Origin of the sequence: Enterobacter ludwigii (assembly GCA_023023105.1) — a bacterium.
In the GTDB taxonomy this organism is placed as follows: domain Bacteria; phylum Pseudomonadota; class Gammaproteobacteria; order Enterobacterales; family Enterobacteriaceae; genus Enterobacter; species Enterobacter adelaidei.
This window is the reverse complement of record CP083824.1, coordinates 3,281,429-3,337,986: the sequence shown is the minus strand read 5'-3', so window position 1 is coordinate 3,337,986 and position 56,558 is coordinate 3,281,429. Positions and strand designations below refer to the sequence as shown.

Genomic DNA, 56,558 nt, shown 5'->3' with positions numbered 1-56,558 from the left:
TTAAAACAGAGTGCCCTCGATTTTCACGAGTTCCCTGTCCCGGGTAAAATCCAGGTTTCCCCCACGAAGCCACTGGCAACGCAGCGCGATCTGGCGCTGGCCTATTCGCCGGGCGTTGCTGCACCGTGTCTGGAAATCGAAAAAGATCCGCTGGCGGCCTACAAATATACCGCGCGTGGCAACCTTGTTGCCGTGATCTCTAACGGCACGGCGGTATTAGGTCTTGGCAACATTGGTGCGCTGGCGGGTAAACCCGTGATGGAAGGGAAGGGTGTTCTGTTCAAGAAATTCGCCGGTATCGACGTGTTTGATATCGAGGTGGATGAACTCGATCCCGATAAATTCATCAACGTGGTGGCTGCGCTGGAGCCGACCTTCGGCGGTATCAACCTGGAAGACATCAAAGCGCCGGAATGTTTCTATATCGAGCAGAAGCTGCGCGAGCGTATGAACATTCCCGTGTTCCATGATGACCAGCACGGTACTGCGATTATCAGTACCGCTGCGATTCTGAACGGTTTGCGCGTGGTGGAGAAAAATCTCTCTGACGTGCGCATGGTAGTTTCCGGTGCGGGAGCTGCGGCCATCGCCTGTATGAACCTGCTGGTGGCGCTGGGTATGCAGAAGCACAACATTGTGGTCTGTGATTCCAAAGGCGTTATCTATAAAGGCCGCGAGCCAAACATGGCGGAAACCAAAGCGGCATATGCGGTTGAAGACGACGGTAAACGCACGCTTGAGGACGTCATTGATGGCGCGGATATCTTCCTCGGCTGTTCAGGCCCGAAAGTGCTGACCCAGGAGATGGTGAAGAAGATGGCGCGCGCGCCAATGATTCTCGCGCTGGCTAACCCGGAGCCGGAAATTCTGCCGCCGCTGGCGAAAGCGGTGCGTGAAGATGCCATCATCTGTACTGGTCGTTCCGACTACCCTAATCAGGTGAACAACGTGCTCTGCTTCCCGTTCATTTTCCGTGGCGCGCTGGACGTTGGCGCGACGGCAATCAACGAAGAGATGAAGCTTGCCGCGGTTCACGCTATCGCGGAGCTGGCGCACGCCGAGCAAAGTGAAGTGGTTGCCTCCGCCTATGGCGACCAGGATCTGAGCTTTGGCCCGGATTACATCATTCCAAAACCATTTGACCCGCGTCTGATTGTTAAGATTGCCCCAGCGGTAGCTAAAGCGGCGATGGACTCCGGCGTGGCGACGCGCCCGATTCAGGACTTCGACGCCTACGTCGATAAGCTCACCGAGTTTGTCTATAAAACCAACCTGTTCATGAAGCCGATCTTCTCTCAGGCGCGCGCCGACGCGAAGCGCGTGGTGCTGGCGGAAGGGGAAGAGGCTCGCGTGCTGCACGCCACCCAGGAGCTGATCACCTTAGGTCTGGCGAAGCCGATCCTGATTGGTCGTCCGAGCGTTATCGAGATGCGCATCCAGAAGCTGGGTCTGCAGATTAAGCCGGGCGTCGACTTCGAGATCGTTAACAACGAATCCGATCCGCGCTTCAAAGAGTACTGGAGCGAATACTACGCGATCATGAAACGTCGCGGGATCACCCAGGAACAGGCGCAGAAAGCGGTGATCAGCAACACGACGGTGATCGGCGCGATCATGGTCCATCGTGGTGAAGCCGATGCGTTGATCTGCGGTACCGTTGGTGACTACCACGAACACTTCAGCGTGGTGCAGGAGATCTTCGGCTATCGCGATGGCGTTCATACCGCCGGGGCGATGAACGCGCTGCTGCTGCCAAGCGGCAACACCTTTATTGCCGATACTTACGTTAACGATGACCCAACCCCGGACGAACTGGCGGAAATCACCGTGATGGCGGCGGAAACCGTGCGTCGCTTTGGTATTGAGCCGAAGGTGGCACTGCTGTCGCACTCTAACTTTGGTTCGTCCAAATCTGCGGCGGCCTGCAAAATGCGTCAGACGCTGGAGCTGGTGCGCGAGCGTGCACCGGAGCTGATGATTGACGGGGAAATGCACGGCGATGCCGCGCTGGTGGAGAGCATCCGTAACGAACGTATGCCGGACAGTCCGCTGAAAGGATCGGCGAACATATTGATTATGCCGAACGTGGAAGCGGCGCGTATCAGCTATAACCTGCTGCGCGTCTCCAGTTCTGAAGGTGTGACCGTAGGGCCAGTACTGATGGGGGTGGCGAAACCGGTGCATGTGTTAACACCGATTGCCTCCGTGCGTCGTATCGTGAATATGGTGGCGCTGGCGGTGGTTGAGGCGCAGACGCAGCCTCTTTAATCGCAGCGCCATCCGGCAGTTACACCCAGTCCCGAACCTGAATAAACTCACGCAAGGCAGCCTCCGGGCTGCCTTCTTTTGGTTCGTAGCAGTACTCCCAGCGCACCAGCGGCGGCATCGACATCAGAATCGACTCCGTGCGCCCGCCGGTCTGCAGGCCGAACAGCGTCCCGCGATCCCACACCAGGTTGAATTCCACGTAGCGCCCGCGACGATAGAGCTGGAACTCGCGTTCGCGCACGCCATAGTCGGTATTTTTACGGCGCTCGACAATCGGCAGATAGGCGTCGGTATAGCCTTCGCCCACGGCGCGCATAAAGCTGAACGCGGTATCAAAATCAGGGGTGTTGAGATCGTCAAAGAACAGCCCGCCGATGCCGCGCTGCTCGTCGCGGTGCTTCAGATAAAAGTAGTCATCGCACCACTTTTTAAATTTCGGGTAGACGTCTTCGCCAAACGGCAGACAAAGGTCTCGCGCGGTGGTGTGCCAGTGCACGGCGTCCTCTTCGAAGCCGTAGTAGGGCGTGAGGTCGAAACCGCCGCCAAACCACCAGACCGGATCGGCCCCTGGTTTTTCCGCAATGAAAAAGCGCACGTTGGCGTGGCTGGTGGGCACAAACGGGTTGTGTGGATGCACCACCAGCGAGACGCCCATCGCTTCAAAACTGCGGCCTGCCAGTTCAGGACGGTGCGCGGTCGCAGATGCGGGCATCGCGTCGCCGTGAACGTGGGAGAAATTGACGCCCGCCTGTTCAAAGATGCCGCCGTTACGCAGCACCCGACTGCGCCCACCGCCACCGGCCTCGCGCTGCCAGTTATCTTCCTGAAATTCACCGCCGTCTGCGGCGGCCAGTTTCTGGCAAATCTCATCCTGCAGCTGTAGCAGGAAGGTTTTGACCAGTTGAGCATCGGGTTTCATCAACGTTTCCTGGAGTGCGCTTTTTGGTTATCAAACCAGTTGAAGTAGCTAATAATGCCGGAGGCGATGGCGTTGGCGATCTTCTGACGAAACGCCGTGGTACCGAGGAGTCGCTCTTCTTCCGGGTTGGTAATGAAGGAGGTCTCCACCAGCACGGACGGGATGGACGGTGATTTCAGCACCACGAACGCCGCCTGCTCGGTGCCTTTACTGTGCAGACGATGCACCGGCTTAATCTTCTTCAGAATATGTGAGCCGAGCGTCAGGCTGTTTTTGATCGTATCCGTCTGCACGAGGTCGAACAGCACCTGCTGTAGCAGGTGGTCTTTATCGGTGGCTTTCTTTCCGGCGACTTCATCTGCCCGGTTTTCGCGATCGGAGAGATATTTCGCCATGGCGCTACTGGCACCACGGTTGGAAAGCGCAAACACCGAGGCACCTGCCGCAGAAGGGTTGGTAAAGCCGTCGGCGTGAATCGACATAAACAGATCCGCACCGTGCTGATGGGCGATCTCCACGCGGTCATACAGAGGAATGAAGGTGTCACCGGAACGCGTCAGGCGTGCGTCAATGCCGTTACTGCGTAAAATCGCGCGCACATTTTTTGCAATCGCGAGCACGACGTGTTTTTCTTTCGAACCGTTTTTGCCGATGGCGCCGGTATCAATCCCGCCATGGCCCGGATCAAGCATCACCAGACGCTTCGCGCCCGGCTTTTTGGTTTTCGGTTTACTGTGTCCGTTACTGGTTTTGAGCGTGCTCTCGTCTTTTGCCTGAGCCTGCTTTGCGATGCCCGTTAACGTTAAGGCCGCCAGCCCCGCTTTGAGAACCTGACGACGCGATGTGAGTGCTTTTAATGGTTTGAATGTGCTCATGCGGCCTGAATTGTAAAAATTGGAGTCCTGGTGTTATATCGTATCGTGATTAGCGTTACGACAGTCCTTATTGGCAATTGTTTTACTTTTCATTTCAATACGTGACAAAGTGACATTATGCCAAATTTTGGTGAGATTTTCCCCGGTTATTGGCTAAACGAGAGGTTCACGCCATAATCACTGTTTTTAAACCCGAAAAGGCGGTTAATACCATGGAGATACGCGTTTTTCGCCAGGAAGATTTCGAAGAGGTGATCACCCTTTGGGAACGCTGCGATCTGCTGCGTCCGTGGAACGATCCGGAAATGGATATCGAGCGGAAGGTGAATCACGATGTCAGTCTGTTTCTGGTCGCGGAAGTGAACGGCGAGGTGGTGGGGACGGTAATGGGCGGTTACGACGGTCATCGCGGGTCGGCCTATTATCTGGGCGTGCACCCTGAGTACCGTGGTCGTGGCATCGCCAATGCATTGCTTAATCGTCTTGAGAAAAAGCTCATTGCCCGCGGTTGCCCGAAAATTCAGATCATGGTGCGGGAAGATAACGACGTCGTACTGGGCATGTATGAGCGTCTGGGCTATGAGCATTCTGACGTCTTGAGTTTAGGAAAACGTCTGATCGAAGATGAAGAGTACTGAGATCCATCCGGCAGATTATGACGCGCAGGGCCGCGTCAGGCTGCCCTTTTTATTCTGGTGCGTTCTGCTGCTCCAGGCCCGCACCTGGGTGCTGTTTGTGATGGCCGGCGCGTCGCGCGGGCAGGGCGACACGCTGCTAAACCTTTTTTACCCCGATCACGATGCGTTCTGGCTTGGCTTATTGCCGGGCGTACCAGCGGTAGTGGCTTTTTTGTGCAGCGGACGACGGCATACGCTCCCTCGTTTGTGGCGCGCGCTTCGCTGGCTATTGATCTTTGCCCAGATCGTGCTGCTCTGCTGGCAACCGGTACTCTGGTGGTACGGTGAACCGCTTACGGGTATCGGCGTTGCGCTGGTGGTTGCCGATATTGTGGCGCTGCTGTGGCTGCTGACCAACCCGCGTCTTCGCGCCTGTTTTACGCATCAGGATGATTAATACGGCACTTTTTGCCGATGTCGCACTCCAACAAGCGTTGATTTAACAAGTAAGGACGTTTCAATGAAATCGCTGCGTTTACTTTTATGCGCTCTCCCGCTGGCGTTAACCGGGTGTTCAACGCTCTCATCCATTAACTGGTCCGCTGCGTATCCGTGGAACTGGTTTGGCTCATCAACGGAAGTGACCGAGCAGGGCGTAGGAAAAATTACCGCCGCAACGGCGCTGGACCAAAATGCTATTCAGGATGCGCTCAGCAGCGATTACCGCCTGCGCAGCGGCATGAAAACGGAGAATGGCAATATTGTTCGCTATTACGAAGCGCTGAAGGGCGACAAGCTGGCGCTGGTGATTAACGGTGATAAAGGCACGGTGAACCGCATTGCGGTGCTGGATGACGCGATTCCCACGGCAAGTGGGGTGAAGGTCGGTACACCGTTTAGCGATCTCTATAAACAGGCCTTCGGCAACTGTGCAAACGCCTCTTCTGACGATGGCGTGGCTGTGGAATGTAAAGCTGAGGGTAGCCAGCACATCAGTTACGTCTTCACTGGAACCTGGAGCGGTCCGGAAGGATTGATGCCGTCTGACGACACGCTGAAGAACTGGAAAGTGAGCAAAATTATCTGGAAGCAGTAATTTGCGCCGGAACAAACCGCCTCGCTGAATTCAGGGTATAATAGCCGCCATCAATGCCACGCTGACGTGGCATCTTTATTTCAGGAGGAGCGATGTCTCAGGTTCAGAGTGGCATTTTGCCAGAACACTGCCGCGCGGCGATTTGGATTGAAGCCAATGTTAAAGGGGACGTGGATGCCCTGCGTGCGGCCAGTAAAGTATTCGTCGATAAACTGACTACCTTCCAGGCCAAATTCCCGGATGCTCACCTCGGTGCCGTTGTCGCCTTTGGCAACAACGTCTGGCGTCAGTTGAGCGGTGGCGAAGGGGCTGAGGAGCTGAAGGACTTTATCCCTTACGGCAAAGGTCTTGCGCCAGCGACACAATACGACGTGCTGATCCACATTCTCTCTTTACGTCATGATGTGAATTTCTCGGTTGCCCAGGCGGCGGTCGCGGCGTTTGGCGACAGCATTGAGGTACAGGAAGAAGTTCATGGCTTCCGTTGGGTGGAAGAGCGCGATCTGAGCGGTTTTGTCGACGGTACTGAAAACCCGGCAGGTGAAGAGACGCGTCGTGACGTCGCGGTGATCAAAGACGGTGTGGACGCGGGCGGCAGCTATGTGTTCGTCCAGCGCTGGGAGCACAACCTCAAGCAGCTTAACCGCATGAGCGTGCACGACCAGGAGATGATGATCGGCCGTACCAAAGAAGCCAACGAAGAGATTGACGGCGACGAGCGTCCTGCTACCTCTCATCTGACCCGCGTTGACCTCAAAGAAGATGGCAAAGGCCTGAAGATTGTTCGCCAGAGCCTGCCGTATGGCACGGCAAGCGGCACACACGGCCTTTATTTCTGCGCGTACTGCGCGCGCCTGCATAATATTGAGCAGCAGCTGCTGAGCATGTTTGGTGATACCGACGGCAAGCGTGACGCCATGCTGCGTTTCACCAAACCGGTGACCGGCGGCTACTACTTCGCGCCGTCCGTTGAGCGTCTGCTGGCGCTGTAAAACCGCTCTCCACGCGTAGGCCGGGTAAGCGTTAGCGCCACCCGGCAATTTCTCCCGCACCCTTATTCCCTTTTCTGCTTCTAAATCACCAAACGGTATATAAAACCGTTACTCCTTTCGTCCTCGTTATAAATATTATGACTATAAGATAGTCATCACATTTATAAGGGTGCGCAATGGCCGTTACTGTACTGAAAAAAGGAACTCTGGCGCTGGCAGGTTTACTGCTGGTGGCACAGGCGCAGGCGACTGAACTGTTAAACAGTTCGTATGACGTCTCACGCGAGCTGTTTGCCGCCCTTAATCCACCGTTTGAACAGCAGTGGGCGAAAGAAAACAATGGCGATAAGCTGACCATCAAGCAGTCTCACGCCGGTTCGTCCAAGCAGGCGCTGGCGATCCTCCAGGGGCTGAAAGCGGATGTGGTGACCTACAACCAGGTGACTGACGTGCAGATCCTGCACGACAAGGGCAAGCTGATCCCGGCGGACTGGCAGAGCCGTTTGCCGAACAACAGCTCGCCGTTCTACTCCACCATGGGCTTCCTGGTGCGCAAGGGCAACCCGAAAAATATTCACGACTGGAGCGACCTGGTGCGTTCTGACGTGAAGCTGATTTTCCCAAACCCGAAAACCTCCGGCAATGCGCGTTACACCTATCTGGCGGCGTGGGGTGCAGCGGACAAGGCTGACGGTAACGATAAAGCGAAAACCGAGCAGTTCATGACCCAGTTCCTGAAAAACGTCGAAGTGTTTGATACCGGCGGTCGCGGAGCGACCACGACCTTCGCAGAACGTGGTCTCGGCGATGTGCTGATCAGCTTTGAATCGGAAGTGAATAACATCCGTAAACAGTATGAAGCGCAGGGCTTCGAGGTCGTTATCCCGAAAACCAACATCCTGGCCGAGTTCCCGGTCGCATGGGTGGATAAAAACGTGCAGGCGAACGGTACCGAGAAAGCGGCAAAAGCCTATCTCAACTATCTGTACAGCCCTCAGGCGCAGACCGTCATTACCGATTATTACTACCGCGTGAATAACCCGGATGTGATGAACAAACTGAAAGATAAATTCCCGCAGACCGAACTGTTCCGCGTGGAAGACCATTTCGGCTCCTGGCCTGATGTGATGAAAACGCATTTTGCCAGCGGCGGTGAGTTAGATAAATTGCTGGCGGCGGGGCGTAAGTAATGTTTGCAGTTTCCTCCAGACGTGTGCTGCCTGGCTTTACCTTAAGCCTCGGGACCAGCCTGCTGTTCGTCTGTCTGATTTTGCTGTTACCGCTCAGCGCGCTGGTAATGCAGCTTGCTCAGATGAGCTGGGCGCAGTACTGGGACGTGGTCACCAACCCGCAAGTGGTAGCGGCCTATAAAGTGACGTTGCTGTCGGCATTTGTCGCCTCCATTTTTAACGGCGTGTTTGGCCTGCTGATGGCGTGGATCTTAACCCGCTACCGTTTTCCGGGCCGTACGTTGCTCGACGCGTTAATGGATTTACCGTTTGCGCTGCCGACGGCGGTGGCGGGCTTAACCCTCGCGTCGCTCTTCTCCGTGAACGGGCTGTACGGCGAGTGGCTGGCGAAATTTGACATCAAAGTGACCTACACCTGGCTCGGTATCGCAGTGGCGATGGCCTTTACCAGCATCCCGTTTGTGGTGCGTACCGTGCAGCCGGTGCTGGAAGAGTTAGGTCCGGAATACGAAGAAGCGGCGGAAACGCTGGGCGCCACGCGCTGGCAGAGCTTCCGCAAGGTGGTTCTGCCGGAGCTGTCTCCGGCGCTGATGGCGGGTGTCGCGCTGTCGTTTACCCGCAGCCTCGGTGAGTTCGGCGCGGTGATTTTTATCGCCGGGAACATTGCCTGGAAAACAGAAGTCACCTCGCTGATGATTTTCATCCGTTTGCAGGAGTTTGATTATCCGGCGGCGAGCGCTATTGCCTCGGTGATCCTGGCGGCCTCGCTGCTGCTGCTGTACTCGATTAACACTCTGCAAAGTCGCTTTGGTCGACGTGTGGTAGGTCACTGATGGCGGAAGTTACGCAATTGAAGCGATACGATGCACCCCGCATCAACTGGGGTAAATGGTTTCTGATTGGGGCGGGGGTGCTGGTTTCCGCCCTCATTCTCGTCGTGCCGACGATTTATATTTTCGTTCAGGCGTTCAGTAAGGGCCTGATGCCCGCACTGGAAAACCTGGCGAACCCGGATATGCTGCACGCCATCTGGCTGACCGTGCTGATTGCCCTGATCACCGTGCCGGTGAACCTCGTGTTCGGTACCCTGCTGGCGTGGCTGGTGACGCGCTTTAACTTCCCGGGACGTCAGCTGCTGCTGACCCTGCTGGATATTCCTTTCGCTGTGTCGCCGGTGGTGGCGGGTCTGGTGTACCTGCTCTTTTACGGCTCCAACGGCCCGCTGGGCGGCTGGCTGGATGAGCATAACCTGCAGATCATGTTCGCCTGGCCGGGCATGGTGCTGGTCACCATCTTCGTGACCTGTCCGTTTGTGGTGCGTGAACTGGTGCCGGTGATGTTGAGTCAGGGGAGTAACGAAGACGAAGCGGCGGTGCTGCTGGGCGCGTCAGGCTGGCAGATGTTCCGTCGCGTGACGCTACCGAATATCCGCTGGGCGCTGCTTTACGGCGTGGTGCTGACCAACGCCCGTGCGATTGGTGAGTTCGGCGCCGTTTCCGTCGTCTCCGGTTCTATTCGCGGTGAAACGCTGTCGCTGCCGCTACAGATTGAGCTGCTGCAGCAGGATTACAACACCATCGGTTCGTTTACTGCCGCAGCGTTGCTGACGCTGATGGCTATTTTGACCCTGTTTTTGAAGAGTGTGGTGCAGTGGCGTTTAGAAAATCAGGAAAAACGTCAGCATCAGGAGGGAAATCATGAGCATTGAGATTGCCAATATTAAGAAGTCTTTTGGTCGCACCCAGGTGCTGAATGATATCTCGCTGGATATCCCTTCCGGACAAATGGTGGCGCTGCTGGGGCCGTCTGGCTCAGGTAAAACGACACTGCTGCGTATTATCGCCGGGCTTGAGCATCAGACCAGCGGGCATATCCGCTTCCACGGTACCGACGTGAGCCGCCTGCACGCCCGCGACCGTAAGGTGGGGTTTGTATTCCAGCACTACGCGTTGTTCCGCCACATGACCGTATTCGATAACATCGCATTTGGCCTGACCGTGCTGCCGCGTCGCGAGCGCCCGGATGCGGCAACCATTAAAGCGAAAGTGACCAAACTGCTGGAGATGGTGCAGTTGGCCCATCTTGCGGACCGTTTCCCGGCCCAGCTGTCCGGTGGTCAGAAGCAGCGCGTTGCACTGGCACGTGCGCTGGCCGTTGAGCCGCAAATTCTTCTGTTGGATGAGCCGTTCGGTGCGCTGGATGCGCAGGTGCGAAAAGAGCTGCGTCGCTGGCTGCGTCAGCTTCATGAAGAGCTTAAATTTACCAGCGTCTTCGTGACCCACGATCAGGAAGAGGCGATGGAAGTCGCGGACCGTGTGGTGGTCATGAGCCAGGGTAATATTGAGCAGGTTGACGAGCCGGAGCAGCTCTGGCGTGAACCGGCGACCCGCTTCGTGCTGGAGTTTATGGGCGAGGTAAACCGTCTTCAGGGTACCATTCGCGGCGGTCAGTTCCACGTGGGCGCGCACCGCTGGCCGCTGGGATATACCTCTGCGCATCAGGGGCCGGTCGACCTGTTCCTGCGTCCGTGGGAAGTGGATGTGAGCCGTCGCACCAGCCTTGACTCACCGCTGCCGGTGCAGGTGCTGGAAGCGAGCCCTAAAGGGCACTACACCCAACTGGTGGTACAACCGCTGGGCTGGTATACCGAGCCGCTGACCGTGGTCATGCGCGATGAGGAGCCACCGCACCGGGGAGAACGCCTGTTTGTCGGTCTGCAGCATGCGCGTATTTATCACGGGAAGGAACGTATTGAGACGCGCGAGGATATTGCTCTGGCGGAGTCAGCCTGATAGGTTAGTAGGATGTTTATCGCCCGGTGGCGCTGTGCTGACCGGGCCTACAGTTATCACTGTGTCTTGTAGGCCGGGATCGCTGCGCGCCCCCGGCTTTTTTATTGAGTAAAAATCGTGAATACACTCGAACACACCATCGGCAACACCCCTCTGGTCAAGCTTCAGCGTATGGGGTGTGCCAACGGCAGCGAAATCTGGGTCAAACTCGAAGGCAATAACCCGGCGGGATCGGTGAAAGACCGCGCGGCGCTGTCGATGATTGTCCAGGCCGAAAAACGCGGAGAAATTAAGCCCGGTGACGTGCTGATTGAGGCAACCAGCGGCAACACCGGTATCGCGCTGGCAATGATTGCGGCGCTGAAAGGCTACCGCATGAAGCTGCTGATGCCGGACAATATGAGTCAGGAGCGCCGCGCCGCCATGCGAGCTTACGGTGCGGAACTGATTCTGGTGACCAAAGAGCAGGGGATGGAAGGGGCGCGTGACTTAGCGCTGGAGATGGCTGAACGCGGTGAAGGCAAGTTGCTCGATCAGTTCAACAACCCGGATAACCCGTACGCGCACTACACCACCACCGGCCCGGAAATCTGGCAGCAAACTGAAGGACGGATCACCCATTTTGTCTCCAGCATGGGCACCACGGGCACCATTACCGGCGTATCGCGTTTTCTGCGCGAGCAGGAAAAAGCCGTCACTATCGTTGGTCTGCAGCCGGAAGAGGGGAGCAGCATTCCGGGCATTCGCCGCTGGCCTGCGGAATACATGCCCGGGATCTTTAATGCGCAGCTTGTGGACCAGGTGCTGGATATTCATCAGCGCGAGGCGGAAAATACCATGCGCGAGCTGGCCGTCCGTGAAGGTATCTTCTGTGGCGTCAGTTCGGGCGGCGCGGTAGCGGGTGCGATTCGGGTTGCAAAGGCAAACCCGGGTGCAGTGGTCGTGGCAATAATCTGCGATCGCGGCGATCGTTATCTGTCTACCGGCGTCTTTGGTGAAGAGAGTTATTCGCAGGGGGCAGGGATTTAAGCATCATGGAGATGATTCTTTTCCGGGATAACACCCGGGCGCAACAAACCGATATTGTCGCGGTGCAGTCGCAGGTGGTGTACGGCAGCGTGGGGAACAGTATTGCGGTGCCAAATATTCGTACCCACAGGCTGAACGTCACCGCCGTACCGACGGTGCTGTTTAGCAACACGCCACACTATGACACCTTCTACGGCGGCGTGATCCCGGATGAGTGGTTCAGCGGTTATCTGAAAGCGCTGGAAGAGCGTGAGATCCTGCGTGAGCTGAAGGCGGTGACTACCGGCTATATGGGTAGCGCCAGCCAGATTAAATTGCTCGGACAATGGCTCAGGGTCATCAAAGTACGGCACCCGGACCTGCTGGTGCTGGTCGACCCGGTCATCGGCGATATCGACAGCGGGATGTACGTGAAGCCCGAGATCCCGCAAGCGTATCGGGAACACCTGCTGCCGCTGGCGCAGGGGATTACACCAAACGTCTATGAGCTGGAAGTGTTAAGCGGCAAGCCGTGCCGTACGCCAGAAAGCGCCATCGCGGCGGCACAGGGGTTGCTCTCCGACAGCCTGAAATGGGTGGCGATTACCAGTGCGCCGGTCGCTGACGACCCGCAAAACATTCACGTGGTGCTGGTGACGAAGGAAGGCGTGACCGTCAGCGCACACCCGCGTGTTGAAACGGACCTGAAAGGGACGGGCGATCTGTTTTGTTCAGAGCTGGTAAGCGGAATTGTTGAGGGCAAAACCGTTGCCGATGCCATTCGCATGGCCGGCGATCGGGTGACGGATGTGATGATTTACACGCAGTCGAAAGGTTACGACGAGCTTATCCTGCCCGCATAAACAAAAATGGCGCCCGAAGGCGCCATTTTTCTGTGCGGCAAGAATTACTTCTTGATGCGGATAACCGGGGTTTCACCCACGGTGACGCTGCCAGACAGTTTGATCAGTTCTTTGATTTCGTCCATGTTGGAGATAACAACCGGAGTCAGGGTAGACTTGGCTTTTTCTTCCAGCAGTGGCAGATCGAATTCAATCACTGGGTCGCCAACTTTAACACGCTGGCCTTCTTCCGCGATACGTTTGAAGCCTTCGCCTTTCAGTTCAACGGTGTCGATACCGAAGTGAACGAACAGTTCGATACCGCTATCAGATTCGATAGAGAACGCATGGTTGGTTTCAAAAATTTTACCGATGGTGCCGTCAACTGGAGCAACCATTTTGTTGCCAGTTGGTTTGATAGCAATGCCATCACCAACGATTTTCTCAGCAAACACTACATCCGGCACGTCTTCGATGTTGACGATCTCGCCGGAGAGCGGAGCAACAATCTCAATAGTTCCGGAGTCTTTCTTATCATCAGAAACCAGAGATTTCAGTTTATCGAACAAACCCATGATCTTCTCCTAAGCAGTAAATTGGGCCGCATCTCGTGGATTAGCAGATTGTTTTTTCTTCAATGAACTTGTTAACCAGCGTCATTAACTCGTCCGTTGTCGGTTGAGCAAGAGCCTGCTCTGCTAACACCTTCGCATCTTCGAAGTTCGTGTTACGGATAATCTTCTTAATGCGCGGGATGGAAATGGCGCTCATAGAGAATTCGTCCAGACCCATACCCAGCAACAGAAGTGTAGCACGTTCGTCGCCTGCAAGCTCACCACACATGCCAGTCCATTTACCTTCTGCATGAGAAGCATCAATAACTTGCTTAATAAGCGTCAGTACGGACGGTGACATTGGCTGGTAGAGATGTGAAATCATATCATTACCACGGTCAACTGCCAGGGTGTACTGCGTTAAATCATTGGTACCGATACTAAAGAAATCAACTTCTTTGGCTAAATGACGCGCAATTGTCGCCGCAGCCGGTGTTTCCACCATCACGCCGATCTCGATTGACTCGTCAAATGCTTTACCTTCGTCACGCAATTCCTGTTTGTAGATTTCGATCTCTTTCTTCAGTGCACGCACTTCTTCAACAGAGATGATCATCGGGAACATGATGCGCAGTTTACCGAAAGCAGACGCACGCAGGATAGCACGTACCTGATCGCGCAGGATCTCTTTACGATCCATCGCGATACGTACTGCACGCCAGCCCAGGAACGGGTTCTCTTCTTTCGGGAAGTTCATGTACGGCAGCTCTTTGTCGCCACCGATGTCCATGGTACGGACGATAACCGCCTGAGAGCCACAGGCTTCAGCCACGGCTTTGTATGCAGCAAACTGCTCTTCTTCAGTAGGCAGCGCGTCACGGTCCATGAACAGGAATTCTGTACGATAGAGACCGACACCTTCCGCACCGTTGCGCTCAGCGCCATCCACGTCACGTACGGTACCGATGTTTGCGCACACTTCTACCTGATGACCGTCCAGGGTGATTGCTGGCAGGTCTTTCAGCTTAGCGAGTTCCGCTTTTTCAGTCGCAACTTGCTCCTGAACCGCGCGCAGTTTTTCGATCTCTTCATTCGTTGGGTTGACGTAAACCAGATTGTTTACGGCATCCAGAATCAGATAGTCGCCGTTATTCACCTGAGAGGTGACGCTACCGGTGCCCACGATGGCTGGCAGTTCCAGAGAACGCGCCATGATTGAGGTGTGGGAAGTACGGCCGCCTGCGTCGGTGATGAAACCGAGAACCTTTTTCAGGTTCAACTGAGCGGTTTCTGACGGGGTCAGGTCGGCAGCAACCAGAATAACTTCATCCTGAATTGCGCTCAGATCGATGATGGCCAGACCCAGGATGTTGCGCAGCAGGCGCTTACCGATGTCACGTACGTCAGCCGCACGCTCTTTCAGGTATTCGTCATCCAGTTCTTCCAGGGCAGTCGCCTGACCTTCGATAACTTCATGTGCAGCCGCATCGGCTGTCATGCCTTTATCTTTAATCAGGGCTATGATTTCCTGCTCCAGCTCCTCATCTTCGAGCAGCATGATGTGCCCTTCGAAGATGGCTTCTTTTTCTTCACCGAAAGTTTCGCCAGCTTTAGTTTTGATTGCTTCCAGTTGCGCAGATGCCTTGGCACGACCGCTCAGAAAACGTTCAACTTCCTGATCAACCTTGTCGGCAGAAATTTTTTTCCGGTCAATGACGATCTCGTCTTCTTTCAGCAGCAGTGCTTTGCCGAAAGCGATACCCGGGGATGCTAAAATGCCTGAAATCATAACCCTACCTTACTTGTGACTGATATTTAAAAGAACCCGGAAACTTACTCGAGCTCAGCCATCAGTTTTACCAGATGCTCAACTGCTTTCTGCTCGTCTTCACCTTCTGCAGAGATGGTGACAACAGTGCCCTGAGTCAGGCCCAGAGTCTGCAGTTTGAACAGGCTTTTTGCGCTAGCGCTTTTGCCGTTGGAAGTCACAGTGATTTCAGAAGTGAAGCCTTTCGCTTCTTTAACAAACTGAGCAGCAGGGCGGGTGTGCAGACCGTTCGGAGCGGTAATGGTAACTTCTTGCTGGAACATTGTATTTCCCCAACTTATAGGTTTAGTGTTGTGGAACTAAAGTCTAGCCTGGCGACTGAACTTTAGCCTGTATTGTTAGCGCTGACGTTTCGATCGTCATTAAACATTATGCAGCGAAAGCAAGACTTGAACCAAATCATAAAATCGATTCAGCAAGGCTATTTCATTCACTGATTAATTTCACGCATCAAAATAATTGCTGGTTTAAATACCAGACCCAACGGGGTGAATCAATGCCAGGAGGGGTAAAACTTTGAAGCAGGCCACAAAAAAGCACCCGAAAAGGTGCTTTTTTACGCGTTTTTAACATGCTGGCATCACTGTTGCAGTTCTTTCTCAGTGAAGAGATCGGCAAACAGTGCAGTGCTTAAGTAACGCTCACCCGAGGATGGAAGGATAACCACAATATTCTTATTGGTAAAGGCTTCGTCTTCCTGAAGTTTGAGCGCTGCCGCAACAGCCGCACCGGAAGAGATACCCGCCAGAATGCCTTCTTCATCCATCAAACGACGCGCGGTAGAGATGGCTTCTTCGTTAGTGATGGTGACCACTTTATCGATCAGCTTCAGGTCCAGGTTACCTGGAATGAAGCCGGCACCAATGCCCTGAATTTTATGTGGGCCTGGCTTGAGCTCTTCACCTGCCAGTGCCTGAGTGATAACCGGTGAGTCGGTCGGTTCAACGGCAACAGTAATCAGATCTTTTTTACCTTTCGTGCCTTTAATATAGCGTGACACACCAGTCAGCGTACCGCCGGTACCCACGCCGGAGATAAACACGTCAACCTGACCGTCGGTATCTTCCCAGATTTCCGGGCCGGTGGTTTTTTCATGAATTTCCGGGTTTGCCGGGTTGCTGAACTGCTGCAGCAGCAGATATTTCGCCGGATCGCTGGCAACAATCTCTTCGGCTTTCTGAATGGCACCTTTCATGCCTTTCGCGCCTTCGGTCAGTACCAGGTTTGCCCCCAGCGCTTTGAGCAGCTTGCGACGTTCGATACTCATGGTTTCTGGCATGGTCAGCGTCAGTTTGTAGCCACGCGCTGCAGCAACATAGGCCAGGGCAATACCGGTGTTGCCGCTGGTTGGTTCCACCAGCTCAACGCCTGGTTTCAGTACGCCACGTTTTTCAGCATCCCAAATCATGTTTGCACCAATACGGCATTTTACGCTGAAGCTCGGGTTACGTGATTCGACCTTCGCCAGAATGCGTCCATTACCGATACGGTTCAGTCGAACCAGGGGCGTATGACCGATAGTCAGCGAGTTGTCTTCATAAATCTTACTCATGGCCTGTCCTTAACTGTATGAAATTGGGATACCGTCCCAGCATACCTGTTGAGCAGGTAGGGGGAAGTAAGGAATTCGCATATCTATATACTGCAAGGAAATAATGGGGATCAGTATGGAATAAGGGGCGGCATAAGCCACCCCTTGTTTACACATTTTTGCATTACTTCCATAACGCGTGCTTAGCACGGTAGCAGTCAACCCACATTGCCGTCGCGCCACACACCGCAACGGGCATGATGAAAAGATTGAGGAACGGAATCATCGTGAACAGGCTGGTCAGTGCGCCAAATTGCATATTGGCAACCTTCTGGGTGCGCAGGGCCGTGCGCATCGCTTTAAACGGTACTTTGTGGTTATCGAACGGATAGTCGCAGTACTGGATCGCCAGCATCCATGCGCTAAACAGGAACCACAGCACCGGAGCCACCGTTTGACCGATACCGGGCACGAAATAGAGGATAAGCAGTACAACCGCACGGGGCAGGTACCAGGCAAATTTCTGCCACTCGCGCTTCATGATGCGTGGAATGTCTTTCATGATCCCCAGCACGCCTGTGTCCGGTGGCGTTGCGCCGGTAAGCCGTGCCTCCAGCTGTTCCGCCAGCAGGCCGTTAAAGGGCGCGGCTATCCAGTTCGCGATCGTTGAAAAGAAGTAACCGAATACCAGCAGTACCGAGATGACCACAACCGGCCAGAGCAGGTAGTTCAGCCACTGCAGCCACTCAGGAACATGGCTCATCAGCGAGGGGATCCAGCTTTCCAGCTTTGTGAACAGCCACCAGAACGCACCGCCCATCAGAATAATGTTGATCAACAGAGGCAGGATGACGAAGCGTCGAATACCCGGCAATGAGACCAGTTTCCAGCCCTGAGAAAAATACCAGACGCCGCTGCGAGGGGGGGAAGAAGATGTTGAAACCATAACCAGGCTGTACTCCTTTTTTCACAACCAGTGGAATTGCCCGCCTATATTATCCACTTACGGACCAATGACCAGTTAGGAAATGTTCGAAAAACCAGCAAAAAGCACGATTTCCTTCATCTTTATGCTGTGAATGCTCTGCACACACTTGCACTTGACGTAAACGGCAAATACTCTTAGTGAGTAAATGTTTGCCGTGGTGGCAAGGTGTTAGAACAACAGAGAATATAATGATGCAGGATTTGCGTCTGATATTAATCATTGTTGGCGCGATCGCCATAATCGCTTTACTGGTACATGGTTTCTGGACCAGCCGTAAAGAGCGTTCCTCGATGTTTCGCGATCGCCCACTGAAGCGCATGAAGTCCAGTCGTGACGACGATGACAGTGAAGATGACATCGATGGAAGCGACGACGACGGCGTGGGTGAAGTTCGTGTTCATCGGGTCAATACTGCCCCCGGCGCGGCTCATGGGGAGCATGAAGCGACCCGTACTGCGCAGCACCAGTATCAACCGCCGTATGCTTCCGCACAGCCGCGCCAGCCAGCGCCGCAGCCTGTGGAAGAGCCGGTGCGCCAGCCGCCGCAACAGCCTGTCCATCAGCAGCCTGCTGCACCTCAGCCGGTTCAACAGCAACCTGTGCAACAGCCAGTGCAACCGGTACAACAACCGCAGCAGCCTGTGCATGTGCAGCCTGCGCCGCAGCCCGCTCCGGCCCCGCATGTTGAGCCAGAGCCCGTCGTCGAGCCAGAACCGGTTGTTGAAAAACCGCAGCGCAAAGAAGCGGTGATCATCATGAACGTTGCCGCACATCACGGCAGCCATCTCAACGGTGACGTGCTGCTTAACAGTATTCAGCAGGCAGGCTTCAAGTTTGGCGACATGAATATTTTCCATCGCCACCTGAGCCCAGACGGTAGCGGCCCGGCGCTGTTCAGCCTGGCCAATATGGTCAATCCTGGCACCTTTGACCCGGAAATGACCGGTGATTTCGTGACGCCGGGTGTCACAATCTTTATGCAGGTGCCGTCCTATGGTGACGAACTGCAGAACTTTAAGCTGATGCTGCAATCCGCTCAGCACATCGCTGATGAAGTGGGTGGTGTGGTGCTCGACGATCAGCGTCGAATGATGACCCCGCAGAAGCTGCGCGAGTATCAGGACCGCATCCGCGAAGTTAAGGAAGCCAACGCGTAATCGTCGCGTTTACTTCGACTCCTCCTCAACCCCCGCATGTCGGGGGTTTTTTCTCATTGATGGTGCGATATGGACTCAATCGAACAACAACTCACTGAACTGCGAACCACGCTTCGCCATCATGAATATCTCTATCATGTTATGGACGCGCCGGAATTACCGGATGCGGAGTATGACCGTCTGATGCGCGAGCTCCGCGAATTAGAGGCGCAGCATCCGGAACTCATCACACCCGATTCACCCACCCAACGCGTCGGCGCTGAGCCGCTGGGGGCTTTCAGCCAGGTGCGTCATGAAGTGCCGATGCTGTCGCTGGACAACGTCTTCGATGAAGAGAGTTTTCTCGCGTTTAATAAGCGTGTGCAGGATCGCCTTAAAAGTAGCGATAACCTTACCTGGTGCTGTGAGCTGAAGCTGGACGGCCTTGCGGTAAGTCTTCTCTACGAAAACGGCGTGCTGGTGCGTGCGGCAACTCGTGGTGATGGTACCACCGGGGAAGACATCACCACCAACGTGCGCACTATCCGCGCGATCCCGCTGAAACTGCAGGGTGAGAACATTCCTGCGCGACTGGAAGTGCGCGGTGAAGTGTTCCTGCCCCAGGCGGGCTTCGAGAAAATCAACGACGAAGCGCGCCGCACTGGTGGGAAAGTGTTTGCTAACCCGCGTAATGCGGCGGCAGGCTCTCTGCGCCAGCTTGATCCACGCATCACCGCGAAGCGACCGCTTACTTTCTTCTGCTACGGCGTAGGGATTCTGGAGGGGGGCGAACTGCCGGATACGCACCTCGGACGTCTGCTGCAGTTTAAAGCGTGGGGCCTGCCGGTGAGCAACCGTGTTCAGCTTTGCGACTCCCCGGAAGCAGTACTGGCCTTCTACCACAAGGTGGAAGAGGACCGTCCAACGCTCGGCTTTGATATTGATGGCGTCGTTATTAAGGTTAACTCATTAGCGCTTCAGGAGCAGTTGGGCTTTGTCGCGCGCGCACCACGCTGGGCGGTGGCGTTTAAGTTTCCTGCTCAGGAGCAGATGACCTTTGTCCGCGACGTGGAGTTCCAGGTTGGTCGCACCGGTGCCATTACCCCGGTCGCCCGTCTGGAGCCGGTGCAGGTGGCGGGCGTGCTGGTGAGTAACGCCACGCTGCATAACGCCGATGAAATTGAGCGTCTGGGTCTGCGTATTGGCGACAAAGTGGTCATTCGCCGCGCGGGCGATGTTATTCCACAGGTGGTTAACGTTGTTGAGTCAGAACGTCCTGATGATACGCGCGAGATTATTTTCCCGACCCATTGCCCGGTATGCGGCTCGGACGTTGAACGTGTTGAAGGTGAAGCGGTGGCGCGCTGTACGGGTGGTTTAATCTGTGGTGCGCAGCGTAAAGAATCTCTGAAACACTTTGTGTCCCGTAGGGCGATGGACGTTGACGGCATGGGCGACAAGATTATCGATCAGCTGGTTGAGAAAGAGTACGTCCATACGCCAGCAGATCTTTTCAAACTGACTGCGGGTAAACTGACGGGGCTTGATCGCATGGGGCCTAAGTCAGCTCAGAATGTTGTCAATGCTCTGGAAGCCGCTAAAGAGACGACCTTCGCACGCTTCCTTTACGCGCTGGGTATTCGTGAAGTCGGCGAAGCGACTGCAGCGGGGCTAGCGGCGTACTTTGGTACGCTGGATGCGCTGGAAAAAGCGAGCATCGACGAGTTGCAAAAAGTCCCGGATGTCGGGATTGTTGTCGCCACTCACGTCTTTAACTTCTTTGCTGAAGAGAGCAACCGTGAAGTTATCGGCAAGCTGCTGGAAGAGGGTATCAAATGGCCCGCACCGGTGGTGGTTAATGCCGAAGAGATCGACAGTCCGTTCGCCGGTAAAACGGTGGTGCTGACCGGCAGCCTGAGCCAGCTTTCACGTGACGATGCGAAAGCGCGTCTGGTGGCGCTGGGGGCCAAAGTGGCGGGCAGCGTGTCGAAGAAAACCGATTTGGTGATTGCCGGAGAGGCGGCGGGTTCGAAGCTGGCGAAAGCTCAGGAGCTCGGCATTGCGGTGATCGACGAAGCGGAAATGATGCGTCTGTTAGGAGAATAACGTGGAGAAAGAGCAACTCGTTGAGATCGCCAACACCGAGATGCCGTTCGGTAAATATAAAGGCCGCAGGCTGATCGATTTGCCGGAAGAGTATCTGCTGTGGTTTGCCCGTAAGGATGAATTCCCGGCAGGGCGGCTGGGTGAGTTGATGGCTATCACGTTACTGATCAAAACTGAGGGGCTGACCCAGCTGGTTCAGCCCCTGAAACGCCCTTAAGCTTTTGCGGCGCGGGTCTCTTCCTGCGCCAGTTTTTCAGTCTGGCGCTTGTAACGACGCGCCAGCACCGCGCAGACCATAAGCTGGATCTGATGGAAAATCATCAGCGGCAGCACCATCATCCCAATCACCGAGGTCGGGAACAGAATGTTGGCCATCGGGATACCGTTCGCCAGGCTCTTTTTCGAACCGCAGAACACAATCGTAATTTCATCCGCTTTATTGAAGCCGCACTTGCGTGCCACAAAGACGTTAACCGCAATTACAATCGCCAGCAGGACGAGGCTGACCACCACGATAAACAGCAGCGAGCCTGCGCCCACTTTATGCCAGATCCCATTTACCACCGCTTCACTGAAAGCGGAATAGACCACCAGCAGAATTGACGACTGATCGGTTTTTGAGATCCATTTTTTGTGCTTTGCCACAAACGCGCCCGTCCACGGACGCGAGAGATGCCCCAGGACAAACGGCAGCAGCAGCTGCAGACAGATTTTACCCACCTGCTCAAGGTTACCTTCCGCGCCGTGCATGTTCATCAGCAAACCCACCAGCAATGGGGAGACGAAAATCCCTAACAGGCTGGATGCCGACGCCGAACAGACTGCGGCCGCGACGTTACCGCCTGCCAGCGAGGTGAAGGCAATGGCGGACTGCACGGTGGCTGGCAGAATGCACAGATACAGGAAACCGGTGTAAAGCGCCGGGTCGACGTTAACCGGAGCCCACCACGCAAACAGCACGCCGAGTATTGGGAACAGAATGAACGTGCTGCACATCACCCAGAGGTGTAGTCGCCAGTGGCTACCACCAGCGATAATGGCCTCGCGGGAGAGTTTTGCGCCGTGCATAAAGAACAGCAGTGCGATGGCGGCCGTCGTTAGCCCCTCAAAAAACGGAACAAATCCCCCGCGAGCGGGGAAGAAAGAGGCCAGTAAAACGGTAGCAACCAGGGTAAGCGTAAACGGATCAACAATACGAAATAGTTTCATAATGACTCCTGAAAACAGATGTCGCTATTGTGCTTTTTTCCATTTGAGAAATAAAATTGATTTATTGCATCCATTTATGAATTAAACAGATGAATTATTCCTTACGTCAGCTTCGTATTTTCGTCACCGTGGCAAACGCCCGCAGCTTCAGCCGGGCAGGGGAGATGATTGGCCTGAGCCAGTCGGCGGTGAGTCACAGTGTGAAAGAGCTGGAGAGTCAAACGGGCGTGCGGTTACTTGACCGCACCACGCGCGAAGTTGTACTGACTGAAGCCGGGCAGCAACTGGCCTTACGCCTCGAGCGGTTACTTGATGAATTGAACAGTACGCTCAGGGATGTAGGGCGGTTGGGACAGCAACTTTCGGGTACGGTGCGGGTCGCTGCCAGCCAGACGATCTCTGCCCACCTTATTCCGCAGTGTATTGCCGAGGGGAGCCACCGCTACCCGGATATTGATTTTGTTTTACATGACAGGCCGCAACAGTGGGTGCTGGAAAGCATCCGACAGGGGGATGTGGATTTTGGGATTGTAATCGATCCCGGTCAGGTGAGCGATCTGGCGTGTGAAAGCGTACTTTCAGAACCCTTTTTGCTGCTCTGCCGGGACGACGATCCGTTGGCAACATTACCGGTAGTCAGCTGGCAGTCCCTTCAGGGGGCGAACCTGGTATTGCAGGATTATGCCTCGGGTAGCCGTCCGCTGATTGATTCTGCGCTGGCGACTCAGGGAGTAAAGGCAACGATCGTGCAGGAGATTGGTCACCCGGCGACGCTTTTTCCTATGGTGGAAGCTGGCATTGGTATCAGCGTGTTGCCCGCCCTGGCGCTTCCCCTGCCACAGGGAAGTCTGCTGTCCGTGAAGCGATTGGTGCCTGTTGTCGAGCGAAAGCTGATGCTGGTGCGGCGAAAAAATCGTTCACTTTCGGGGGCGGCACAGGCCATCTGGGAAGTGGTGCGTATCCAGGCGCAACGATTAACCGAGGCCCGCATACGCGACCCACTGTTTAACGCATCAGAAGATTAGATGTAGATATCAATCTGATGATTATCTGACGGGCTATTCACACCTTCCACTTTGCCCAGCTTTTGATCCTGTTTCTTCTGAGCCTCTTCGGCCTGCTGGCGCTGCAGCGCGGCAAGCTGGGCCTGCAGCACTTTGATCTGGGTCTGAATTAGTTCCTGCTGCTTCTTCTTCTCATCTGCGCTGCCAGTGCTGTTCGCCAGCTCTTTTAACTGCTGAGTCAGCTTTTTGATCTTGTCAATAATACTGCTGATCTGGGAAGAGATGTCGCTACCGCCAGAAGCACCTTTCCCACCGCTGCTGGTTTGAATCATTTGGGTTGAAGCCTGAATGGTCGTCATCGTATTTCCTCGCGTTATAAAACAGAGGTATCGGCACCGACGGGATTAGCTTGAGCAAAACTGCCATATCTGGCAGGGAGTTGCATTGATACACAATCAGTATTGATGGTGCTGAAAAAGTGTATTGGAGGTAAGCCGCAGGCTCCAGATATAAGACTAAGGTCATGCGATCCGTGATATCGCGATCTTAATTCTCAAGGAGCCTCTATGACCCTCTCAAATAACCCATGGTACTGTGCTGACATCATCCGCACCGCTAAACCAAATTTCACGCCGCGCGTTGCGTTCATTCTCGGTTCTGGCCTTGGCGCACTAGCCGACCAGATTGAAGACGCCGTTTCTCTGAGCTACGAAAAGCTGCCGGGTTTCCCTGTGAGTACGGTTCACGGTCATGCTGGTGAGCTGGTCCTGGGACATCTTGCCGGTGTACCTGTTGCCTGTATGAAAGGGCGGGGTCACTTCTATGAAGGCCGCGGGATGACCGTCATGACTGATGCGATCCGCACGTTCAAACTGCTGGGGTGTGAGCTGCTGTTTAGCACAAATGCTGCGGGTTCATTGCGTAAAGACGTTGAGCCAGGAAGCCTGGTTGCGTTGAGTGACCATATCAACACCATGCCGGGAACGCCGATGGTGGGACTAAACGATGAACGTTTTGGTGATCGTTTCTTCTCGCTGGCTAATGCTTACGACGCAGACTACCGTGCCGTTTTGCAAACCGTGGCCGCGAAAGAGGGCTTCCCTCTGCATGAAGGCGTGTTTGTCTCTTATCCTGGCCCCAACTTCGAGACTGCGGCGGAGATCCGCATGATGCAAATTATCGGTGGCGACGTGGTGGGCATGTCTGTAGTGCCGGAAGTGATCTCAGCGCGTCACTGCAACCTGAAAGTAGTGGCCGTTTCTGCAATTACGAATCTTGCTGAAGGTCTGGGCGAGGTAAAACTCTCACACGAACAAACACTGGCTGCTGCTGAGCTTTCCCGCCAGAATTTCATCAACCTTATCTGCGGTTTTCTTCGCCATATTGCCTGATTAAAACAATAAAGTGGCCCGTGAGGGCCACACTGCTATAAGGAATGGAATATGAACATCACGACTCGCTTAAAGATGATGTCCTTTATGCAATATTTTATCTGGGGGAGTTGGCTGGTTACCCTCGGCGCTTACATGATTAACACTCTACATTTTACCGGCTCCGACGTGGGGATGGTTTACAGCTCCAAGGGGCTGGCCGCAATTGTTATGCCATCGCTGGTGGGGATTATTGCCGACAAATGGCTGCGAGCAGACCGTGCATACGTGATTTGCCACCTCGTCTGTGCCGTTGCCCTCTGTTATGCCGCGCAGGTCAATGAACCCGGGCTGATGTTCTGGGTCATGCTGGTGAATGCGATGGCCTTTATGCCCACGATTGCGTTGTCGAACACGATTTCTTACTCCTGCCTTGAACAGTCAGGGCTGGATACGGTAAGCCATTTTCCGCAAGTGCGGGTGTATGGCACCGTGGGATTTATTGCCGCAATGTGGGCCATCAGCCTGATGAGGGCGGAGCTGAGCAACGTGCAGCTCTATATAGCGGCAGCTGCGTCCCTGCTACTGGCGCTCTACTCTCTGACGCTACCGGCCATTCCGGTTGCGACGACAAAAACGTCTCCGTCTCTGGCAAGTAAACTGGGCCTCAATGCATTTATCCTGTTTAAACAACCCCGCATGGCGGTGTTCTTTTTATTCGCAATGCTGCTGGGCGCCGTGCTGCAGATAACCAATACGTTTGGCAGCCCTTTTCTGCATGATTTTGCACGTAATCCGGCGTATGCGGAGAGCTTTATCGTCAAATACCCGTCCATTTTGCTCTCCGTCTCGCAGATGTCAGAAGTATTCTTCATTCTGACGATTCCTTACTTCCTCAGACGATTTGGTATTAAAACCGTCATGCTGATGAGCATGGTGGCCTGGATGTTGCGGTTTGGGCTGTTTGCCTTTGGCGATCCGTCCGCAACAGGCTTTGCGTTGCTCATGCTGTCAATGATTGTCTACGGCTGCGCGTTCGACTTCTTCAATATTTCCGGCTCGGTGTTTGTTGAGCAGGAGGTGAGCTCTGATATCCGTGCCAGCGCGCAAGGGCTGTTTATGACCACCGTTAACGGTATTGGTGCTTATTTCGGGTCCGTGTTAAGCGGTATGGCAGTCGATTACTTCTCGGTGGATGGGGTTAAGGACTGGCAGACCATCTGGCTGGTGTTTGCGGCCTATGCGCTGGTGCTTGCGGTGGTGTTTTATTTCAGCTTTCACTATCACCACATCAGTAAAAACAGCGAGATGCGCACAGTTGCGCACTAAATTTTTCCTGTGGACGATGAAAGGCTTTAAGGTAGACGCTTAAATGTTATCGCCAGGATATGTTTTGATGGAACGCGTCTATCGGACCGATCTCAAGCTGCTGCGTTATTTTCTTGCCGTGGCGGAAGAATTGCATTTTGGGCGGGCTGCGGCCCGTCTTAATATGTCCCAGCCGCCGTTAAGCCTGCATATTAAAGAGCTGGAAAGCCAACTGGGGACGTTACTGTTTATTCGCCACTCGCGGAGTGTCGCGTTGACGCATGCCGGTAAAGTGCTGATGGAAGAGTCCCGTCGGCTGCTCGCCAGTGCAAACCAGGCGCTGGCTCGCGTCGAGCAAATTGGCCGGGGTGAGGCGGGGCGCATTGAGCTGGGGATTGTCGGTACCGCCATGTGGAGCGAGGTGCGCACGGTCATGCGCGCTTTCCTGAAAGAGCATCCGAATGTTGATGTTGTTTTTCGCGAAAAATCGCCGGTCATGCAGATGGCTTTGCTTGAACGTCGTGAGCTGGATGTCGGGATCTGGCGAATGGCAACTGAACCCACCGCCGGGTTTACCAGCGTGCGATTGCGTGATGCCGCTTTTCTTGTTGCAATGCCGGAAGATCACCGACTGGTCAGCGAATCATCTATTACGCTCTCAGAGTTACAGGATGAGTATTTTGTCACCATGCCTTCAGCACATTCTGACTGGGCATTTTTACATCGCGTATGTCAGCAGGCCGGGTTCTCGCCGATGATTGTACGCGAAGCTGTTGAACCACAGACGGTACTGGCGATGATTAGTATGGGGATGGGGATTACGCTTGCCGCTGACAGTTACGCGCAAATGCAGTGGCCAGGCGTGGTCTTCCGCCCTTTGCGCGAGCGCATACCGGCTGATCTGTATGTGGTATATGACGCGAAGCAGGCAACACCCGCAGTAGAAAGGTTGATTGCAACTTTAACGATGATGTAAATTGCAGATAGCAAAAAAGCGCCTTTAGGGCGCTTTTTTACATTGGTGGGTCGTGCAGGATGACTCGCTTCGCTCGCCCTTCGGGCCGTCGCCGTAAACGGCTCCGGTGCCTCACTGCGTTCGGCTCGAACCTGCAGCAGGTTCGAATCATCCATATAGCAGATAGCAAAAAAGCGCCTTTAGGGCGCTTTTTTACATTGGTGGGTCGTGCAGGATTCGAACCTGCGACCAATTGATTAAAAGTCAACTGCTCTACCAACTGAGCTAACGACCCGAAATGGTGGGCGATGACGGGCTCGAACCGCCGACCCCCTCCGTGTAAAGGAGATGCTCTACCAACTGAGCTAATCGCCCATTTCGGAACTGCTGCGATAAGGTGAGAATGGTGGGCGATGACGGGCTCGAACCGCCGACCCCCTCCGTGTAAAGGAGATGCTCTACCAACTGAGCTAATCGCCCAATCTCAATTCTTATCTACACTGCGAGTCTACGTGAAGTAGATGGTGGGTGATGACGGGCTCGAACCGCCGACCCCCTCCGTGTAAAGGAGATGCTCTACCAACTGAGCTAATCACCCCCGCTGTGTGGAGTCGCATTATAGGGAGAGTTGAAAATGAGTCAACGCATTTTCTAAAGTTTTTACTCGTTCGTCGTAAAATTAAACAAAACGATCGCGAAATGGGCGGTGGAGCATGATTTCTAAACAAAAATAGCAAACTCGGTCACGATAAAGGGATCAACATTGAGGAATCCCCCCACAGTGATAGAATATTGCCCATCGTTTTTTCCCCAGGATTTGCCGAATACCGGCATCTTTATAACGTAAGGCCATTTCATGAAAATCAAAACTCGCTTCGCGCCGAGCCCGACAGGCTATCTGCACGTCGGTGGTGCTCGTACTGCTCTCTATTCCTGGCTTTTTGCTCGTCACAACAAAGGTGAGTTCGTCCTGCGTATTGAAGATACCGATCTTGAGCGCTCTACGCCGGAAGCAATTGAAGCCATCATGGATGGTATGAACTGGTTGAATCTGGAATGGGATGAAGGCCCGTATTTCCAGACCAAACGTTTCGACCGCTATAACGCTGTGATTGATGAGATGCTGGTCGCGGGCACGGCGTATAAGTGCTACTGCTCCAAAGAACGTCTGGACGCGCTGCGTGAAGAGCAGATGGCGAACGGTGAGAAGCCACGTTATGACGGTCGTTGCCGCCATGACCATAGCGAACATGCTACTGATGAGCCATGCGTGGTGCGTTTTGCTAACCCGCAAGAGGGTTCAGTGATCTTCGACGACCAGATCCGTGGCCCGATCGAATTCAGCAATCAGGAGCTGGATGACCTGATCATCCGCCGTACCGACGGTTCTCCAACCTATAACTTCTGCGTTGTGGTTGATGACTGGGATATGGAAATTACACACGTTGTTCGTGGTGAAGACCATATCAACAACACCCCGCGTCAGATCAACATTCTGAAGGCACTGAATGCACCAGTGCCTGTTTATGCGCACGTATCCATGATCAACGGTGACGACGGTAAAAAACTGTCTAAACGTCATGGCGCAGTAAGCGTTATGCAGTATCGCGACGACGGTTACCTGCCGGAAGCGCTGCTGAACTACCTGGTGCGTCTGGGCTGGGCTCACGGTGACCAGGAGATCTTCAGCCGCGAAGAGATGATCAATCTGTTCTCTCTGAGCTCTGTGAGCAAATCGGCGAGTGCATTTAATACCGACAAGCTGCTGTGGCTGAACCACCATTACATCAATACCATGCCGCCTGAATATGTCGCGACATATCTGCAGTGGCACATTGAGCAGGCAAATATTGATACCCGCACTGGCCCAGAGCTGGCGGATCTGGTGAAACTGCTCGGCGAGCGCTGCAAAACGCTGAAAGAGATCGCCGAAAGCTGCCGTTACTTCTATGAAGAGTTTGATGAGTTCGACGCGGACGCCGCGAAGAAACATCTGCGTCCGGTTGCGCGTCAGCCGCTGGAAGTGGTGCGTGACAAGCTGGCGGCTCTTACCGAATGGACTGCCGAGAATGTGCATCATGCCATTCAGGCAACTGCTGATGAGCTTGAAGTTGGCATGGGGAAAGTAGGCATGCCGCTGCGCGTTGCGGTGACCGGTGCGGGCCAGTCCCCGGCGCTGGATGTGACAGTCCATGCCATCGGCAAGTCGCGCAGTGTAGCGCGTATTAACAAGGCGCTGGACTTTATCTCTGAACGCGAAAGTCAGCAGTAATTAAGTCTTCAGGACGAGAAACGGCAGGGTAACCTGCCGTTTTTTTATGTATTTGATTCAGCAATACCCAGGCGTGTAAGAAAGCCGCGAATACCTTCACGTTTCAATAATGTGTCCAGACGCTTCTGCTCTAGCTGGGTCATACTCTCCAGCGTTTCGATAATGCCCGAACGCAGGTTTGAAGAGGGGGCACTGTATGATGAGGGGACTTCTGCCAGATGGTAAACCGCCTGACGAGTACGGATTGCCGGGAGGCTCATAATATGTTCCTTCACGCGCGCATCAATATGGATTAGCCGCGCCCGACCGCCTTTTACGCCATTGAGCCCTTCGGTTTTCCAACCCTGTTGACGTATCCAACGATTAATGGTCTGTCGGGCAACACCCAAACTCTCCGCCAGCTCTTCCGTGGTCATTTTACTACGTAATCTTTTCATATTAGTTCTGGTCGCGAATCCCTAAACGTTGCAACAATCCGGTTATCCCTTCCCGCAGTAACAGCGATGTCATTTGCTTCTGCTCTTCCGGTGTCATTTCATTGGCCAGCGTCAGGAGTAGGTTGTGAAGCGAACCATCCTGGTTGGCACCTTCTGGTATATCAGACGTTTCAGTTGCCCGGCGTGCGCTGCGGATAAAGTCACGTACTTTTTCGTTCACATGTACCAGACGCGCTTTCCCACCCTGGACTCCCGGTTTTGGTGATGTAATCCAACCCTCTTTACGTACCCATTTATTGATGGTCTGGCGGCTATAGCCAGTGAGCAAGGCTAACTCTTCTGGCGTCATTCGTTCCTTGATCATGCAATTTCCTGAATATTTGTAGGGATAATTAACGGTTCATTTTATAGCACCGTTTTACGTGAAAACGTGACAGGCTTAACTCATGACTGCGAGCAAGCTCGCAAAGTGATTCATTTGCATGATTTTTCGGCGATTGAGCGGCGGTCATTGATTTTGCCGTTGACACTCCGCAGCGGAATTCATATTATGCCGCCCGTCAACATGACAGCTTTACGATGGGGCTATAGCTCAGCTGGGAGAGCGCTTGCATGGCATGCAAGAGGTCAGCGGTTCGATCCCGCTTAGCTCCACCAAACTCTGAACCCAACAGAGTGCGGTCAGTAAAGTAACATGTGGGGCTATAGCTCAGCTGGGAGAGCGCTTGCATGGCATGCAAGAGGTCAGCGGTTCGATCCCGCTTAGCTCCACCAAAATTTTAAGCCCTCGTCAAAAGACGAGGGCTTTTTTTATGCGCTTGTAACACTCACTACTACATTTTGTTATAAAAATAGATATATTCCTGTACCTCACCTCAATCGAAAGCAATAAACCCGTCCATAATTAGACTTGAACTTGCTTCGCGCAATTAATAAACATATTATCCATCCGGTCAATGATACGAACGGATAATATACTCATCAGCTTAATGAATAGAAAAACTTACAATAACGTAAAGATATTTATGATTGCCCTGGCGCTTTGCCTGATTGCGGTACCTTTCTCCCGTTTCCTCTCTCCGCGCGCAATTGTTAATGGTCATGACGTTTATTTAGCATGGTTACCGCTAAGCGTTATGCTGGCGGTAATTCTGTTATTTGGACGCAGGGCAATTCTTCCTGTTTTGTTAGGTTTTACTGTCACTAATTTATTTTATGTTAATTTAGCGCCACTACAATATTCAGTTTTACTGTTTTGTCAGACCTTCGCGTTGTTCGCAGCGTGCGGTCTGCTACGCCTCATGCTGGGTAAGCGTTGGCGTTACAGTATCCCTAACAAGCACATCGGTTTACGTATATTCTGGCTCGGTTTTATCGTGCCAATAGGTATTAAGCTGTCGATGTATATGGCAGGCTATTTGTTTGATTTCCCGGTGACAATTTCAACCTTCTTCGGCGAAGGAACGGTAATTTACAATGTGGTGGATATTCAAAGTCTGATCTGCGCGGCGTTGATTTTTACCATGATGTTCTATTACCCATTAAGAATGATAATTAATCCTCGCTATGCCATCACGTTCTGGCGGCGAAGCGTGAAGCCTGTGTTTCTTCACAAAAATTCATTATATATTTTTGTCTGGCTGATGTTTTTAAGTTTCATTCTCGTCATTTTATGTGGACCTTTTGAATCTCCCGTCATTGCGGGCTATTTGATGCCGCTGATTTTTATTCTTTTTACGTTAGCGATAAGTCGCCTGACCTATGCGCTTATCTCTTTGCTCTGGGCCGTATCTGCACTCCTGCTGTTGACCTACAACTATAACTTCCTCAATGGGGTTGAATCGGGCCATTCGCTCTCCTTTATCCTCTCCGTGCTTATCTCTTTCGCCATCTGTTTGCTTTACATGTCGCGCATTTATCAGCGCAGCGAGTGGTTAAAACGGGGCTGGCAGGGCCGGGCGCTGACCGATCCGCTGACGGGTTTGCCCAATATTCGTGCGCTGGAGGATTATCTTGAGAATCATCCTGATGCAAAAGTTAGCATTCTGCGTATGGATAACCTGGAATTTTTGAGCCGCCACTACGGGATGCTCATGCGGGTCCATTGCAAACGAACGATCGCCACGTCGCTTCAGCCACTTCTGCAGAAAGATGAGTCCCTCTTCCAGTTACCTGGCAGCGAGCTGGTACTGGTATTGCTGGGCCCGGGAACCGCTGAGCGCCTTCAGCATATGGTTGATCGGCTGAACAGTCGTAAGATTTACTGGAACAACACCGGGCTGGATATTGAATTTGGCGCGTCCTGGGGGATGGTCGAAAACGGCGAAAAGTTACACCACACGCTGGGGCAACTGAGCTGGCTGGCAGAGCAATCCTGCGGCGCGCATAACGTTCTTGCGCTCACGAATAGTCTTGAAGCGGTATCCGGACAAACGACAGAACGTGTTCTGATGTTAGCGCGCATTAAACACGCCCTGGACGCGGGCCAGTTTCATTTATACGCGCAGCCTATCCAGAAGGCTGACGGGAGTGGGTACTACGAAATTCTGGCGCGGATGGAAAGCGAAGGGGAGATCATTACTCCCGATCGCTTTATTCCGTTGATTGCCCAATTCAACCTCAGTCATCGGTTTGATATGTGTGTAATGGAAAAGTTACTGGTGTGGCTGCGCGATCACCCTGCGACGCATGCCGGTGCCCGTTTTTCTGTCAATCTGATGCCGTTGACGCTGATGCAAAAAGAGGTGGCCAGTGAGATTTGCGCCCTCTTCGAACGGTATGGTATAGCCCCTCAGGCCGTCATTATCGAAATCACTGAGGAGCAGGCCTTTTCGAATTCAGGAAGCAGTATCAACAATATCCAACAGTTGCGGGATTACGGTTTCCGGATTGCCATTGATGACTTTGGTACGGGTTACGCGAACTATGAGCGTCTCAGACGTCTGCAGGCAGACATCATTAAGATTGATGGCTGCTTTGTAAAAGATATTTGTACTGACGACATGGATGCGATGATCGTCCAGTCGATGTGTAATCTGGCGAAGACAAAATCTCTGTGTGTGGTGGCTGAATATGTGGAAACACCAGCTCAGCGCGAGATGCTGCTAAGCTTCGGCGTGGATTACCTGCAGGGCTACCTGATAGGCAAACCTACACCGCTGGAAGAATTGCGGGAATAAAAAAACCGGGAGCCATGCTCCCGGTTTGTGTTTTAACAGTAAACCTTACAGTACCAGTGCTGCGATAGAAGCAGACAGGACGCTTACCAGCGTAGAGCCGTAAACCAGTTTCAGGCCAAAGCGAGAAACCACGTTACCCTGTTCTTCGTTCAAACCTTTAATCGCACCGGCGATAATACCGATGGATGAGAAGTTAGCGAATGAAACCAGGAACACGGACAGAATGCCTTCCGCGCGTGGAGAAAGGGTGCTGGCAATCTTCTGCAGATCCATCATCGCAACGAATTCGTTAGACACCAGTTTAGTCGCCATAATACTGCCCACCTGCAGTGCTTCGTGAGCCGGAACACCCATCACCCATGCAATAGGGTAGAAGATGTAGCCCAGAATACCCTGGAAGGAGATGCCCAGAACCGCAGCGAACAGGGCGTTCAGGCCAGAAATCAGGGCAATGAAGCCGATCAGCATGGCGGCAACGATAATCGCCACTTTGAAACCTGCCAGAATGTACTCACCCAGCATTTCGAAGAAGCTCTGACCTTCGTGCAGGTTTGACATCTGGATGTTCTCTTCGCTGGCATCAACGCGGTACGGGTTGATCAGTGACAGAACGATAAAGGTGCTGAACATGTTCAGAACCAGTGCAGCAACCACGTATTTTGGCTCCAGCATGGTCATATACGCGCCCACGATAGACATGGAAACGGTAGACATTGCGGTTGCCGCCATGGTGTACATGCGGTTGCGGGACATCTTACCGAGAATATCTTTATACGCGATGAAGTTCTCAGACTGACCAAGGATCAGGGAACTGACGGCGTTGAATGATTCCAGCTTACCCATACCGTTTACTTTGGATAACAGGAAACCAATTCCACGAATAATAAACGGCAGAACACGGATGTGCTGCAGAATACCGATCAGCGCAGAGATGAAGACGATTGGGCACAGCACCTTCAGGAAGAAGAACGCCAGACCTTCGTCGTTCATTTTACCGAAGACGAAGTTTGTCCCTTCGTTGGCAAACCCGAGCAGTTTTTCGAACATTTCGGAGAAGCCTTTTACGAAGCCAAGCCCCACGTTGGAGTTCAGGAAGAACCAGGCGAGTAAAACTTCAATGACCAGCAGTTGGACAACATAACGAATACGAATTTTTTTGCGGTCTGTGCTGACCAGCAATGCAAGTGCAGTAACGACAACAAGTGCCAGGACAAAATGAAGGACGCGGTCCATATTTGCTCCAAATTTGAGGCAGGTTTAATTTTCTTGCACATTCTATGTAACGAAGGAAAAGAAAACGAGATCAAGGGCACACTATAGTTACATCCTGTGACGAGTCTCAAAATTAGTGATCCACAATACATTTTTGTTATGTTAGGTAAATGAGTGAAAAGTTAAGTTTGTGTGCTAGTCTTCACAAAAGAGCGCGCGATTTCAGTTTTTGTCAGGTCGCCCTCAGCTTACCCGCCTGTCTATCGTCCAAAGCTATCAGAGAAATCACTGTAAACTTCACAAATGATCTTGATAATCATTCTCATTTTGATAGCATTAAACATAGCAAAGGCTATATTTTCAGAGGCAGAAATGACAAACAGTCGCGTAGAGGGTAGCAGTGGCAGAGCAGCGCGCAAGTTGCGGTTCGCATTAATGGGACCTGCGTTCATTGCTGCCATTGGCTATATCGATCCGGGCAATTTTGCGACCAATATTCAGGCCGGGGCGAGCTTCGGCTATAAACTGCTGTGGGTGGTCGTCTGGGCTAACCTGATGGCGATGCTGATTCAGATGCTCTCCGCAAAGCTTGGGATTGCCACAGGTAAAAACCTGGCTGAGCAAATTCGTGACCATTACCCGCGCCCGGCGGTCTGGCTCTACTGGGTTCAGGCCGAAATCATCGCCATGGCGACCGATCTCGCTGAATTTATCGGTGCGGCGATCGGCTTTAAATTGATTCTGGGCGTGTCGCTGTTGCAGGGGGCGGTACTGACCGGGATCGCCACCTTCCTGATTTTGATGTTACAGCGTCGGGGGCAAAAACCGCTGGAGAAAGTTATTGGCGGTCTGCTGTTGTTTGTCGCTGCGGCCTATATTGTCGAGCTGATTTTCTCACAACCCAATCTGGCTCAGCTCGGTAGAGGGATGGTGATCCCAAGTCTGCCAACCTCTGAAGCCGTATTTCTGGCCGCCGGTGTGCTGGGGGCGACCATCATGCCGCATGTCATTTATCTGCACTCTTCGCTGACTCAGCATCTCCACGGCGGCACGCGTAAAGAGCGTTACTCTGCGACCAAATGGGATGTGGCTATCGCCATGACAATTGCTGGTTTTGTGAATCTGGCGATGATGGCGACTGCCGCGGCCGCTTTCCACTTTAACGGCCACACCGGTATTGCCGATCTCGATCAGGCTTATCTCACACTGGAGCCGTTACTGAGCCATGCTGCTGCCACGATATTTGGTCTGAGTCTGGTGGCCGCTGGTCTCTCATCTACGGTTGTGGGGACGCTGGCAGGGCAGGTGGTCATGCAGGGGTTTGTTCGTTTCCATATTCCACTGTGGGTGCGCCGCTCTGTCACGATGCTGCCGTCATTTATCGTGATTCTGATGGGGCTCGATCCAACGAGGATCCTGGTCATGAGTCAGGTTTTGTTGAGTTTTGGTATCGCGCTGGCGCTGGTGCCGCTACTGATCTTTACCAGCAATAAAACCCTGATGGGCGACCTGGTCAACACAACGCTGGTGAAAAGAACCGGCTGGGCCATAGTCGTGGTGGTGGTGGCGCTGAACCTGTGGTTGTTGATTGGAACAGTGTTAGGTCTGTAAGGTTTAATTAAGAAAAAGGAGCCGTGAGGCTCCTTTTTGCATTAATGATGGCCATGGCCGTGACCTTTACCGCGACCCCAGCCGCCACGGTGGTCGTCACGATCGTTCCAGCCTTCACGGTAACCGCGCTCATAGGCATTATCTTTATACCAGCCACGGTGTCTGCCGTTATCATGTTTCCACCAGCGATCTCCACGCCACTCATAATGACGATGCCAGTAGTCACGGTCGCGCCAATAGCCACCGTCCCAGTATCTGCCGTAATCGTCACGATCGCCAATTTGTAATTTTACGGATGGCAACAGGGTGATTTCGCCCGCAGTGGCGATCAGCGGGGCCGAAGCCAGTAATACCGCTGCAAGAATCAGTGACCTGAACATACTCTTTCTCCTTCACGATCGGGGCCTTCGTTGGGCCTGTTAACTCAATATTACGAGTTGGTAAAGCCTCGTTTCATCGCCTGAACTCCGAATTCATGAATGAGAGCACTTTTTGCTAAAAGCGCTATTAATTTGAACTGCCAAGGATCCCTTCAATTATGTTCAGTTCTTCATCTGAAAAATGGCGGTTTTCCAGCATGCCCACGGCGTCATCAATCTGGGCGGCCTTGCTTGCCCCAATAAGTACAGATGTCACCGATTCATGGCGTAAGATCCATGCCAGCGCCATCTGGGACAGCTTCTGGCTGCGGCTTTCCGCCAGGGCGTTCAGTTTTCTGACCTTAACCAGCTTCTCTTCAGTGATCTGGTCAGGGTTAAGGAACTGACTGCCACTCGCCGCACGTGAGTCTGCAGGTATACCATTCAGATAGCGGTTGGTCAGTTGACCTCCTGCCAGTGGCGAGAAGGGAATACACCCGACCCCTTTTTCCAGCAGTACATCCAGCAAACCCTCTTCCGGCGCGCGTTCAAACATAGAGTATTTCGGCTGGTGGATCAGGCAGGGCGTACCAAGGTCTTCAAGGATATCTATTGCTTTACGAGCCAGTTCAGCGGGATAGTTGGATAACCCGACATACAGCGCTTTTCCCTGACGCACGACATGGTCAAGCGCTTTCATTGTTTCCTGCAGCGGCGTGTGTGGGTCAGGACGATGATGGTAGAAGATATCAACATACTCCAGTCCCATGCGTTTCAGGCTTTGATCCAGGCTTGCCAGCAGATATTTGCGTGACCCCCAGTCACCGTAAGGGCCTTCCCACATGGTATAGCCCGCTTTGGTTGAGATGATCAATTCGTCGCGCCATGGCAGGAATTCCTCCTGCAAAATACGTCCGAAATTACGTTCAGCCGATCCCGGGGGCGGGCCATAGTTATTAGCAAGGTCGAAATGTGTGATGCCCAGATCGAAGGCGCGCTGTAAAAGTTGACGGCTGTTTTCGATAAGCGTGGCGTCACCGAAGTTATGCCAAAGCCCAAGGGAGATGGCTGGCAATTTCAGGCCACTCTGTCCACAGCGACGGTACTGCATTGTCTGATAACGATTTTTGTCCGGCTGATAACCCATTCTCATGACCTCTGGCGCTGAAAAGAAAAATCAGTGTATGCGTTTACACTACCGTGAAGAAAAGGAGAATAACGCAGCCATTTTTGTAAAGCATTCTTTCCATGCTCTTCTTGCTGCCAATTCTGGACAGCCATCACGCTTCTTTAATACTCAAAGTGAGGTCAACATAAGAAGGATACCTGTCATGCGTACCCCATACTGCGTCGCCGATTACCTGCTGGACCGTCTTACAGATTGTGGAGCCGATCATCTGTTTGGCGTGCCGGGCGACTATAACCTGCAGTTTCTCGACCATGTGATAGACAGCCCGGATATCTGTTGGGTGGGCTGTGCCAACGAGTTAAATGCATCTTATGCCGCTGACGGATACGCCCGATGTAAGGGTTTTGCCGCGCTGCTGACGACATTCGGCGTTGGAGAATTAAGTGCCATGAACGGTATCGCTGGCAGCTATGCTGAGCACGTGCCGGTACTACATATTGTGGGGGCGCCGGGTACGGCGTCACAGCAAAGAGGGGAGTTGCTGCATCATACATTGGGTGATGGCGAGTTTCGTCATTTTTACCATATGAGCGAACCGATCACTGTCGCACAGGCGATCCTGACCGAACAAAATGCCTGTTATGAGATAGACCGGGTGCTGACCACGATGCTCCGTGAACGCCGTCCCGGCTACCTGATGTTGCCTGCCGATGTGGCAAAAAAAGCGGCTACACCTCCTGTAAACGCTCTCACCCTGAAGCATGCTCATGCCGATAGTGCGTGCCTGAAGGCGTTTCGCGATGCTGCAGAGAGCAAGCTGGCCAGAAGCAAGCGTACTGCACTCCTGGCGGATTTCCTGGTCCTGCGTCATGGCCTTAAACATGCATTACAAAAATGGGTGAAGGACGTACCGATGGCGCATGCCACCATGCTGATGGGCAAAGGCATATTCGATGAACGTCACACTGGTTTTTACGGCACGTACAGTGGTTCAGCCAGCGCCGGCGCGGTAAAAGAGGCGATTGAAGGGGCGGACACGGTGTTGTGCATCGGCACGCGTTTTACCGATACCCTGACGGCGGGGTTCACCCATCAGTTAACCCCGGCGCAAACGATAGAAGTCCAGCCTCATGCCGCTCGCGTCGGCGATATCTGGTTTACCGGTATTCCGATGCTTCAGGCGATTGAGACGCTGGTGGAGCTGTGCAAACAGCACGTGCACGATAAGCCTGTACCGTCTTCTCATGGTGCAATGGCCTACCCGCAGCCAGATGGCTCACTTACCCAGGACAATTTCTGGCGAACGTTGCAAACGTTCATTCGCCCGGGAGATATCATTCTTGCGGATCAGGGCACCTCGGCCTTCGGCGCGATTGACCTTAGACTACCGGCAGACGTGAATTTTATCGTCCAGCCGCTGTGGGGGTCGATTGGTTATACGCTGGCGGCAGCATTCGGTGCGCAAACGGCATGTCCGAATCGGCGCGTAATTGTCCTGACAGGGGATGGTGCGGCTCAGCTGACTATTCAGGAGCTTGGATCGATGTTGCGTGATAAACAGCACCCCATCATCCTTGTGCTTAACAACGAAGGGTACACGGTTGAACGAGCGATCCACGGGCCGGAACAGCGGTACAACGACATTGCGTTGTGGAACTGGACGCAAATACCACAGGCACTGAGCCTTGATCCTCAGGCTCAGTGCTGGCGGGTCAGTGAAGCGGAACAGCTGGTGGACGTGCTTGAAAAAGTGGCCCACCATGAGCGGCTCTCGCTGATTGAGGTGATGCTGCCGAAAGCAGACATCCCGCCGCTGCTGGGGGCCATTACTAAAGCGCTGGAAGCGCGTAATAGCGCCTGATTACTTATCGTTACGCCATGCCATCATCATGGGTTTGCCCGCCAGCAGGAGCCAGGCGGGCAACATCACGATGCAGAGCAGAGGGAAAAGCGTCGAATCCGGCACGACGACTGCCGCCATAAATAAACTTAACCACGCATCGCGCGTGACCACCAGAACCAGCCCCAGAATCGAACAGGATACGGTAATGGCCGCCGGGACGGCATCCACATGCCCGTGCAGCATCAGCCCCAGCGCCACACCGACAAACACCGCCGGGAAAATACGCCCGCCGCGAAAACCACAGGCTGAAGCCACTACCAGCGCCGCCAGTTTGATCACCGCAAACAGCAGATAATCTGAAACGCTAAACACCTGGCTGAAGGCCAGTTGCTGCATCTCATCCAGACCTTTGAACAACGTCACCGCCCCGCCGATGGCCCCTAAAATACCAAGAATGAAACCACCCACTCCCAGAATGAATACCGGGTGCTTAAGCTTATGCATCAGCCGGTGAAGACGCGGAAGACACCATACCGCCACCATTCCCAGCGCAATGGCGATGGCGGCGACGATGGCACCGCTGAAGATATCGGCTATCTGCATCTGGCCATAGTGGGGAAGGGTGAGTGAAAAATGGGGATGGAAAAACAGGCTGGTCGTCAATGCGCCGGCAGCAGCGGCCATCAGCGGCGCAAAGAGTTTATCCCACAGCGGGACATCGTTGTTGCTGCTGAGCGTCTGCGAAAAGATCAGCGCGGCGGCAACGGGCGTGCCAAAAAGCGCTCCGATGGTGCCTGCGGAGGCAAGGATAGTCCAGTCCAGTGCGCCAACACGGGGCAAAATGCGTGCACCGAGGAAAACCGCCAGTCCGATGTTAACCGCCATGATCGGATGTTCCGGCCCAAGACTGACGCCGCCCGCCAGACCCAGAATCAACGCGATGATCAACCCCGGCAGCGCCGAAGGGGGAACCGGAGCACCGATCAAGGGTTCCTGCGCCGGGTCGGGCCCGGCATGTCCGGGACTGAAACGGATCACCAGCCCCACCGCAATACCGGTTAACGTCAGCATCAAAATAACCCATGCAGGAGAATCAACGTTGACCCCCAGCTTTGCAGGAAGCGCTGCCCATAACATCGTTTGCAGCACCGACGCGACTTTCATCACGACAATGAGCACCAGACTTGAGGCAACGCCAATAATTAACGCCGGAATTGCCAGCAGGAGCATGGTTCTGGCTCGCGGGTGGAGCATGATGATTTCCTTGTACAAAACGGTATTACGTTACTTTGCACAATCAGCTTTATGGCAATAGTGCAAAAGGTGCTGAAACGGTAAAGTTATTCTGTGACGAAGATCGACAATCCTGGGGTAGCTGCCTTCAGGTCGTTGTTGTTATCCAGCCTTGAATTTACAGTGTCCCAAAGATTTATTCTGACTTTAGCGGAGCAGTAGAAGAATGACAAAGTATGCTTTAGTAGGTGATGTGGGTGGGACTAACGCACGTCTTGCTCTCTGCGATGTAAACACGGGGGAGATTTCTCAAGCGAAAACCTACTCAGGGCTGGATTACCCAAGCCTTGAGGCCGTTGTCCGCGTCTATTTGGAAGAGCGTCAGGTGAGCGTCGAAGATGGCTGCATTGCCATTGCCTGCCCGATAACGGGTGACTGGGTTGCGATGACAAACCATACCTGGGCATTTTCCATCGCGGAGATGAAAAAAAATCTCCGTTTTGCGCATCTTGAAATCATCAATGATTTCACTGCGGTTTCGATGGCAATCCCTATGCTGAAGCCCGAGCATCTGATTCAGTTTGGCGGTGCGGAGCCAGTCGAAGGCAAACCGATAGCCGTCTATGGCGCAGGAACCGGTCTGGGGGTATCGCATCTGGTGCACGTTGCTCAGCGCTGGGTAAGCCTGCCGGGCGAGGGGGGGCATGTTGACTTTGCGCCAAACAGCGAAGAAGAGGGCATTATCCTTGAAGAGTTGCGCGCAGAGATTGGACACGTCTCCGCTGAGCGCGTCCTTTCCGGCCCCGGGCTGGTCAACCTGTACCGTGCGATTGTGAAATCGGACGGTCGACTGCCGGAAAACCTGCAGCCGAAAGACGTGACCGAACGTGCGCTGGCGGACAGCTGCATTGACTGCCGCCGTGCACTGTCGCTGTTCTGCGTGATCATGGGTCGTTTCGGCGGCAACCTGGCACTGACGTTGGGCACATTCGGTGGTGTTTATATTGCGGGCGGGATCGTGCCGCGTTTCCTCGATTTCTTTAAAGCCTCTGGTTTCCGCGGTGGGTTTGAAGATAAAGGGCGTTTCAGAAGCTACGTGCAGGACATCCCTGTCTACCTCATCGTGCACGATAACCCTGGTCTTCTTGGCTCGGGAGCCCATCTGCGTCAGGTTCTCGGTCAAATCCTTTGACGATATTGCCCTCTCCTGCGTGAGGGGGCGCTTTACAGATGCATCAACTGACGAAACTCTTTCACCTTGCTGCGGCTCACCGGCACCTGAAAATCCAGATCCTTCAGACGCAAAATGTAGGTGTTGTTAAACCAGGGTTCGATCTCGCGGATCTTATTTAAATTCACGCAGAACGAACGGTGACAGCGGAAAAAGTGTGCCGCAGGCAGCTTGCTGCAGAACTCGGTGATGTTCATCGCCATCACATAAGATTCTCGACGCGTATAGACAAACGTCATCTTTTCATGCGCTTCGGCGTAATAAATATCGTTGACTGGCGTCACAATGATACGTTCATCTTTGACCAGATTAATGGTGTCATTTTCACGTACCGTGGGGGTGGCGCTAGCGGGAGCAGTCTGCTGCTGCCATGCGGCTTCCAGCTTTTGCAGCATGCTGATAATACGCGACTCCTGGTAAGGCTTAAGAATATAGTCAAATGCCTCCAGTTCGAAGGCTTCCACGGCGTGCTCTTTCCAGGCGGTGACGAAAACAATGAACGGCTTATGGGCAAACTGATTGATGTTTTGCGCCAGCAATACGCCATCCAGCGACGGAATATTAATATCCAGAAAAATAGCGTCGACCCGGTTGTGCTGCAGAAACTTCAGCACATCCAGACCATCGTCAAAGGTACCCACAATCTCCATCTGGCTGTGGGTTTTGATAAGCCAGGTTAGCTCCTGTTGAGCCAGAATTTCATCTTCTACGATGATGACTTTCATAGGTCACTCCACCAGGGGTAACAGGGATGTTGCCGCATGAACGGATGAACGTTCATTCGGAACGTAAAAAGCGATTTCGGTACCCGGTTCAAGGCGATGAATATGCAGCCCGTCGCCGTAGAGCAGTTTGACCCGATGGTGCACGTTCAGCAGCCCGATTTTATTCCCGGGCATCTCGTTAGATTCCACGCGCTCAATAACTTTGGGATCAATACCGTGGCCGGTATCGCGTACGGCAATGCGCACCCGGTTGCCGCTTTCGGTGACGCTGATAGTGACGACACCTTTGCCTTTACAGGGCTGAATACCGTGAACAATCGCGTTTTCGACCAGCGGCTGGATTAGCAGGCTCGGGATCACGCAGTTGACCTCTTCATCAATATCGTAAATGACCGTGAGCTTGTCGCCAAAGCGTGCCTGCTCAATCGCGATGTAGTCTTTAATCTGGTACAGCTCTTTTTTGATGTCGATCTGCTCGTCATCTTTCAGCTCGATGTTGTAGCGCAGATAGCGGGACAGGTTAAAAATCAGCTGGCGCGCGGTGTCCGGATTAAGACGAATGGACGAGGAAATCGCGTTCAGCGCGTTAAACAGGAAATGGGGATTGATTTTGCTCTGCAGTGCGCGCAACTCTGCCTTATTTGCCATTTCACGCAGTTGCTCCGCCCGGGAAACTTCCAGTTGTGTGGAGATAATCTGCGACAGGCCGATGGCCATCTCCTGAAGTGAGGAGGTGATCTGATGCGCGTGGCAGTAATAAATTTTCAGCGTGCCCGTCACGACACCTTTTTCCCATAACGGGATCACCAGCATGGAGTGGATTTCCGGCGTCCGGTGGGCTTCATCATTGTTTTTGATAATGATTTTGCCGTAGTTAATCGCCTGTCTGGTGGTCGGGCTGATGGTGTCATCGTTGTCGTGATAGTTGTGCTCCCCAACACCGACATAGGCTAGCACGTGGTCGATGTTGGTGATGGCGACGGCATCAGCGTGAATATCGTGGCGGATAATCTCGCAGACCTGACGCAGTGATTCCGCGTTAACGTGGCGGAATAGCGGCAGGGTTTTGTTGGCAATATCGAGCGCCAGCTTGGCCTGACGGGCAGCACTTGCCTCCTTTTCCCCTTCGACACTTTGCACCAGCAGCACGATAAAACCGATACAGACGCTGCCCAGGATCATTGGAATACCAATTTTCGAGACGATATCCAGCCCCAGTGCGGTGGTGGGAGCCCACACCACGACCAGGATCATGGTCAGCGTTTCGCACACCATGCCCGCAATGATCCCGGCGCGCCAGCGTTGCTTTTTCGGGATCTTGCGGTTAATCCACCCGGAAAGTACCCCGGCAATAATGCTGGTGATAAAGCACGGCACAGCCGTCACGCCACCAATATCAATCAGGTAGCGATGGGTGCCGGCAATCATGCCGGTGATGACGCCCACCCACGGGCCAAACAAAATTCCGCCGGACATGACGGCAATAATCCGCACGTTAACGAGCGACCCCTCAACCGGCACGCCGGACCAGGTGCTGAACAGCGCAAACAGTGAAAAGATGGCGGTAACAGCCAGTAGCTCTTTGGGGGAGTGTGCAGACTTATGCAAAAGCTCGCGAAACAAGCGAATGCGAATAAGGAAGAACAGGCAAATCAGCATTAATGCCGCCCGGTCAAAAACCGCCAACAGCATAGTGAATATTTCGTGCACGAGTAGACCTGGGGTAACGGGAAAGAACCATGATAAAAAACCTGGCGCGTATTGACCAGCTATCCGTCAGGTTTATCAAATGAGGAAAAACCATAGTTTACAAAGGGGATTATCCGGTGTGTGCTGACATGTCCCGATTTTTTATTATCGACGTATCGACAGGTAACTGCTTTGATATCATTGTGTTAAAAAACAGCTATCAGACAGCCGAATTCCCCTTTGGTGCTTCCGCTTTTTAACACAGCAGGGTTCCGGTTTTAGCGCGATCGCTTTTTTTTCATTTCCCTCTCGACAGCATGATTTTTTTCAGGTTATTTTCTAAGCACGCCACATGCGTGGCAGCGTCGCTCGGACGGTCCGGGCGCTAACGTTAATCTGAGGAATCTATGGCTGAATTCAGTCCTGAACGCCGTTTTACGCGCATCGATCGTCTCCCCCCTTATGTTTTCAATATCACCGCTGAACTGAAGATGGCTGCACGTCGTCGTGGCGAAGACATCATTGATTTCAGTATGGGGAACCCTGACGGCCCAACTCCACCGCATATTGTTGAGAAACTCTGCACGGTTGCCCAGCGTCCTGATACGCACGGCTACTCAACGTCTCGCGGTATTCCTCGGTTACGTCGCGCGATCTCGCGCTGGTATCAGGATCGCTACCAGGTTGATATCGATCCTGAAAGTGAAGCCATTGTGACCATTGGCTCGAAAGAGGGCCTGGCACACCTGATGTTGGCGACGCTGGATCACGGTGATACGGTCCTGGTTCCGAATCCAAGCTACCCGATCCATATCTATGGTGCGGTGATTGCCGGGGCGCAGGTACGTTCTGTGCCGCTGGTGGAAGGTGTCGATTTCTTCAACGAACTGGAACGTGCGATTCGCGAAAGTTACCCGAAACCGAAGATGATGATCCTTGGTTTCCCGTCGAACCCAACGGCGCAGTGTGTGGAGCTTGATTTCTTCGAGAAAGTTGTAGCCCTGGCTAAGCGTTATGACGTACTGGTGGTTCATGATTTAGCCTATGCAGACATCGTCTACGACGGCTGGAAAGCCCCGTCTATTATGCAGGTTCCGGGCGCGCGCGATGTGGCAGTAGAGTTCTTTACCCTGTCTAAAAGCTACAACATGGCAGGCTGGCGAATTGGCTTTATGGTGGGTAACAAAACGCTGGTGAGTGCACTGGCGCGAATCAAGAGTTACCACGACTACGGCACTTTTACGCCGCTACAGGTCGCGGCTATTGCGGCTCTTGAGGGCGATCAGCAGTGTGTTCATGAGATTGCGGCCCAGTATAAACGTCGTCGCGATGTGCTGGTGAAAGGGTTACATGAAGCGGGCTGGATGGTAGAAATGCCGAAAGCGTCCATGTACGTCTGGGCGAAAATTCCTGAACCGTATGCGGCGATGGGTTCCCTGGAGTTTGCCAAAAAGCTGCTGCAGGATGCAAAGGTGTGTGTGTCACCTGGCATTGGCTTTGGCGACTATGGCGACACCCATGTGCGATTCGCCCTGATTGAAAACAGCGACCGTATTCGTCAGGCAGTGAGGGGCATTAAGAGTATGTTCCGTGCTGACGGGCTGCTTTCATCAAAAAATATTGCTGAAAATCCCGCGTCGTCATGAGATAAAAAACAGGAGCCGATGGCTCCTGTTTTTTTGACTGCATGTTCTTCACTAGATCATCAGGGCAAAGGTTCCGGCCCAGACTAAAACAATCACCGAAATGCCCATAAAGAAATATTTCACGTTTCATCGCTCCGCGTATCTTGTGGTACGCATTAAAAACAGAGTCCACCTGATTATAGAGAGCTGAAATCCGGTCAAAACGGAAAAGAGATTTTCCCGTTACGCCGTCAACTCCAGCTCAGAATTCTGTGCTTTCCTGTTGCCAGACGGCGCTAATGTACGCTTAAAAATGAGGGGTGGCAAGAGGGATTTTCTTAAATAATTTCCGTTACTTACGAGTGTCGTGGAGCGGCGACAGTTTGATTTCAGAGTGCAATAAATTCACTTTTAGCGACGCGCAGAAAAACAATTGTCCAGAGTGATTACAGGTGATTGAAAAGGTTAGTTTCCTGGCGAAACTAACCTTCATGAAGGGCTTAAATATAGAGCGAGGCTTCGCCAAGGGGACGCGTTTTGAAACGGCGATGCATCCAGAGGTACTGCTCTGGTGCACGCATGATTTCGGTTTCGATAATTTTATTGATGAACGCTGCCGCTTCGCATTCGTTTTCCGGATAGTTAGCCATTTCAGGGGAGATATGCAGACGATAGCCTGATTTATCTGCTTTCCTTACCATCGTCACGGTCAACATGGCTGCACCAGACAGACGCGAAATGACAAATGTACCGTTGGTCGTTGCAACGTCTTTAACCGCAAAGAAGGGGGCAAAGCTGCTGCCCTTACGACCGTAATCCTGATCGGGGGCAAACCAGACGGCTTCACCTTTCTTCAGGGCACCGACCATACCGCGCAGGTTATTACGGCTGATCATCGCCTTATTGGAACGCATACGACCCCGCGTCTGTACCCATTCCATCAGCGGGCTGTTGTGAGGACGATAGGTTGCCATCATTGGCTGGCAAAGCCCCATCACACGACCACCCAACTCCAGCGACATAAAGTGAACCCCGACAACCATCACCCCACGATTTTGAATCTGGGCACGTTTAAGGTTATCCAGACCTTCCACATCAAACCACTTACGGACGCGTTCATCCGGCCAGAACCAGGCCATGCCGGTTTCAAGCAGTGCCATGCCGATAGATTTGAAGTTTTCAGCGATGAGTTTCTCGCGCTCTTCGGCATTGTACTGTGGGAAGCAAAGCTCGATATTTTTACGCGCGATGGATTCACGTCGTTTCAGGAAATAGCGGGATGCACTCCCCAGTTTAGACCCCAGCAAACGCAGTACGGGGTAGGGAAGCTGAACCATCAGCCAAAGAACGCCAAGACCAAACCATGTAAACCAGTAACGCGGGTGTAAAAACGCACGTTGAAATTGGGATTGAGACAAAATAGTAAAACCTATGTGAAGCCTGTAAAGGTAGCGCAGAGTGTGCGATACGACGTGCCGATAAGACCGTTCTTCAAGGTGATGGTTGCAGGCTTTACCGAACTTTACGGCGTTACCTGGCCACTGCTGATTTGGGTGGGCGGCGTAATGTAGCACCGTTATACGATATGTGCTATTACTCGTTTTTGATTAAAAAAGCGGCAATGAGAAAGGTGGTTGATTTTGTGGTTTTTATCGACAAATTAAAGATGTATCACTTCATTTCTGGAGCATAATTATGGGTGCTGATAAAGTCTGTTTTAACGGCTAAAACGTGACTGACAGGAAGAACCGGGTGACTGAACAAATCGATTACCAGATTGAAAAGTACAGGTTTACAGAAGCGAATGAACCTTCCCGACTGACAAAGCAGTGGGATGATGTTTTGAGCGAATGCAGGGAGAGCAAAGCCGGTGCCGAAGAGCGTTTACGTATTGCCTTGCTCAATGTCGATTACGTGACCAGTTTCGAGCTCCCTTTTCGTCTGCTGCTAGTGCGTACACCCCAGCTTATAGCCGGGATACGTAACGAGCTGGAACTCAGCCAGAAAAATGTCATTTTTAACGGTAAACGCTTCGGTTGTGTCTGGAGTGTTAAAACGGATCTCAATGACGTCCCTGATAATTATCAATACCGTCTGTCTACCCGCATACGGCGGATTAGCCCGACCACACACACGGCCGAACCCTTTTTGCAAATTGCCAAAGAAATTAAGCTGCCAGCTGAACGTCTGAAGCGGGCGTTGCTGAGTGGGCTGGACGTTACTGCGCTTGATGCGCTTTTTTGGTTTGGCATCCAACGAATTGCAGCCGAGGTGTCGCGTCTGAGAAAAGCGGGAATGAGGATCGCAACGGATGAAACATGGGTATTTGAAAATCTGACGGGCACGACCCGTCGTGTACCGGTTTATCGTTACGTCTCATAAAGTTATCTTTGGTTAATATTTATACCTGAGAAACGATTTTTGAAAATTAGTTGGTTATGAGGTGTGCTGGGCTTGCTGAGAGCGCGTCATGGTGTCCCCCCTGCAGACTTCGAATATGTATGGTTTATTTGTTGATAGTTAAGGTTTATTTGTTGTTAATAAAGTTAAGGGGCCCCCAATAAGGCCCCCAAAAGTTATTTTGACAGAATTCATTGAATAATAACTAACCGTCTTTGGTTCGATTCCGCTTAATAGATATCGTACTCGAAAACTTCATCTTACCATATCTCAATGAGATCCTCGTAAAAGACCTATTGCCTGTCTTGCCCTCAGAATATCGACAGCCCGAAGGTAAGGGGATTGTTCCTGCCAGCGAAATCCCTTCCTGTCGATACGGACCAGTTCGTATTTTTCCACCAGAAAATTCACGGCATCTGACAGGGTGATACCGGCATCGATATGTTGCTGTATAACAACTTCATCGCTGAATGGGGTGTCGTTTATTGTCAGACCGTAGTGCTGTTCCAGCAAACGCGCCAGTAACATTTGCCAGACAGCCACGGGTGACAGGCAGGGCTTCGCTGCCCGCTGAGTTGTTGCAGGTAAAGTTTTCATGTTTGCTCTCGTGAAGGTAATTAACGCTGAGTGGGATAAATGGCGATGTATACGTAGCCGCAACTGCCAAGGGTGTCGGCTTCACAGGTAAAACCGTTGTGGTACAGGGTGACGCAGTGGGCATGTTGGGGGCTGAGTTCACCGGTGGTCAGCATCGATTCCATCTGGCGGATAAAGTGTGGGAATGTGTCATCCAGCTTCCGGCATTCGGCGTCACTGAACATACCGGTGATGCTGGCCCGGTCAGCCAGGTAGTGCAGCCGGTTGCCCTCCTGTACCAGACGGGCTCCCAGGCGCGGCGTGATAGCCCGCTGCAGGCCCCAGATGATGTGGGTCATGGGGGCTCTCCTTTTATTGTAAGTTCAGGGTAATACTCATCAGGCAGGCATAAGGCCCGTTGCGGTCCTGGCGGCGTTCGGCGTATACCGCGAGGACTCCGGTGATATCCGGAACGTCCCTGCCGGTGTAATGACAGACGCTGCCGTGCCACTGATATTTTCCGCTGCTGTAGCGAAAGATCCGGGACTCAGGATGCTGGCGGTATATCGTCATTGCCCGGCGTTTACTGATAATTTTCATGTCATACCTCACAACAGACCGTGTTCTGCGAACGAATAGATTTGCCTGCCGCCAACAATCAGGTGGTCAGGGACGCGGATATCCACCAGCTGAAGCACCTGCACCAGTCGCTGCGTGAGGGCTTTGTCAGCCTGGCTGGGTGTTGTCTCACCGGAAGGATGGTTATGCGCCAGTATCACCGCCGCCGCGTTGAAATGCAGAGCACGTTTGACCACTTCCCGGGGATGGACTTCAGTGCGGTTAATCGTGCCGGTGAAGAGCGTTTCATGGGCAATCAACTGATTCTGGTTGTCCAGATACAGCACCCGGAACGCTTCCCGCTCAAGTGCGGCCATATGCAGTCGCAGCCATTCACGGACAGCATGGGTGGAGGTGAAGGCCACGCCGGGCTCATGCAGGTGCCGGTCCAGCGCCCTGAGCGCCCGCTGGATGAGACGCCGGTCGTGTGGCGTCATCTCGCCGGGTAAAAAGGAAAGCTGTTTCATTCGTTGTTCCTCCGGTCAGTCGATGATACGCAGAATGGCGTGGGCTTCAGGATGCTGCAGGGCGTAGTCCCGCAGGCGGTAGAAGTGTGCGGTCATTGCATCGCATTCGGTGCGACAGGCATGGTGGCTGTATTCAATCAGGCAGACCGCGATACCGGCGGCTTCTGCACTCATATCTGCATCGTTGCCATTCAGACAGTTAAACAGATGCCATTTATCGTCACTGTCATACTCGGGGGCCATAAATGCCCCGCTGTTGCTCAGGGTGTGGAACGACCAGATACCACCGCCGTAGGTCGTACAGAAGCGGTCCATCCAGGCGAAGATATGCGGCTCCAAGGTTAGCCACTGCGGTATGCTGCCGAAGTGTTGCGGCCAGAAATCGATACGCTGTTCATCGGGGACTGGCGTGACGGTCAGTTCAAATTCGGGTTGGTTAGCGGGTGCGAGGTCGTACTGCGTCTGCGTTGTCATGGATATGTCTCCGTCAATAAAAAACGCCAGCGGCGAGGGCTGGCGTATGGGGTTAACAAAGCGTGTTCGGGAAGGTGAGATGTCGCGGGTAAATGCTTCGGGGTCAGCGGGTAACGGTGTCTTTGTGGATGCCATACTGCCGGATGTAGCCGTTAAGACCTTCACCGGCATCCGGTTCAAAGTTCCATGCCCGCCAGACCGTCCGGCCTTCGGTGTCGCGAACCACCAGGCGGAAGTGACTGCCCTGGTCGTCTTCAATGGTGATATTACGGTACAGACGGATAAGGGTTTCGGCCTGCTGACGTGAGAACGAACCGGGAGGCAGGGTTAACGATTCAGTCATGGTGACTCCGGATAGTCAGCGTGTCAGGACGCTAGGTGCAGCATATTCTCCGCCATGACCCAGAGCGCCCGGTTGAGCTTCACGTCCCCGTCAATCCCCTTTACCGCACGGGTATGAGCTCGCTTGCCTTTGGTCGTTCTGCCCGGCAGACCGCCCTTAATCAGATTCTCCTGAATGCGCTGGTAGGTGGTCCACAGGTCGTTACTCTCATCCTGCCAGCGGCGTGGGGAAAGTATCTGTGATTCCGTCACCGGCTGGTGGTCTTCGCGAAAGCGGTACGTGAGCGCCGCTTTGGCCAGTGCCTGCTGTGCTGGTGGCGGTAACAAAAGCGATTGCATGGCATCGCGCTTCTCCTCCACACGGTCGAATATCCCCAGTACTTCGTAAGCCCCTTCAATGACTTTCTCCACCACATTGCCTTTATGTGGCACACGTACCTCACCAAAACTCTCACCGCAAATCAGCCCGTTCTGGCAGACTGCACGAAACAGCCCCGGCAGCATCTGGTATGAGCTGGAGCCGTCATGACTGTTAAGCAGGATGATTTCAGGGACCTGTTTGCCAGTGATCTGGCCTTCGCGACGCAGGCGCAGCATGTGTTTGGTGTGCTCTCGCTTGCTCTGGTCCCGAACCCGGGTCTGGCAGGCAAAAAATGGCTGGAAGCCTTCGCGCTGAAGGTTATCGAGAAGGGTAATGGTCGGAATACAGGTATAACGATCACTTCGGGACTCATGCTTGTCTTCGCTGAACACACTTGGTACATAATGCATTAACTCCTCACGGGTTAACGGACGGTCACGGCGAATAAGATTTACCGCACCAAAGCGGCTGGCTAATCGGGTCATGGCGAGACTCCTGTGAGAAAAAAACAAACGAAAACGGCCTGCTCAACTGAGCAGGCCGTGGTAGGGGGTTAAACAGCAAAGTGTGCGGAAGGGGGAATACCCGTCGTTGAGTTTGTCGCGGGAGGCTCAGGCCCGGATACCCAGTATGCTCATGGCGACTATAAATCCGATGAACCAGCCAATAAACTGGGGCAATACCGCCCAGAGCAGACGGGCCTGAATGACGGCACCGGTACTTCCGTAAACCGCATCCGGCATGATCCATTTTCGGATGAGATTACCCAGCCAGACGCCCAGGCCCGGCAGGACACACTGCAGCACGGCGGCCCATGCTGAATACCCGAACCCGACAATACGGGTATCAACAACCGTGATAATCAGCCCCACTAGGGTTGACAGGCTGAGACAAAGGCTCAAAGGCATAGCAGCCCTCCTTAAACATGGCAATTTCCATAAACTCAGTGAGTTAGTTTGTTCTGTCGTAAAACAGCCCGTCGTTCCGGTTGCGAAACATCATGCCTTGGCAGGTATAGGGCATGTCCAACTGGACATATTTTCGGGTGACCATACTCTGATACGTGCAGATTTTCTGTGCCCCGCCCGCGGCGCTGTTCTCCGTTCTGACCAGACGGAATGCCTCGTAATCACTGTATCCAGCCTGGGCTACGGTGGGGATAAAAAGACTGACACTGCTGAGGGCCAGGGCGCTGGCAATCATGCGACGATAACGCGGATGCATACGGTGTTTCCTTATTAAGTAGGTAATAGACAACAATGAAAGGGATGGCCTGATGGTCACCCCGTCGTGTTAGTTGCAGCAGGGCTCTTCTCCTCTGTTAAAGGTGGCGCAGAATGGGATGCAGCCATCACGTCGTGCATGACCGGGAAATGAGGCAGCGCCCGGATGAAGGCCACCTGACGGGTGAGTTGACATACCGTATCACGACGCTCGAAGCCCTCACTCAGGACGGTGATGGCGGTGATCCCGGACAGCGGCAGAACAACGCTCCTTCCGTGCTGCTCACCGACCAGATACAACGCTCCCTCAAGGAAAATAAGCCGGTACGGTGCCAGGTGTTCAGCCCGCACACCGTCAGCCAGTTCCCGGATGCACTGCTGCTGAATGATGGTATCGACCAGTCGGGAAAAGAGACCGGGGCGGACGGGGGCGCTTTCGGCGTCCTCCTGCCAGACCAGACAGGATGAGATATCCTCACTGTCCGTTAGCGTGTTTACCAAGCGAAGGTCCGTTTCTGGAAACACCTGCTGAAGCCCAACATTGCGCATAAAGCACAGGGTTCCCGGGGCACGCTGTGCCATACCGGGATCTGACAACAATCGGCAGTGCCCATGACGGTACTCAAGGTTCAGATATATCAGCCGCTCACGAAAATCGCGGCGCAGGGTGCGTACCGAGACACCAAACTCGACTGCCAGTGTCTTCACGCTCAGTGTTTCGCCTGCCAGCAGACGACTGATAATGAGAGACAGTCTGACCGCCAGTCGGTCATAGCGGTGCTCAGTCTGTGACATGGCATGTTCTCCATCGTGATGAACGTATTGAAAAAGATGTGATTACTGTAAACAGGGGGAGGGTCAGGGTATGGACAGGGCGAAAAATATTTTTATCACCCGTCAGTACCGTACGGGCTGCGGCACTGACTGTATTCAGTCTGTTTTTTAACCGGATACACCACACCTAAAATGGACAGGGTGTGTCCGGCAAACGGAGAGCGAATGCAAGGTGCACACATAGTGGTGCATTTGCTCACGGGATAACGGCATTTCAGCCGTCAGAAGAAAAACCGCCAGACACTGCGGGCAACAGAGACCACCGCACTAATCACGGTACTGACCACCGCATTCACTGCGGAGGGAAGGGACAGCTCCGACAGGGTGTGTGTCATCACGTCGCTGACCGTATCGCCAAAATCCTGTTGCGCCTGCGCCTCAATTTTTTGCGTGCGGTATTGTGGTCTGATGACCGAACTGACGGCACTGCTGGCGCGGGCAGGCAGTGAGCGAAACAGCACCTCCACCAGCTCAGGCAGATGCCAGCCAGTGGCTGCTGATACGGTGATCACCGGGAGTGCCGGGTGGTTGAATAACGAGCACACCGCGCGCTGCTTTTCCTTCAGGTGTTTTAACTGTTGCTCTGAAGGTTGATTAAGAAAGCCGCTCCATTCACGGGAAGGCTCGATTTTATCGGCTTGGGTCAGGACAAAAAGCACCTTATCCCTCCCAGCACTGCCTGGTGACAGCATCCGAAAATAAAAATCACAGTCGGGGGTCAGTGCCCGGTCATCGGCTTTAATCAGCCAGAGCACCAGGTCCAGCTCCGGCCAGATACGTTGATACAGTGCCTGATACTCTTCATCCCGCTCCGGGCTTTCGCCCACCCCGGGCAGATCAATCAGCGTCACCTGGCGTTCACCTGCCTGCAGCGTAAAACGCTGTGGCTCACGGGTACACGCAGTGGTATGACTGACGGCCGAGACCGTGCTGCGAAACAGTGCGTTACACAAACTCGACTTCCCAGCACCAGTCTTTCCCATTATGCCGATGATGGGCTGGTAATGAATAATGTCGTGCAGACGTTTAGTGACTTCCTCTGCAACATTGCTGGGCAGCAGACTAAGTGGCGAATACAGCTGATTTAATTCTTTATTGCATTTCATTATGTCACCTTATCAATTGATTAAGAAAGCATCGCTTGCCTCTGTCAATCTGGTGATATATATTTAAAGAAAATTTAAATCGTGAATAAAAAAATGAAAAGTCACAATCAAGAAAAAGCAAAAAAAGAAGTTCTGGAATTCATTAAAAAGAACAAAGCACTATACTCCAGGCGTATATCAACCTATAAAAAAGAAGAGTTAATGAATGCATTCTACTGCAGAGAGTTATTCTTTAACTGTGAAAGAGCAATCAAACGCATGGAAATAAACAGCATGGATTTTGATAATAAAAAGCTTTCTGACAGCCAAAAGAGAACTCTGCGAAACAAATTCATGCAAAACGATTCAAATAAGGAAAAGTTAAAAACGTTGTCAACACGCATCGAAAACCTTGATATTTTAAAGCAAGACAATGTGGATTTAATTATCTGGAAACAAAACCCCAGACAGGCTGTGCAAAAACTTACCTTTGAAAGGATTTTTAATGAATCCAGAAATGCACATCCCAGTATAAAGGAGCACATGCGTTTTCTTGAAGCATGCCATGCATGCTTCCCCTTCACTCCTAATGATTACCCTAATGCCCGAAGCGCCAATCCTGAGTTAAGCTCTGTTTTTAATAAAATCAATCATCTGACCAGCCAAATCATTCCAGATAATTATCCTTACTCAACTGAAATGGCCTCTTTATCTAATTTATGGATTACAATTGATCTTCGTTACTCTGATTATATTCTCTCCAGCCAAATTGCAGGCATCATCAAACTCGAAAGGCAGTCATATCCAAAACAAGTGCAAAATGATATAGATAATTGGCTGAGTTTTGAAACAATAAAAAGGAAATTGCTCACACTTGACACATTCGTTATCATCGATGCTTTAATATTGAGCGCAGCTAAAGGCGTAATCTTAAAAAACACTGAAATAAACAACTCACTTAATTCCTCAGGCACTGAGTTGCGTAATATCAAGAACGCGATCGATTATTTCATGGATATACTTAGCGATGAACTTGATAATAATGAATTCACACCTCACTAGCATTTGCGAATCCACCTCGGATAGCCCTCATCGGAAATGTAGGAGGGTTTAACCGCAAAAAACTTCGCATAAATGTCTAATATACTCTCTTTAGCAGACGCAGGATCGCTAACAGATATTGACAGGTGTTTTTTACAATACCGCCTAAACAGAGATAGTGAAGAAAAAAGCGCACGTACCCTTAACATTGTTTTCTTCCCATTTTCCATTACCCACACGAACCTCTTAATTCTGGATAAAAAGCGTTCAGGATCGCCTCGCAAATAAGCATGAAAGAAAGCAAGTGCAATCATATCAAAGTAGCAGGTAATAAAAGTGACACGCTTACCTTTAAACTTAATTATTTTGTTTCGAAAAAGCTTACATATGTATTTCAGACAATAAAGGATGGTTCTTTCTTTTAAGCGAATCAGTTCCGCATTCAATAGATCAAAAATAAAAACCTGGTTGAAAACTGCGTCAGCATTTAAATATCTGCTTTGTCCATTTTTTATTCTTGGCAGCTTGCCAATTTTACAAAACAATGCATTAACTTCATCGTCTGAATAATTTCTAACGATAGAATTGATGAGACTATGCGGCATATCCTTCCTTTTCTTACTTAGAGAATGACCATTAAACATCTCAAAAGCATCATTTTCAGGGATTTTATCTTTATTCATTTTGTTTATAAATGAAGGTGCAATCATAATGTTCTCTGGTACATTCATCCCTCCTTTTGAATTTGGATACTTATGACTTAAATCCAGCTTAATAAATGGAGTTAGTTTGTGTTCATTTTTTTTGCAGTTGCCTCGTATTTTCTTTTTCAAAAAATGGCTACATGGAATCTGTAATCGGGATTTAATTCGGTATAGTGAAATGATGTTGGCGATATCCTCAAGACCGTTAATTGAATTCAATTGCAATGGATTGTTTTTAATAAACCCCTCTGTGTTAAGCCAGTACGAGTGATTATGGATTTCAGTTTTATCAGAATCCTTAAGGGTTCTCATACCAATCCCTTTGCATTTATTTGAGCAAAATTTATTATTTCTCGTTTCAGAGAAATTAGCACCACAAACTTTACAGCGAATGTCTTTCTTTACATTCCTTTTTCGGCTCAATTCCTTCCGTCTATTAAAGTGGATATAACAAAGCCTGACACCATATTCATAGCTAATAGATGCTATATTCTCTTTGCACCCTTTTCTGCAACATATTGCCATTACATACCGTCCATGTTCACTTCACGCGGTTTTCCAACCATTCGTGTATGTCACTTAGCCTCCAACGAGAACTTCTGCCAAGTTTTATTGGCTTCATAAATTCTCCGTCCTGAATTTGCTTATAAATCCATTTATCAGTGACTTTCAGCGTTGCTGCGATCCACTTCATATCTACAAGTTGCATGTCATTGTTTTCACTTCTTTCCACACTGTTCTCCTGATGTGCCGCCCTTTCGCAAGATACTGGCTGTATAGGGCCACAAAGTGCAGGCAAAAGATCGCTCTAGAAATTGTCTTGACAATTCACTTCAGTTGCGAACTAGAGGGGAGGAAACGATTGATGGTGTAGTCTTTGTAAGATGCTCCGATAAAACCGCCTAAGTTGATCATGCAAAATGATCAAATGAGACCTGCCATTAAAGTAAAAATGGTAAGATTCAGGTTGCTACCCACGCAGCATTTACTAGTATTTAAATCTTACAAACAGATCAAGATTGGAATATAAATTCAAACATTAATTAAAAACCCAGCCAATCAAACCAAATAAATAAAAATTAAAGATATATTTAAAGTCAGCGTAACCGATATATGGACAGCTATATCAAACAACATCTTGCTGCAGATTGCTGAACATTGATTGCATGTTGAATGGAAGGCATCAGCTATACCACCGCAGTAAGTTGCGACAGGTGTTACCTGCTGCTTGTTACAAGGCTGACTAATGTAGTGCTGGAAACATTACAGATTGAGTGCTGTGACCTAAATCGGCTATTGA

General features: G+C 52.4%; 58 protein-coding genes, 6 tRNA genes and 1 other RNA gene (1 of these 65 cut by a window edge). 28 read left to right on the top strand and 37 right to left on the bottom strand.

Annotation, left to right across the window (positions count from 1 at the left end; genetic code table 11):
• Positions 1–2,268, top strand: partial view of an NADP-dependent oxaloacetate-decarboxylating malate dehydrogenase gene (gene maeB, locus LCD46_16210; GenBank protein ID UOY69603.1) — the 3' portion only. Its footprint begins 12 nt before the window's first position; 2,268 of the gene's 2,280 nt are visible here — the last part of the coding sequence; its start codon lies off the left edge, out of view; its stop codon occupies positions 2,266–2,268.
• Between the two features lie 19 nt (positions 2,269–2,287).
• Here maeB and hemF read toward each other — a convergent pair whose 3' ends face one another.
• Entirely contained in the window at positions 2,288–3,187 is a 900-nt protein-coding gene (gene hemF / locus LCD46_16205; GenBank protein UOY69602.1) for an oxygen-dependent coproporphyrinogen oxidase, read from the bottom strand.
• A complete protein-coding gene (gene amiA / locus LCD46_16200) occupies positions 3,187–4,062 on the bottom strand; it encodes an N-acetylmuramoyl-L-alanine amidase AmiA (protein ID UOY69601.1) in 876 nt (291 codons plus the stop codon). Before amiA ends, hemF begins: the two co-directional genes overlap by 1 nt.
• Before the next feature lie 212 nt (positions 4,063–4,274).
• On the opposite strand from amiA, the gene LCD46_16195 reads away from it, so the two are divergent.
• The 10 genes from LCD46_16195 to pdxK all read left to right on the top strand — a co-directional run bounded on the left by LCD46_16195 (position 4,275) and on the right by pdxK (position 12,620).
• A complete protein-coding gene (locus LCD46_16195; protein ID UOY69600.1) occupies positions 4,275–4,700 on the top strand; it encodes a GNAT family acetyltransferase in 426 nt (141 codons plus the stop codon).
• A complete protein-coding gene (locus tag LCD46_16190; protein ID UOY69599.1) occupies positions 4,687–5,136 on the top strand; it encodes a DUF2919 domain-containing protein in 450 nt (149 codons plus the stop codon). Before LCD46_16195 ends, LCD46_16190 begins: the two co-directional genes overlap by 14 nt.
• A gap of 63 nt (positions 5,137–5,199) precedes the next feature.
• A complete protein-coding gene (locus tag LCD46_16185) occupies positions 5,200–5,775 on the top strand; it encodes an RpoE-regulated lipoprotein (protein ID UOY69598.1) in 576 nt (191 codons plus the stop codon).
• Between the two features lie 92 nt (positions 5,776–5,867).
• Positions 5,868–6,767, top strand: coding sequence for a Dyp-type peroxidase (locus tag LCD46_16180; protein ID UOY69597.1), 900 nt, complete (start codon positions 5,868–5,870; stop codon positions 6,765–6,767).
• 176 nt (positions 6,768–6,943) lie between these two features.
• Positions 6,944–7,957 carry a sulfate ABC transporter substrate-binding protein gene (locus LCD46_16175; protein ID UOY69596.1) on the top strand — a complete coding sequence of 338 codons (1,014 nt, stop codon included), beginning with the start codon at positions 6,944–6,946 and terminating at the stop codon, positions 7,955–7,957.
• The gene (gene cysT / locus LCD46_16170; protein UOY69595.1) at positions 7,957–8,790 is read left to right on the top strand and encodes a sulfate/thiosulfate ABC transporter permease CysT; all 834 of its coding nucleotides are present in this window, start codon (positions 7,957–7,959) and stop codon (positions 8,788–8,790) included. The genes LCD46_16175 and cysT overlap by 1 nt, the downstream gene beginning before the upstream one ends.
• Positions 8,790–9,665, top strand: coding sequence for a sulfate/thiosulfate ABC transporter permease CysW (gene cysW / locus LCD46_16165; GenBank protein ID UOY69594.1), 876 nt, complete (start codon positions 8,790–8,792; stop codon positions 9,663–9,665). Before cysT ends, cysW begins: the two co-directional genes overlap by 1 nt.
• Complete coding sequence (gene cysA / locus LCD46_16160) at positions 9,655–10,749, top strand: sulfate/thiosulfate ABC transporter ATP-binding protein CysA (protein UOY69593.1); 1,095 nt, start codon at positions 9,655–9,657, stop codon at positions 10,747–10,749. The genes cysW and cysA overlap by 11 nt, the downstream gene beginning before the upstream one ends.
• 117 nt (positions 10,750–10,866) lie before the next feature.
• Positions 10,867–11,778, top strand: coding sequence for a cysteine synthase CysM (gene cysM / locus LCD46_16155; GenBank protein UOY69592.1), 912 nt, complete (start codon positions 10,867–10,869; stop codon positions 11,776–11,778).
• 5 nt (positions 11,779–11,783) lie between these two features.
• Positions 11,784–12,620: a pyridoxine/pyridoxal/pyridoxamine kinase gene (gene pdxK, locus LCD46_16150; GenBank protein UOY69591.1), complete on the top strand. Its 837-nt coding sequence runs from the start codon at positions 11,784–11,786 to the stop codon at positions 12,618–12,620.
• A gap of 44 nt (positions 12,621–12,664) precedes the next feature.
• Here the strand turns inward: pdxK and crr are convergent, their stop codons facing one another.
• From crr to cysZ, 5 genes are all read right to left on the bottom strand, one after another.
• Positions 12,665–13,174, bottom strand: a complete 510-nt coding sequence (gene crr / locus LCD46_16145) for a PTS glucose transporter subunit IIA (protein UOY69590.1) — start codon at positions 13,172–13,174, stop codon at positions 12,665–12,667.
• 40 nt (positions 13,175–13,214) lie between these two features.
• Positions 13,215–14,942 carry a phosphoenolpyruvate-protein phosphotransferase PtsI gene (gene ptsI / locus LCD46_16140; protein ID UOY69589.1) on the bottom strand — a complete coding sequence of 576 codons (1,728 nt, stop codon included), beginning with the start codon at positions 14,940–14,942 and terminating at the stop codon, positions 13,215–13,217.
• Between the two features lie 44 nt (positions 14,943–14,986).
• Positions 14,987–15,244, bottom strand: coding sequence for a phosphocarrier protein Hpr (gene ptsH / locus LCD46_16135; protein UOY69588.1), 258 nt, complete (start codon positions 15,242–15,244; stop codon positions 14,987–14,989).
• 317 nt (positions 15,245–15,561) lie between these two features.
• Positions 15,562–16,533: a cysteine synthase A gene (cysK, locus tag LCD46_16130; GenBank protein ID UOY69587.1), complete on the bottom strand. Its 972-nt coding sequence runs from the start codon at positions 16,531–16,533 to the stop codon at positions 15,562–15,564.
• A 163-nt stretch (positions 16,534–16,696) separates the two neighbouring features.
• A complete protein-coding gene (cysZ, locus tag LCD46_16125; GenBank protein ID UOY69586.1) occupies positions 16,697–17,458 on the bottom strand; it encodes a sulfate transporter CysZ in 762 nt (253 codons plus the stop codon).
• 230 nt (positions 17,459–17,688) lie between these two features.
• Here cysZ and zipA point away from each other — a divergent pair, with 230 nt between their 5' ends.
• The 3 genes from zipA (at position 17,689) to LCD46_16110 (ending at position 20,959) form a co-directional block, all read left to right on the top strand.
• Complete coding sequence (zipA, locus tag LCD46_16120) at positions 17,689–18,657, top strand: cell division protein ZipA (GenBank protein ID UOY69585.1); 969 nt, start codon at positions 17,689–17,691, stop codon at positions 18,655–18,657.
• A gap of 69 nt (positions 18,658–18,726) precedes the next feature.
• Positions 18,727–20,742, top strand: a complete 2,016-nt coding sequence (ligA, locus tag LCD46_16115) for an NAD-dependent DNA ligase LigA (protein UOY69584.1) — start codon at positions 18,727–18,729, stop codon at positions 20,740–20,742.
• 1 nt (position 20,743) lies between these two features.
• Positions 20,744–20,959 (top strand): DUF3820 family protein, encoded by a 216-nt coding sequence (locus LCD46_16110; protein ID UOY69583.1) that lies wholly within the window; start codon positions 20,744–20,746, stop codon positions 20,957–20,959.
• Here LCD46_16110 and LCD46_16105 read toward each other — a convergent pair.
• The gene (locus tag LCD46_16105; GenBank protein UOY69582.1) at positions 20,956–21,951 is read right to left on the bottom strand and encodes a bile acid:sodium symporter; all 996 of its coding nucleotides are present in this window, start codon (positions 21,949–21,951) and stop codon (positions 20,956–20,958) included. The genes LCD46_16110 and LCD46_16105 overlap by 4 nt on opposite strands.
• 89 nt (positions 21,952–22,040) lie before the next feature.
• On the opposite strand from LCD46_16105, the gene LCD46_16100 reads away from it, so the two are divergent.
• Positions 22,041–22,976, top strand: coding sequence for a LysR family transcriptional regulator (locus tag LCD46_16100; protein UOY69581.1), 936 nt, complete (start codon positions 22,041–22,043; stop codon positions 22,974–22,976).
• On the opposite strand, the gene LCD46_16095 is transcribed toward LCD46_16100, so the two are convergent.
• Positions 22,973–23,314, bottom strand: coding sequence for a FlxA-like family protein (locus tag LCD46_16095; GenBank protein UOY69580.1), 342 nt, complete (start codon positions 23,312–23,314; stop codon positions 22,973–22,975). The two genes, LCD46_16100 and LCD46_16095, sit on opposite strands and share 4 nt — an antisense overlap.
• Positions 23,315–23,521: 207 nt before the next feature.
• On the opposite strand from LCD46_16095, the gene xapA reads away from it, so the two are divergent.
• The 3 genes from xapA (at position 23,522) to LCD46_16080 (ending at position 26,609) form a co-directional block, all read left to right on the top strand.
• Positions 23,522–24,346: a xanthosine phosphorylase gene (xapA, locus tag LCD46_16090; protein ID UOY69579.1), complete on the top strand. Its 825-nt coding sequence runs from the start codon at positions 23,522–23,524 to the stop codon at positions 24,344–24,346.
• Between the two features lie 51 nt (positions 24,347–24,397).
• A complete protein-coding gene (locus LCD46_16085) occupies positions 24,398–25,654 on the top strand; it encodes a nucleoside permease (GenBank protein ID UOY69578.1) in 1,257 nt (418 codons plus the stop codon).
• A 67-nt stretch (positions 25,655–25,721) separates the two neighbouring features.
• Positions 25,722–26,609, top strand: coding sequence for a LysR family transcriptional regulator (locus LCD46_16080; GenBank protein UOY69577.1), 888 nt, complete (start codon positions 25,722–25,724; stop codon positions 26,607–26,609).
• A gap of 43 nt (positions 26,610–26,652) precedes the next feature.
• On the opposite strand, the gene LCD46_16075 is transcribed toward LCD46_16080, so the two are convergent.
• From LCD46_16075 to LCD46_16055, 5 genes are all read right to left on the bottom strand, one after another.
• Positions 26,653–26,778: non-coding RNA, RtT sRNA (locus LCD46_16075), on the bottom strand.
• Positions 26,779–26,807: 29 nt separating this feature from the next.
• Positions 26,808–26,883 (bottom strand) — tRNA-Lys (locus LCD46_16070).
• A 4-nt stretch (positions 26,884–26,887) separates the two neighbouring features.
• A tRNA-Val gene (locus tag LCD46_16065) sits at positions 26,888–26,963 on the bottom strand.
• Positions 26,964–26,992: 29 nt separating this feature from the next.
• Positions 26,993–27,068 (bottom strand) — tRNA-Val (locus tag LCD46_16060).
• Positions 27,069–27,110: 42 nt separating this feature from the next.
• Positions 27,111–27,186: transfer RNA gene (locus LCD46_16055), tRNA-Val, on the bottom strand.
• A gap of 258 nt (positions 27,187–27,444) precedes the next feature.
• On the opposite strand from LCD46_16055, the gene gltX reads away from it, so the two are divergent.
• Positions 27,445–28,860: a glutamate--tRNA ligase gene (gene gltX / locus LCD46_16050; protein ID UOY69576.1), complete on the top strand. Its 1,416-nt coding sequence runs from the start codon at positions 27,445–27,447 to the stop codon at positions 28,858–28,860.
• A 44-nt stretch (positions 28,861–28,904) separates the two neighbouring features.
• Here gltX and LCD46_16045 read toward each other — a convergent pair whose 3' ends face one another.
• Positions 28,905–29,297, bottom strand: coding sequence for a putative DNA-binding transcriptional regulator (locus tag LCD46_16045; GenBank protein UOY69575.1), 393 nt, complete (start codon positions 29,295–29,297; stop codon positions 28,905–28,907).
• A gap of 1 nt (position 29,298) precedes the next feature.
• Positions 29,299–29,661, bottom strand: coding sequence for a putative DNA-binding transcriptional regulator (locus tag LCD46_16040; protein UOY69574.1), 363 nt, complete (start codon positions 29,659–29,661; stop codon positions 29,299–29,301).
• A 217-nt stretch (positions 29,662–29,878) separates the two neighbouring features.
• Here LCD46_16040 and LCD46_16035 point away from each other — a divergent pair.
• From LCD46_16035 to LCD46_16025, 3 genes are all read left to right on the top strand, one after another.
• Positions 29,879–29,954 (top strand) — tRNA-Ala (locus LCD46_16035).
• A gap of 41 nt (positions 29,955–29,995) precedes the next feature.
• Positions 29,996–30,071 (top strand) — tRNA-Ala (locus LCD46_16030).
• Between the two features lie 215 nt (positions 30,072–30,286).
• A complete protein-coding gene (locus tag LCD46_16025; GenBank protein ID UOY69573.1) occupies positions 30,287–32,476 on the top strand; it encodes a sensor domain-containing phosphodiesterase in 2,190 nt (729 codons plus the stop codon).
• A gap of 45 nt (positions 32,477–32,521) precedes the next feature.
• On the opposite strand, the gene nupC is transcribed toward LCD46_16025, so the two are convergent.
• Entirely contained in the window at positions 32,522–33,709 is a 1,188-nt protein-coding gene (gene nupC / locus LCD46_16020; protein ID UOY69572.1) for a nucleoside permease NupC, read from the bottom strand.
• Between the two features lie 351 nt (positions 33,710–34,060).
• Here nupC and LCD46_16015 point away from each other — a divergent pair, with 351 nt between their 5' ends.
• On the top strand, positions 34,061–35,299 hold the full coding sequence (locus LCD46_16015) for an Nramp family divalent metal transporter (GenBank protein ID UOY69571.1): 1,239 nt from the start codon (positions 34,061–34,063) through the stop codon (positions 35,297–35,299).
• Between the two features lie 41 nt (positions 35,300–35,340).
• On the opposite strand, the gene LCD46_16010 is transcribed toward LCD46_16015, so the two are convergent.
• Both LCD46_16010 and mgrA read right to left on the bottom strand, forming a co-directional pair.
• A complete protein-coding gene (locus LCD46_16010; GenBank protein ID UOY69570.1) occupies positions 35,341–35,679 on the bottom strand; it encodes a DUF2502 domain-containing protein in 339 nt (112 codons plus the stop codon).
• A gap of 127 nt (positions 35,680–35,806) precedes the next feature.
• The gene (mgrA, locus tag LCD46_16005) at positions 35,807–36,805 is read right to left on the bottom strand and encodes an L-glyceraldehyde 3-phosphate reductase (protein ID UOY69569.1); all 999 of its coding nucleotides are present in this window, start codon (positions 36,803–36,805) and stop codon (positions 35,807–35,809) included.
• Positions 36,806–36,989: 184 nt separating this feature from the next.
• Between mgrA and ipdC the strand changes: the two genes are divergently transcribed.
• Entirely contained in the window at positions 36,990–38,648 is a 1,659-nt protein-coding gene (ipdC, locus tag LCD46_16000; protein UOY69568.1) for an indolepyruvate decarboxylase, read from the top strand.
• Here the strand turns inward: ipdC and LCD46_15995 are convergent, their stop codons facing one another.
• Positions 38,649–39,884, bottom strand: a complete 1,236-nt coding sequence (locus LCD46_15995) for an ion channel protein (GenBank protein ID UOY69567.1) — start codon at positions 39,882–39,884, stop codon at positions 38,649–38,651.
• A gap of 205 nt (positions 39,885–40,089) precedes the next feature.
• Here LCD46_15995 and glk point away from each other — a divergent pair, with 205 nt between their 5' ends.
• Positions 40,090–41,055, top strand: a complete 966-nt coding sequence (gene glk, locus LCD46_15990; protein ID UOY69566.1) for a glucokinase — start codon at positions 40,090–40,092, stop codon at positions 41,053–41,055.
• 32 nt (positions 41,056–41,087) lie between these two features.
• Here the strand turns inward: glk and LCD46_15985 are convergent, their stop codons facing one another.
• Both LCD46_15985 and LCD46_15980 read right to left on the bottom strand, forming a co-directional pair.
• Positions 41,088–41,819: a LytTR family DNA-binding domain-containing protein gene (locus LCD46_15985; GenBank protein ID UOY69565.1), complete on the bottom strand. Its 732-nt coding sequence runs from the start codon at positions 41,817–41,819 to the stop codon at positions 41,088–41,090.
• Positions 41,820–41,822: 3 nt separating this feature from the next.
• On the bottom strand, positions 41,823–43,529 hold the full coding sequence (locus tag LCD46_15980; protein UOY69564.1) for a sensor histidine kinase: 1,707 nt from the start codon (positions 43,527–43,529) through the stop codon (positions 41,823–41,825).
• A gap of 386 nt (positions 43,530–43,915) precedes the next feature.
• Here LCD46_15980 and alaC point away from each other — a divergent pair, with 386 nt between their 5' ends.
• Positions 43,916–45,154, top strand: coding sequence for an alanine transaminase (gene alaC / locus LCD46_15975; GenBank protein ID UOY69563.1), 1,239 nt, complete (start codon positions 43,916–43,918; stop codon positions 45,152–45,154).
• A 51-nt stretch (positions 45,155–45,205) separates the two neighbouring features.
• Here the strand turns inward: alaC and ypdK are convergent, their stop codons facing one another.
• On the bottom strand, positions 45,206–45,277 hold the full coding sequence (gene ypdK / locus LCD46_15970; protein UOY72982.1) for a membrane protein YpdK: 72 nt from the start codon (positions 45,275–45,277) through the stop codon (positions 45,206–45,208).
• A gap of 356 nt (positions 45,278–45,633) precedes the next feature.
• Positions 45,634–46,554, bottom strand: a complete 921-nt coding sequence (gene lpxP, locus LCD46_15965; GenBank protein UOY72981.1) for a kdo(2)-lipid IV(A) palmitoleoyltransferase — start codon at positions 46,552–46,554, stop codon at positions 45,634–45,636.
• A 331-nt stretch (positions 46,555–46,885) separates the two neighbouring features.
• Between lpxP and LCD46_15960 the strand changes: the two genes are divergently transcribed.
• Positions 46,886–47,515 (top strand): helix-turn-helix domain-containing protein, encoded by a 630-nt coding sequence (locus LCD46_15960; protein ID UOY69562.1) that lies wholly within the window; start codon positions 46,886–46,888, stop codon positions 47,513–47,515.
• Between the two features lie 288 nt (positions 47,516–47,803).
• On the opposite strand, the gene LCD46_15955 is transcribed toward LCD46_15960, so the two are convergent.
• The 11 genes from LCD46_15955 to LCD46_15905 all read right to left on the bottom strand — a co-directional run bounded on the left by LCD46_15955 (position 47,804) and on the right by LCD46_15905 (position 53,534).
• Positions 47,804–48,130: a toxin gene (locus LCD46_15955; protein UOY69561.1), complete on the bottom strand. Its 327-nt coding sequence runs from the start codon at positions 48,128–48,130 to the stop codon at positions 47,804–47,806.
• Between the two features lie 20 nt (positions 48,131–48,150).
• On the bottom strand, positions 48,151–48,468 hold the full coding sequence (locus LCD46_15950) for a type IV toxin-antitoxin system YeeU family antitoxin (GenBank protein UOY69560.1): 318 nt from the start codon (positions 48,466–48,468) through the stop codon (positions 48,151–48,153).
• A gap of 13 nt (positions 48,469–48,481) precedes the next feature.
• Complete coding sequence (locus LCD46_15945) at positions 48,482–48,709, bottom strand: DUF987 domain-containing protein (GenBank protein UOY69559.1); 228 nt, start codon at positions 48,707–48,709, stop codon at positions 48,482–48,484.
• A gap of 8 nt (positions 48,710–48,717) precedes the next feature.
• Positions 48,718–49,194: a RadC family protein gene (locus tag LCD46_15940; protein ID UOY69558.1), complete on the bottom strand. Its 477-nt coding sequence runs from the start codon at positions 49,192–49,194 to the stop codon at positions 48,718–48,720.
• 15 nt (positions 49,195–49,209) lie between these two features.
• A complete protein-coding gene (locus LCD46_15935) occupies positions 49,210–49,668 on the bottom strand; it encodes an antirestriction protein (protein ID UOY69557.1) in 459 nt (152 codons plus the stop codon).
• 103 nt (positions 49,669–49,771) lie between these two features.
• The gene (locus LCD46_15930; protein ID UOY69556.1) at positions 49,772–50,011 is read right to left on the bottom strand and encodes a DUF905 domain-containing protein; all 240 of its coding nucleotides are present in this window, start codon (positions 50,009–50,011) and stop codon (positions 49,772–49,774) included.
• 23 nt (positions 50,012–50,034) lie between these two features.
• Positions 50,035–50,856 carry a DUF945 domain-containing protein gene (locus LCD46_15925; GenBank protein ID UOY69555.1) on the bottom strand — a complete coding sequence of 274 codons (822 nt, stop codon included), beginning with the start codon at positions 50,854–50,856 and terminating at the stop codon, positions 50,035–50,037.
• A 126-nt stretch (positions 50,857–50,982) separates the two neighbouring features.
• Positions 50,983–51,279 (bottom strand): permease, encoded by a 297-nt coding sequence (locus tag LCD46_15920; protein ID UOY69554.1) that lies wholly within the window; start codon positions 51,277–51,279, stop codon positions 50,983–50,985.
• A gap of 43 nt (positions 51,280–51,322) precedes the next feature.
• Positions 51,323–51,595 (bottom strand): hypothetical protein, encoded by a 273-nt coding sequence (locus LCD46_15915; GenBank protein ID UOY69553.1) that lies wholly within the window; start codon positions 51,593–51,595, stop codon positions 51,323–51,325.
• A 56-nt stretch (positions 51,596–51,651) separates the two neighbouring features.
• Positions 51,652–52,389 (bottom strand): DeoR family transcriptional regulator, encoded by a 738-nt coding sequence (locus tag LCD46_15910; GenBank protein ID UOY69552.1) that lies wholly within the window; start codon positions 52,387–52,389, stop codon positions 51,652–51,654.
• Between the two features lie 260 nt (positions 52,390–52,649).
• A complete protein-coding gene (locus LCD46_15905; GenBank protein ID UOY69551.1) occupies positions 52,650–53,534 on the bottom strand; it encodes a 50S ribosome-binding GTPase in 885 nt (294 codons plus the stop codon).
• Positions 53,535–53,615: 81 nt separating this feature from the next.
• On the opposite strand from LCD46_15905, the gene LCD46_15900 reads away from it, so the two are divergent.
• Positions 53,616–54,575 (top strand): hypothetical protein, encoded by a 960-nt coding sequence (locus tag LCD46_15900; GenBank protein ID UOY69550.1) that lies wholly within the window; start codon positions 53,616–53,618, stop codon positions 54,573–54,575.
• On the opposite strand, the gene LCD46_15895 is transcribed toward LCD46_15900, so the two are convergent.
• Together LCD46_15895 and LCD46_15890 are read right to left on the bottom strand one after the other, a co-directional pair.
• Complete coding sequence (locus LCD46_15895; GenBank protein UOY69549.1) at positions 54,572–55,570, bottom strand: hypothetical protein; 999 nt, start codon at positions 55,568–55,570, stop codon at positions 54,572–54,574. The genes LCD46_15900 and LCD46_15895 overlap by 4 nt on opposite strands.
• A 229-nt stretch (positions 55,571–55,799) precedes the next feature.
• Positions 55,800–55,991, bottom strand: a complete 192-nt coding sequence (locus LCD46_15890; protein ID UOY69548.1) for a helix-turn-helix domain-containing protein — start codon at positions 55,989–55,991, stop codon at positions 55,800–55,802.
• Between the last annotated feature and the right edge of the window lie 567 nt (positions 55,992–56,558).

Bases quoted from the DNA above. Each gene is read 5' to 3' on its own strand.
- hemF (UOY69602.1), bottom strand. From the start codon at position 3,187: ATGAAACCCGATGCTCAACTGGTCAAAACCTTCCTGCTACAGCTGCAG.
- amiA (UOY69601.1), bottom strand. From the start codon at position 4,062: ATGAGCACATTCAAACCATTAAAAGCACTCACATCGCGTCGTCAGGTT.
- LCD46_16195 (UOY69600.1), top strand. From the start codon at position 4,275: ATGGAGATACGCGTTTTTCGCCAGGAAGATTTCGAAGAGGTGATCACC.
- LCD46_16190 (UOY69599.1), top strand. From the start codon at position 4,687: ATGAAGAGTACTGAGATCCATCCGGCAGATTATGACGCGCAGGGCCGC.
- LCD46_16185 (UOY69598.1), top strand. From the start codon at position 5,200: ATGAAATCGCTGCGTTTACTTTTATGCGCTCTCCCGCTGGCGTTAACC.
- LCD46_16180 (UOY69597.1), top strand. From the start codon at position 5,868: ATGTCTCAGGTTCAGAGTGGCATTTTGCCAGAACACTGCCGCGCGGCG.
- LCD46_16175 (UOY69596.1), top strand. From the start codon at position 6,944: ATGGCCGTTACTGTACTGAAAAAAGGAACTCTGGCGCTGGCAGGTTTA.
- cysT (UOY69595.1), top strand. From the start codon at position 7,957: ATGTTTGCAGTTTCCTCCAGACGTGTGCTGCCTGGCTTTACCTTAAGC.
- cysW (UOY69594.1), top strand. From the start codon at position 8,790: ATGGCGGAAGTTACGCAATTGAAGCGATACGATGCACCCCGCATCAAC.
- cysA (UOY69593.1), top strand. From the start codon at position 9,655: ATGAGCATTGAGATTGCCAATATTAAGAAGTCTTTTGGTCGCACCCAG.
- pdxK (UOY69591.1), top strand. From the start codon at position 11,784: ATGGAGATGATTCTTTTCCGGGATAACACCCGGGCGCAACAAACCGAT.
- crr (UOY69590.1), bottom strand. From the start codon at position 13,174: ATGGGTTTGTTCGATAAACTGAAATCTCTGGTTTCTGATGATAAGAAA.
- ptsI (UOY69589.1), bottom strand. From the start codon at position 14,942: ATGATTTCAGGCATTTTAGCATCCCCGGGTATCGCTTTCGGCAAAGCA.
- ptsH (UOY69588.1), bottom strand. From the start codon at position 15,244: ATGTTCCAGCAAGAAGTTACCATTACCGCTCCGAACGGTCTGCACACC.
- cysK (UOY69587.1), bottom strand. From the start codon at position 16,533: ATGAGTAAGATTTATGAAGACAACTCGCTGACTATCGGTCATACGCCC.
- cysZ (UOY69586.1), bottom strand. From the start codon at position 17,458: ATGGTTTCAACATCTTCTTCCCCCCCTCGCAGCGGCGTCTGGTATTTT.
- zipA (UOY69585.1), top strand. From the start codon at position 17,689: ATGATGCAGGATTTGCGTCTGATATTAATCATTGTTGGCGCGATCGCC.
- ligA (UOY69584.1), top strand. From the start codon at position 18,727: ATGGACTCAATCGAACAACAACTCACTGAACTGCGAACCACGCTTCGC.
- LCD46_16105 (UOY69582.1), bottom strand. From the start codon at position 21,951: ATGAAACTATTTCGTATTGTTGATCCGTTTACGCTTACCCTGGTTGCT.
- LCD46_16100 (UOY69581.1), top strand. From the start codon at position 22,041: ATGAATTATTCCTTACGTCAGCTTCGTATTTTCGTCACCGTGGCAAAC.
- LCD46_16095 (UOY69580.1), bottom strand. From the start codon at position 23,314: ATGACGACCATTCAGGCTTCAACCCAAATGATTCAAACCAGCAGCGGT.
- xapA (UOY69579.1), top strand. From the start codon at position 23,522: ATGACCCTCTCAAATAACCCATGGTACTGTGCTGACATCATCCGCACC.
- LCD46_16085 (UOY69578.1), top strand. From the start codon at position 24,398: ATGAACATCACGACTCGCTTAAAGATGATGTCCTTTATGCAATATTTT.
- LCD46_16080 (UOY69577.1), top strand. From the start codon at position 25,722: ATGGAACGCGTCTATCGGACCGATCTCAAGCTGCTGCGTTATTTTCTT.
- gltX (UOY69576.1), top strand. From the start codon at position 27,445: ATGAAAATCAAAACTCGCTTCGCGCCGAGCCCGACAGGCTATCTGCAC.
- LCD46_16045 (UOY69575.1), bottom strand. From the start codon at position 29,297: ATGAAAAGATTACGTAGTAAAATGACCACGGAAGAGCTGGCGGAGAGT.
- LCD46_16040 (UOY69574.1), bottom strand. From the start codon at position 29,661: ATGATCAAGGAACGAATGACGCCAGAAGAGTTAGCCTTGCTCACTGGC.
- LCD46_16025 (UOY69573.1), top strand. From the start codon at position 30,287: ATGAATAGAAAAACTTACAATAACGTAAAGATATTTATGATTGCCCTG.
- nupC (UOY69572.1), bottom strand. From the start codon at position 33,709: ATGGACCGCGTCCTTCATTTTGTCCTGGCACTTGTTGTCGTTACTGCA.
- LCD46_16015 (UOY69571.1), top strand. From the start codon at position 34,061: ATGACAAACAGTCGCGTAGAGGGTAGCAGTGGCAGAGCAGCGCGCAAG.
- LCD46_16010 (UOY69570.1), bottom strand. From the start codon at position 35,679: ATGTTCAGGTCACTGATTCTTGCAGCGGTATTACTGGCTTCGGCCCCG.
- mgrA (UOY69569.1), bottom strand. From the start codon at position 36,805: ATGGGTTATCAGCCGGACAAAAATCGTTATCAGACAATGCAGTACCGT.
- ipdC (UOY69568.1), top strand. From the start codon at position 36,990: ATGCGTACCCCATACTGCGTCGCCGATTACCTGCTGGACCGTCTTACA.
- LCD46_15995 (UOY69567.1), bottom strand. From the start codon at position 39,884: ATGCTCCACCCGCGAGCCAGAACCATGCTCCTGCTGGCAATTCCGGCG.
- glk (UOY69566.1), top strand. From the start codon at position 40,090: ATGACAAAGTATGCTTTAGTAGGTGATGTGGGTGGGACTAACGCACGT.
- LCD46_15985 (UOY69565.1), bottom strand. From the start codon at position 41,819: ATGAAAGTCATCATCGTAGAAGATGAAATTCTGGCTCAACAGGAGCTA.
- alaC (UOY69563.1), top strand. From the start codon at position 43,916: ATGGCTGAATTCAGTCCTGAACGCCGTTTTACGCGCATCGATCGTCTC.
- LCD46_15955 (UOY69561.1), bottom strand. From the start codon at position 48,130: ATGAAAACTTTACCTGCAACAACTCAGCGGGCAGCGAAGCCCTGCCTG.
- LCD46_15950 (UOY69560.1), bottom strand. From the start codon at position 48,468: ATGACCCACATCATCTGGGGCCTGCAGCGGGCTATCACGCCGCGCCTG.
- LCD46_15945 (UOY69559.1), bottom strand. From the start codon at position 48,709: ATGAAAATTATCAGTAAACGCCGGGCAATGACGATATACCGCCAGCAT.
- LCD46_15940 (UOY69558.1), bottom strand. From the start codon at position 49,194: ATGAAACAGCTTTCCTTTTTACCCGGCGAGATGACGCCACACGACCGG.
- LCD46_15935 (UOY69557.1), bottom strand. From the start codon at position 49,668: ATGACAACGCAGACGCAGTACGACCTCGCACCCGCTAACCAACCCGAA.
- LCD46_15930 (UOY69556.1), bottom strand. From the start codon at position 50,011: ATGACTGAATCGTTAACCCTGCCTCCCGGTTCGTTCTCACGTCAGCAG.
- LCD46_15925 (UOY69555.1), bottom strand. From the start codon at position 50,856: ATGACCCGATTAGCCAGCCGCTTTGGTGCGGTAAATCTTATTCGCCGT.
- LCD46_15920 (UOY69554.1), bottom strand. From the start codon at position 51,279: ATGCCTTTGAGCCTTTGTCTCAGCCTGTCAACCCTAGTGGGGCTGATT.
- LCD46_15915 (UOY69553.1), bottom strand. From the start codon at position 51,595: ATGCATCCGCGTTATCGTCGCATGATTGCCAGCGCCCTGGCCCTCAGC.
- LCD46_15910 (UOY69552.1), bottom strand. From the start codon at position 52,389: ATGTCACAGACTGAGCACCGCTATGACCGACTGGCGGTCAGACTGTCT.
- LCD46_15905 (UOY69551.1), bottom strand. From the start codon at position 53,534: ATGAAATGCAATAAAGAATTAAATCAGCTGTATTCGCCACTTAGTCTG.
- LCD46_15895 (UOY69549.1), bottom strand. From the start codon at position 55,570: ATGAGAACCCTTAAGGATTCTGATAAAACTGAAATCCATAATCACTCG.